Source organism: Euryhalocaulis caribicus (genome assembly GCF_000412185.1).
In the GTDB taxonomy this organism is placed as follows: Bacteria; Pseudomonadota; Alphaproteobacteria; order Caulobacterales; family Maricaulaceae; genus Euryhalocaulis; species Euryhalocaulis caribicus.
Genome location: NZ_ASJA01000006.1, coordinates 109,378 through 157,228, shown reverse-complemented (window position 1 = coordinate 157,228; position 47,851 = coordinate 109,378). Strand labels below are relative to the sequence as shown.

The 47,851-nt window shown below is 65.2% G+C and carries 52 protein-coding genes, 1 tRNA gene and 1 other RNA gene (1 of these 54 cut by a window edge); 27 read left to right on the top strand and 27 right to left on the bottom strand.

Annotated features, from left to right (window positions below):
• Positions 1-464, top strand: a 464-nt coding sequence (locus L338_RS07195; protein WP_027068357.1) for a DUF4175 family protein, incomplete at its 5' end; no start/stop codon positions are given.
• A gap of 16 nt (positions 465-480) precedes the next feature.
• Here L338_RS07195 and L338_RS07190 read toward each other — a convergent pair.
• Both L338_RS07190 and L338_RS07185 read right to left on the bottom strand, forming a co-directional pair.
• Positions 481-993, bottom strand: a complete 513-nt coding sequence (locus tag L338_RS07190) for a phosphoribosyltransferase (protein WP_022697695.1) — start codon at positions 991-993, stop codon at positions 481-483.
• Between the two features lie 12 nt (positions 994-1,005).
• A complete protein-coding gene (locus L338_RS07185) occupies positions 1,006-1,782 on the bottom strand; it encodes an MJ0042-type zinc finger domain-containing protein (protein WP_022697694.1) in 777 nt (258 codons plus the stop codon).
• Between the two features lie 59 nt (positions 1,783-1,841).
• On the opposite strand from L338_RS07185, the gene ftsE reads away from it, so the two are divergent.
• Genes ftsE through L338_RS07160 form a run of 5 tightly spaced genes read left to right on the top strand, consistent with a single transcriptional unit; the run spans position 1,842 to position 5,605 of the window.
• Entirely contained in the window at positions 1,842-2,555 is a 714-nt protein-coding gene (gene ftsE / locus L338_RS07180) for a cell division ATP-binding protein FtsE (RefSeq protein ID WP_152485840.1), read from the top strand.
• A complete protein-coding gene (locus tag L338_RS07175) occupies positions 2,552-3,415 on the top strand; it encodes a cell division protein FtsX (protein WP_022697692.1) in 864 nt (287 codons plus the stop codon). Before ftsE ends, L338_RS07175 begins: the two co-directional genes overlap by 4 nt.
• A gap of 7 nt (positions 3,416-3,422) precedes the next feature.
• Positions 3,423-3,998 carry a YdcF family protein gene (locus L338_RS07170; RefSeq protein ID WP_022697691.1) on the top strand — a complete coding sequence of 192 codons (576 nt, stop codon included), beginning with the start codon at positions 3,423-3,425 and terminating at the stop codon, positions 3,996-3,998.
• A gap of 30 nt (positions 3,999-4,028) precedes the next feature.
• Positions 4,029-4,742 carry a lysophospholipid acyltransferase family protein gene (locus L338_RS07165; RefSeq protein WP_022697690.1) on the top strand — a complete coding sequence of 238 codons (714 nt, stop codon included), beginning with the start codon at positions 4,029-4,031 and terminating at the stop codon, positions 4,740-4,742.
• The gene (locus L338_RS07160; protein ID WP_022697689.1) at positions 4,739-5,605 is read left to right on the top strand and encodes a DUF2125 domain-containing protein; all 867 of its coding nucleotides are present in this window, start codon (positions 4,739-4,741) and stop codon (positions 5,603-5,605) included. Before L338_RS07165 ends, L338_RS07160 begins: the two co-directional genes overlap by 4 nt.
• Here L338_RS07160 and hisC read toward each other — a convergent pair.
• Both hisC and L338_RS07150 read right to left on the bottom strand, forming a co-directional pair.
• Complete coding sequence (hisC, locus tag L338_RS07155; RefSeq protein ID WP_022697688.1) at positions 5,581-6,675, bottom strand: histidinol-phosphate transaminase; 1,095 nt, start codon at positions 6,673-6,675, stop codon at positions 5,581-5,583. The two genes, L338_RS07160 and hisC, sit on opposite strands and share 25 nt — an antisense overlap.
• A gap of 78 nt (positions 6,676-6,753) precedes the next feature.
• Positions 6,754-7,458 (bottom strand): class I SAM-dependent methyltransferase, encoded by a 705-nt coding sequence (locus tag L338_RS07150; RefSeq protein ID WP_022697687.1) that lies wholly within the window; start codon positions 7,456-7,458, stop codon positions 6,754-6,756.
• A gap of 57 nt (positions 7,459-7,515) precedes the next feature.
• On the opposite strand from L338_RS07150, the gene gloB reads away from it, so the two are divergent.
• The 3 genes from gloB to L338_RS07135 are packed head-to-tail and all read left to right on the top strand — an operon-like array spanning position 7,516 to position 9,167.
• Complete coding sequence (gene gloB, locus L338_RS07145; RefSeq protein ID WP_206740800.1) at positions 7,516-8,295, top strand: hydroxyacylglutathione hydrolase; 780 nt, start codon at positions 7,516-7,518, stop codon at positions 8,293-8,295.
• Positions 8,295-8,741 carry a PaaI family thioesterase gene (locus L338_RS07140; RefSeq protein ID WP_022697684.1) on the top strand — a complete coding sequence of 149 codons (447 nt, stop codon included), beginning with the start codon at positions 8,295-8,297 and terminating at the stop codon, positions 8,739-8,741. Before gloB ends, L338_RS07140 begins: the two co-directional genes overlap by 1 nt.
• Positions 8,742-8,750: 9 nt before the next feature.
• A complete protein-coding gene (locus L338_RS07135) occupies positions 8,751-9,167 on the top strand; it encodes a cupin domain-containing protein (RefSeq protein ID WP_022697683.1) in 417 nt (138 codons plus the stop codon).
• A gap of 117 nt (positions 9,168-9,284) precedes the next feature.
• On the opposite strand, the gene phbB is transcribed toward L338_RS07135, so the two are convergent.
• Positions 9,285-10,007, bottom strand: a complete 723-nt coding sequence (phbB, locus tag L338_RS07130) for an acetoacetyl-CoA reductase (RefSeq protein WP_022697682.1) — start codon at positions 10,005-10,007, stop codon at positions 9,285-9,287.
• A gap of 179 nt (positions 10,008-10,186) precedes the next feature.
• On the opposite strand from phbB, the gene phaR reads away from it, so the two are divergent.
• Positions 10,187-10,768: a polyhydroxyalkanoate synthesis repressor PhaR gene (gene phaR, locus L338_RS07125; RefSeq protein WP_022697681.1), complete on the top strand. Its 582-nt coding sequence runs from the start codon at positions 10,187-10,189 to the stop codon at positions 10,766-10,768.
• A gap of 160 nt (positions 10,769-10,928) precedes the next feature.
• Positions 10,929-11,198, top strand: coding sequence for a hypothetical protein (locus tag L338_RS07120; protein WP_022697680.1), 270 nt, complete (start codon positions 10,929-10,931; stop codon positions 11,196-11,198).
• Positions 11,199-11,301: 103 nt separating this feature from the next.
• Here L338_RS07120 and L338_RS07115 read toward each other — a convergent pair whose 3' ends face one another.
• Positions 11,302-11,763 (bottom strand): hypothetical protein, encoded by a 462-nt coding sequence (locus L338_RS07115; protein ID WP_022697678.1) that lies wholly within the window; start codon positions 11,761-11,763, stop codon positions 11,302-11,304.
• A gap of 15 nt (positions 11,764-11,778) precedes the next feature.
• On the bottom strand, positions 11,779-12,540 hold the full coding sequence (locus L338_RS07110; RefSeq protein ID WP_241762240.1) for a glycosyltransferase: 762 nt from the start codon (positions 12,538-12,540) through the stop codon (positions 11,779-11,781).
• Positions 12,541-12,646: 106 nt separating this feature from the next.
• On the opposite strand from L338_RS07110, the gene L338_RS07105 reads away from it, so the two are divergent.
• Positions 12,647-14,332, top strand: coding sequence for an ArnT family glycosyltransferase (locus L338_RS07105; protein ID WP_022697676.1), 1,686 nt, complete (start codon positions 12,647-12,649; stop codon positions 14,330-14,332).
• The gene (locus L338_RS07100; protein ID WP_022697675.1) at positions 14,329-15,237 is read left to right on the top strand and encodes a hydroxymethylglutaryl-CoA lyase; all 909 of its coding nucleotides are present in this window, start codon (positions 14,329-14,331) and stop codon (positions 15,235-15,237) included. Before L338_RS07105 ends, L338_RS07100 begins: the two co-directional genes overlap by 4 nt.
• Here the strand turns inward: L338_RS07100 and L338_RS07095 are convergent.
• From L338_RS07095 to cysS, 7 genes are all read right to left on the bottom strand, one after another.
• Positions 15,234-16,145, bottom strand: coding sequence for a glycosyltransferase family 2 protein (locus tag L338_RS07095; protein ID WP_022697674.1), 912 nt, complete (start codon positions 16,143-16,145; stop codon positions 15,234-15,236). The two genes, L338_RS07100 and L338_RS07095, sit on opposite strands and share 4 nt — an antisense overlap.
• Positions 16,142-17,338: an O-antigen ligase family protein gene (locus L338_RS17350; protein WP_022697673.1), complete on the bottom strand. Its 1,197-nt coding sequence runs from the start codon at positions 17,336-17,338 to the stop codon at positions 16,142-16,144. The genes L338_RS07095 and L338_RS17350 overlap by 4 nt, the downstream gene beginning before the upstream one ends.
• A gap of 13 nt (positions 17,339-17,351) precedes the next feature.
• Positions 17,352-19,286: a threonine--tRNA ligase gene (gene thrS, locus L338_RS07085; RefSeq protein WP_022697672.1), complete on the bottom strand. Its 1,935-nt coding sequence runs from the start codon at positions 19,284-19,286 to the stop codon at positions 17,352-17,354.
• Positions 19,287-19,289: 3 nt separating this feature from the next.
• On the bottom strand, positions 19,290-20,474 hold the full coding sequence (locus L338_RS07080; RefSeq protein ID WP_022697671.1) for a DmpA family aminopeptidase: 1,185 nt from the start codon (positions 20,472-20,474) through the stop codon (positions 19,290-19,292).
• Positions 20,471-20,719: a membrane protein insertion efficiency factor YidD gene (yidD, locus tag L338_RS07075; RefSeq protein ID WP_027068353.1), complete on the bottom strand. Its 249-nt coding sequence runs from the start codon at positions 20,717-20,719 to the stop codon at positions 20,471-20,473. Before yidD ends, L338_RS07080 begins: the two co-directional genes overlap by 4 nt.
• A gap of 244 nt (positions 20,720-20,963) precedes the next feature.
• Entirely contained in the window at positions 20,964-21,398 is a 435-nt protein-coding gene (locus L338_RS07070) for an iron-sulfur cluster assembly scaffold protein (RefSeq protein WP_033310805.1), read from the bottom strand.
• A gap of 86 nt (positions 21,399-21,484) precedes the next feature.
• Positions 21,485-22,873, bottom strand: coding sequence for a cysteine--tRNA ligase (gene cysS, locus L338_RS07065; protein WP_022697669.1), 1,389 nt, complete (start codon positions 22,871-22,873; stop codon positions 21,485-21,487).
• Between the two features lie 209 nt (positions 22,874-23,082).
• Here cysS and folE point away from each other — a divergent pair, with 209 nt between their 5' ends.
• Both folE and L338_RS07055 read left to right on the top strand, forming a co-directional pair.
• Entirely contained in the window at positions 23,083-23,700 is a 618-nt protein-coding gene (gene folE / locus L338_RS07060; protein ID WP_022697668.1) for a GTP cyclohydrolase I FolE, read from the top strand.
• 322 nt (positions 23,701-24,022) lie between these two features.
• Positions 24,023-24,271: a helix-turn-helix transcriptional regulator gene (locus L338_RS07055; protein WP_022697667.1), complete on the top strand. Its 249-nt coding sequence runs from the start codon at positions 24,023-24,025 to the stop codon at positions 24,269-24,271.
• 62 nt (positions 24,272-24,333) lie between these two features.
• Here the strand turns inward: L338_RS07055 and L338_RS07050 are convergent, their stop codons facing one another.
• From L338_RS07050 to L338_RS07040, 3 genes are all read right to left on the bottom strand, one after another.
• Positions 24,334-24,852 carry a metal-dependent hydrolase gene (locus L338_RS07050; RefSeq protein WP_022697666.1) on the bottom strand — a complete coding sequence of 173 codons (519 nt, stop codon included), beginning with the start codon at positions 24,850-24,852 and terminating at the stop codon, positions 24,334-24,336.
• Between the two features lie 89 nt (positions 24,853-24,941).
• On the bottom strand, positions 24,942-25,808 hold the full coding sequence (locus L338_RS07045; RefSeq protein ID WP_022697665.1) for a DUF817 domain-containing protein: 867 nt from the start codon (positions 25,806-25,808) through the stop codon (positions 24,942-24,944).
• 50 nt (positions 25,809-25,858) lie between these two features.
• A complete protein-coding gene (locus tag L338_RS07040) occupies positions 25,859-27,688 on the bottom strand; it encodes an alkaline phosphatase D family protein (protein ID WP_022697664.1) in 1,830 nt (609 codons plus the stop codon).
• A gap of 88 nt (positions 27,689-27,776) precedes the next feature.
• Between L338_RS07040 and L338_RS07035 the strand changes: the two genes are divergently transcribed.
• From L338_RS07035 to L338_RS07025, 3 genes are all read left to right on the top strand, one after another.
• Positions 27,777-28,781 (top strand): RluA family pseudouridine synthase, encoded by a 1,005-nt coding sequence (locus L338_RS07035; protein ID WP_022697663.1) that lies wholly within the window; start codon positions 27,777-27,779, stop codon positions 28,779-28,781.
• Between the two features lie 94 nt (positions 28,782-28,875).
• Positions 28,876-30,561, top strand: a complete 1,686-nt coding sequence (locus L338_RS07030; RefSeq protein WP_022697662.1) for a vWA domain-containing protein — start codon at positions 28,876-28,878, stop codon at positions 30,559-30,561.
• Positions 30,562-30,663: 102 nt separating this feature from the next.
• On the top strand, positions 30,664-31,242 hold the full coding sequence (locus L338_RS07025) for a carboxymuconolactone decarboxylase family protein (RefSeq protein WP_022697661.1): 579 nt from the start codon (positions 30,664-30,666) through the stop codon (positions 31,240-31,242).
• Here the strand turns inward: L338_RS07025 and nudC are convergent.
• Positions 31,239-32,144 (bottom strand): NAD(+) diphosphatase, encoded by a 906-nt coding sequence (gene nudC, locus L338_RS07020; protein ID WP_022697660.1) that lies wholly within the window; start codon positions 32,142-32,144, stop codon positions 31,239-31,241. The two genes, L338_RS07025 and nudC, sit on opposite strands and share 4 nt — an antisense overlap.
• Positions 32,145-32,288: 144 nt before the next feature.
• Here nudC and L338_RS07015 point away from each other — a divergent pair, with 144 nt between their 5' ends.
• The 6 genes from L338_RS07015 (at position 32,289) to recR (ending at position 36,629) form a co-directional block, all read left to right on the top strand.
• Entirely contained in the window at positions 32,289-32,900 is a 612-nt protein-coding gene (locus L338_RS07015) for an outer membrane beta-barrel protein (RefSeq protein WP_022697659.1), read from the top strand.
• A 282-nt stretch (positions 32,901-33,182) separates the two neighbouring features.
• Positions 33,183-33,554, top strand: coding sequence for a UrcA family protein (locus L338_RS07010; protein WP_022697658.1), 372 nt, complete (start codon positions 33,183-33,185; stop codon positions 33,552-33,554).
• 140 nt (positions 33,555-33,694) lie between these two features.
• Positions 33,695-33,792, top strand: an RNA gene (ffs, locus tag L338_RS16985) — signal recognition particle sRNA small type.
• A gap of 65 nt (positions 33,793-33,857) precedes the next feature.
• On the top strand, positions 33,858-35,675 hold the full coding sequence (locus L338_RS07005) for a DNA polymerase III subunit gamma/tau (RefSeq protein ID WP_022697657.1): 1,818 nt from the start codon (positions 33,858-33,860) through the stop codon (positions 35,673-35,675).
• A complete protein-coding gene (locus L338_RS07000) occupies positions 35,672-36,013 on the top strand; it encodes a YbaB/EbfC family nucleoid-associated protein (RefSeq protein WP_022697656.1) in 342 nt (113 codons plus the stop codon). The genes L338_RS07005 and L338_RS07000 overlap by 4 nt, the downstream gene beginning before the upstream one ends.
• Positions 36,014-36,023: 10 nt before the next feature.
• Positions 36,024-36,629 (top strand): recombination mediator RecR, encoded by a 606-nt coding sequence (gene recR, locus L338_RS06995; protein ID WP_022697655.1) that lies wholly within the window; start codon positions 36,024-36,026, stop codon positions 36,627-36,629.
• 5 nt (positions 36,630-36,634) lie between these two features.
• On the opposite strand, the gene L338_RS06990 is transcribed toward recR, so the two are convergent.
• From L338_RS06990 to ypfJ, 4 genes are all read right to left on the bottom strand, one after another.
• Positions 36,635-37,768: a histidine kinase dimerization/phosphoacceptor domain -containing protein gene (locus L338_RS06990; RefSeq protein WP_022697654.1), complete on the bottom strand. Its 1,134-nt coding sequence runs from the start codon at positions 37,766-37,768 to the stop codon at positions 36,635-36,637.
• 104 nt (positions 37,769-37,872) lie between these two features.
• Positions 37,873-38,697, bottom strand: a complete 825-nt coding sequence (locus L338_RS16465; protein ID WP_022697653.1) for an ANTAR domain-containing protein — start codon at positions 38,695-38,697, stop codon at positions 37,873-37,875.
• Between the two features lie 1,040 nt (positions 38,698-39,737).
• Positions 39,738-40,247 (bottom strand): hypothetical protein, encoded by a 510-nt coding sequence (locus tag L338_RS06980; RefSeq protein ID WP_022697652.1) that lies wholly within the window; start codon positions 40,245-40,247, stop codon positions 39,738-39,740.
• A gap of 3 nt (positions 40,248-40,250) precedes the next feature.
• Positions 40,251-41,144 (bottom strand): KPN_02809 family neutral zinc metallopeptidase, encoded by an 894-nt coding sequence (gene ypfJ / locus L338_RS06975; protein ID WP_027068350.1) that lies wholly within the window; start codon positions 41,142-41,144, stop codon positions 40,251-40,253.
• A 146-nt stretch (positions 41,145-41,290) separates the two neighbouring features.
• Here ypfJ and rpoH point away from each other — a divergent pair, with 146 nt between their 5' ends.
• Entirely contained in the window at positions 41,291-42,196 is a 906-nt protein-coding gene (gene rpoH, locus L338_RS06970; RefSeq protein ID WP_022697650.1) for an RNA polymerase sigma factor RpoH, read from the top strand.
• 19 nt (positions 42,197-42,215) lie between these two features.
• On the opposite strand, the gene L338_RS06965 is transcribed toward rpoH, so the two are convergent.
• A complete protein-coding gene (locus tag L338_RS06965; protein ID WP_022697649.1) occupies positions 42,216-43,106 on the bottom strand; it encodes a CHAD domain-containing protein in 891 nt (296 codons plus the stop codon).
• A 138-nt stretch (positions 43,107-43,244) separates the two neighbouring features.
• On the opposite strand from L338_RS06965, the gene L338_RS06960 reads away from it, so the two are divergent.
• Positions 43,245-44,270 (top strand): DUF481 domain-containing protein, encoded by a 1,026-nt coding sequence (locus tag L338_RS06960; protein WP_022697648.1) that lies wholly within the window; start codon positions 43,245-43,247, stop codon positions 44,268-44,270.
• A gap of 51 nt (positions 44,271-44,321) precedes the next feature.
• Here the strand turns inward: L338_RS06960 and L338_RS06955 are convergent, their stop codons facing one another.
• Together L338_RS06955 and L338_RS06950 are read right to left on the bottom strand one after the other, a co-directional pair.
• Positions 44,322-45,497: a calcium-binding protein gene (locus L338_RS06955; RefSeq protein ID WP_022697647.1), complete on the bottom strand. Its 1,176-nt coding sequence runs from the start codon at positions 45,495-45,497 to the stop codon at positions 44,322-44,324.
• A 105-nt stretch (positions 45,498-45,602) separates the two neighbouring features.
• Entirely contained in the window at positions 45,603-46,391 is a 789-nt protein-coding gene (locus L338_RS06950) for an aminotransferase class I/II-fold pyridoxal phosphate-dependent enzyme (protein ID WP_152485839.1), read from the bottom strand.
• Between L338_RS06950 and L338_RS17345 the strand changes: the two genes are divergently transcribed.
• Positions 46,342-46,446, top strand: a tRNA-OTHER gene (locus tag L338_RS17345). The two genes, L338_RS06950 and L338_RS17345, sit on opposite strands and share 50 nt — an antisense overlap.
• 373 nt (positions 46,447-46,819) lie before the next feature.
• Here L338_RS17345 and L338_RS16460 read toward each other — a convergent pair.
• On the bottom strand, positions 46,820-47,338 hold the full coding sequence (locus L338_RS16460) for a DUF1254 domain-containing protein (protein WP_022697645.1): 519 nt from the start codon (positions 47,336-47,338) through the stop codon (positions 46,820-46,822).
• Positions 47,335-47,851 carry the 3' portion of a DUF1214 domain-containing protein gene (locus tag L338_RS06940; RefSeq protein ID WP_027068349.1) on the bottom strand. 92 nt of this gene lie beyond the right edge of the window, so the window shows 517 of its 609 coding nt (coding positions 93-609); its start codon lies beyond the right edge, outside the window — the gene reads right to left on this strand; it ends in the stop codon at positions 47,335-47,337. Before L338_RS06940 ends, L338_RS16460 begins: the two co-directional genes overlap by 4 nt.

The window sequence follows — 47,851 nt, the reverse complement described above, 5'->3', positions numbered from 1 at the left end:
AGCAAGGCATTGGTGAAGCGCTGGAGGAGCTGCGTCAGGACCTGGCCCAGAACGGCGAAGGAGAGGGTCTGGGCGGCGAAAGCCCGGACGAGGCCCTGGACCGCGCCGGCGAAGCCATGCGCCGGTCAGAAGAGGCGCTGCGGCGTGGCGCGGGCGACGAGGCGCAGGAAGCGCAGGAAGAGGCGTTGGGCGCGCTGCGCGAAGGCGCGGATCGTCTCGCCCAGCGCATGATGGAGCGCAGCCGGCAGGCGAATAACGGCGCGCAAGGCCAGGCTTCCGAAGGCTCGGACCCGCTGGGCCGGTCATCGGGCCTCAGCCGGGGCGGTGATAACGTGCAAATTCCGGACAAGGCCGACCGCCAGCGGGCGCGCGAAATCCTTGAGGAAATCCGCCGCCGCGCGGCCGAACGCGGCCGTCCGGAGGAAGAACTGGACTATTACGACCGGCTTCTGGAGCGGTTCTAGGCCGGTTTCGCCGCGACTAGTCGATGGCTCCGATATGCGGCAGGCCGCGATAGCGCCCGGCCAGATCCATGCCATACCCTACAAGGAAACGATCCGGCGCTGTCCAGGCGGACCATTCCGGCTTGAATCGCGGCGATATGGCGGTGTTTTTCTCCGCGAACACCACCGCTTTCACGCTCTCGGCCCCTGCCTCGATCAGCGTGTCATAGGCAAATTCCAGCGTACGGCCGGAATCAAAAACCTCGTCGATCAGCAGGCAGGTCGCGCCCTTTACCGGCCGCGTGACATTGGACAGCAGGCGCGGCTCGTCCGCCGCGGTCGTGGAATCGCCATAAGTGGTGACGCGAAGCGCGTCATAGCGCACGTCCACGCCGCGATGCGACAGCGCGCGAATCAGGTCCGCCGCGAAGGTCAGGCCGCCATCCAGCAGCGCCACGGCGATCCAGTCGGGTTCGATTTCGCCCGCGATCCGGTCCGCCACATCCGCGACCCGGTCCGCGATTTCGGATTCAGAGAGCAGAATTTCCATAGCGAGAGGTCTCTACCCCGCCTCGCCGCCCTGTGCGAGTTCGGTTTCAGCGCCTTCGTCAGAGCCGCCCTCTTGCGGCGCTTCCACCGTTACATCGGGATCGGCGATCTCTATGGGCGCATCAGCCAGCGTCAACGCCACGTTCGCGGCGCGCTCCGGCGGATTGACCAGCTGGGTCACCACGGCCACGCGCTCGCCCGGGTCCAGATTTTCCCGCTCCGGCGCCACGGTCCAGGCGAAGAATTCCTCGCCTTCGGCGTCCTGAAGCGCAAATCGGACAAACGGCATGTCGCGATTACGGCGGTCGATATTGCGCAGCGTGCCCTCGACCTCCAGCACGGGCTGATCCTCGACCAGCACCCGCTCGGCGGCCACGCCCTCAATGGACAGGCCGTAGGCATTGGCGTTCGATCCGACCATCGCATAGGCGCTGGCGGTCTGCGGCCAGGCCCGCACCACGTCCAGCCGGAAAATCCACGCCGCGCCCAGCATCACGATCAAGGCCGCGGCAATGCCGCTCCACGCCCCCGCGCCCATCATGAGATAGCGGCGGCGGCGGCGCGCCTCCACCTTGGCGCGATAGGCCTGCGCCGGCTCTTTGGGAACCGGTTTCAATGTCTCTGTTTTTGCGGGCTTTTCAGCCGCCGCCTGCGGCGCGGCCTCGCCCCCGCCGGGCGCGACATGCCAAGTATGACCGCAGGAAGCGCAACGCACGCGCCGGCCCCCGTCGCCGAGCGTGAAGTCGTCGACGGAATAGCGCGTGGTGCAGGAAGGACAGCTCAGTATCATGCTAGACGAATCACGAAGCGCGCCTCTCTAAAACAAACGGGTCTATCATTTCTGCGCCGATGTCCAGTTTCCCCGCTCCAGAACCCCAGCCCGAACCCGCGCCCGCCGTGGCGCGGTTCGAGAATGTCGGTATGCGCTATGGCAGCGGACCGGAAGTTCTCAGCGACATTAACCTCATTCTGGAGGCAGGTTCTTTCCATTTCCTCACCGGCCCGTCCGGCGCGGGTAAAACCTCCCTCCTGAAGCTGATTTACCTCGCTCACCGTCCGTCGCACGGTCGGATCAGCCTGTTCGGGCGCGGCTCGGCAGACCTGAAACGCAACGAAAAGGCGGAAATTCGCCGGCGAATCGGGGTGGTGTTTCAAGAATTCCGCCTGCTCGATCATCTCTCCGTGTTCGACAATGTTGCCCTTCCGCTGCGCGTATCGGGTCAAAAGCGCGCCGATTACCGCGATGACGTGGCCGAACTGCTGGACTGGGTAGGGCTTGGCGGCCGTCTGGACGCCTCCCCCGCCACGCTTTCGGGCGGGGAGCAGCAGCGCGTGGCCATCGCCCGCGCCGTGGTCAACAAGCCGGACCTGCTGATCGCCGACGAGCCGACAGGCAATGTCGACCCCGAACGCGCCGACCGCCTGATGCGCCTGTTCCGGGAGCTGAACCGGCTGGGTACCACCGTGGTGATCGCCACGCACGACCTGCATCTGGTGCGCAAGGCCAACGCTCCGGTCCTCAGCCTGGCCGAAGGGCGCATCACCACGGAGGGCCGGCGATGAGCGCGCCCAAGGCCTCCCCCCTTCTGCCCCCCGATCACAGCCGCGACCGGCCGCTTTTCCTGGTCGTGACGATCCTGGTCTTCCTGGCCTGTTTCGCGGGCCTGACCGCCCGCAGCGCCTGGCAGGCGGCAGGCAGCTGGACTCAGGATTTGTCCTCCGAAGCCACCGTCCAGATCCTCCCCGGCGAGGACGACGATCCGGACGCCCTCACCGCCCGCGCCGCGGAGCTTTTATCCGGCGTCGAGGGCATAGAGACCGCCGAACCTCTGGGCGCTGACGAATCGCAGGCGCTTCTGTCCCCCTGGTTTGGCGACGCCCTACCGGAGGAACTGCCCGCCCCGCGCCTGATCGCCGTGGAGGGCGCGGCCGACGCCGAGGCCATGCGCAGCGCGCTGGAGGCTGAAAACATCGAAGCCGTGGTGGACGATCACAGCCGGTGGGAGGCCGAGATCGCCCGCGCCGCCACCATCGCCCAGCTGATCGCGCTGGCCATACTGGGTCTGCTGGCGCTGGCCGCGGCCGCGGTCATCGTGTTCGCCACCGGGGCGGGTCTGGCCGCGCGGCGGGACGTGATCGAGGCCCTGAAAATCGCCGGCGCCAAGGATTCCTATATCGCCAATCTTTTCATGCGGCGTTTCTGGATGATGGGGCTGAAAGCCGGTCTGGCCGGCGCGGTGATCGCTGGATTATGCGCGACGGGCCTCTATTTCGCTGCAATAAATCAGACCTTGTTGGGATCGGCCGCTGCGCCGGACGTGTTTGATGCGCTTATACTGGCCGCCGCCCCGCTGGTCGCGGGGCAGATCGGCGCGGCCACGGCCTGGTTCGCCGTCATGGCGGCCCTGAAGGAGTCGAACTGAGCAAACGATGGCGTTGCGCTTTCTATCCGCGCTCTTTACCGGGCTGACCGCCGCGTTTTTCGCCGGCTATGTCGCCTTTGTCGTCGCCTTGCCCGGAAAGCCGCACCCGGACGCCGAGGCCGCTGACGGGCTGGTCGTTCTGACCGGCGGCGGCGGGGCGCGCATCCGTCAGGGCCTGACGCTTCTGGAGGCCGGGGCGGGCGACCGCCTTCTCATCAGCGGCGTCTATGAGGAAACCACCAGCGAGGATCTGCGCGCCTTCGGTCCCGGCGCCATGACCCGTTTCGATTGTTGCGTGGATATCGACCGCGCGGCCAAAAACACCATCGGCAACGGCGCGGAAACGGCAAACTGGGCGCGCAGCCACGGCTTCCAGACCGTCGGGGTGGTCACCCACCGCTTCCACATGCCGCGCGCCATGATAGAGCTGAAACGCGCCGCGCCGGATATTGAATACCGCCCCTATCCCGTGGGCGGCGTGTTCTCCCGCGGGCCGCGCCAGACCACGCTGGAATACCTGAAATTTCTGGTTATCCTCACCCGGGACTCGGTGACCGGCCCGCCCGGCGAACACAACGCCTGATCCGTCGAAAGCTCAGGAACTCCAAGCCTCATGCAAGCGCTTCGCTCCACCCTGTTCGTGGTCTGGATGTACGGCCTGATGGTCGTTATGGGCATTATCCTGACCCCGACCCTGATCGGTCCGCGCTCCTGGGCGCGGGGCGGCTTCACGGTCTGGCGCGGTTTGATCTTCTGGGGGCTGCGGGTTCTGGGCGGCGTGACGTGGGAGCTGCGGGGCGCGGAAAACCTGCCCGAAGGCGGCGCGCTGGTCGCCTGCAAGCATCAGTCGATGTTCGATACGCTGGCGCCGTGGGTGTTCCTGAACGATCCCGCCATCATCCTGAAAAAGGAACTGAAATGGCTGCCCATTTTCGGCTGGTGGGCGCAGAAGCTGCGCAATATCGCCGTGGACCGCTCCGCGGCGTCCAAGGCCCTGCGCGACATGACGCGGCAGGCCCGCGCGCGCGCCGCAGAGGGCCGCCAGATTCTGATTTTCCCGGAAGGCACCCGAACCGGCGTGGATGAGCGGGTCGATTACAAGCCGGGCGTCGCCGCCCTGTACAAGGCGATGGACGTCCCCTGCATTCCGGTCGCCCTGAATTCGGGACTGATCTGGGAGTCTTTCGGCAAACTGAAACAGCCGGGCCGCATTATCGTCGAAGTTCTGGAGCCGATTCCGCCGGGTCTGGACCGCAAGGAATTCATGACGCGGCTGAAAACCGCCATCGACACGAGAACCGCCGCGCTGGTTGAGGAGGGCGTATGAGCATCCGCCGTATTCTGACCATTCTGGTCATCGCCGCCGCGGCCTTCGCCGCCCTCTATGTGTTCTACTGGATCTATGTCTCCGGACAGATCAAGGAACAGACCCTGGCCTGGGCCGAGGAGCGCCGCGCGGAGGGCTACGCCATCGAGATGGGCCGCGTCGACGTCAACGGCTTCCCGGCCGCCTTCGAGGTGCAGGTTACGGATTTCGCCATCGGCGCGCCGAATAATGACTGGAGCGCCGCCACGCGCGCGCTGCATGCCCGCCCGGCCTCTGTCTTCGATCTGGAAGTCTGGGACGCGCAGCCGGAGAGTGAAGTGCGCGCCGTCATCGGCTCCGACGAAGGCCCGCTTGAGCTCAGCCTCGAGGGCGCGCGCCTTCTGCTTCAGTCCGTGGACGGCGAAGTGGTGCGGACGGAGGCTTATCTGGACTCCGCCGAGCTGACCTCCGACCAGTCATACCCTGTCATCGACGCGCTGGGCCGGCGGATCGAGGACGTGGAAATCTTCCTCAGCGCCGAAGACCCGGACGCGGGCGAAGTGATCATCGACAGCGCACAGATGAGCTGGGGCGCGCTGGATGTCAGCGCCGCCGGCGTTCTGGGCGTCGATCCCGCAGGCTTCCTTGCCGGGACCGGCCAGCTGGGCCTGTCCGACCCGGAGCGTTTTCTGGACGCCCTGCAGCAGGCGGGAATTCTGGATAACCGCGCCCGGCAATTCGCCCAGATCGCGGTCGCCATCGCGCCCCGGAACGAGGAGGACCGCGTGGTCCTGCCCGTCTCCTTCAATGGCGGGAAGGCCTATATCGGACCGGCCCCGGTGGGCGCCGCCCCGCGGATTCACGCGCCCGAAACGAACTCCTGAAGCGCGGCGGCAAGGCGGCGGTTCTCGTCTTCCGTCCCCACCGTCATGCGCAGGGCGTCGCCCAGCCCGTAGGGCTGTAGCGGACGCACGATCAGGCCCTTGCTCTTGAGGAAGTTGTCGGCGGCGTCAGCCGTCTTCGCGCCTTCGGGATCGAAATGCACCAGCACGAAATTGCCGTAGCCCGGCGTGACCTTCAGGCCGGTCTTTGCAATTTCGCGCTCCAGCCAGGGACGCCATTGTTCATTGTGCTCGACCGAGCGTTCCTCGAACTCCAGATCATGGATCGCCGCCGCGCCCGCCGCCTGCGCCGGGACGCTGACATTGAAAGGTCCGCGCACGCGGTTCAGCGCGCCGATCACATCCGCCGGGCCATAGGCCCACCCCAGCCGCAGCGCCGCCAGACCATAGATCTTGGAAAAGGTGCGGGTGACCAACACGTTCGGAAATTGCGAGGCCATAGGCAGCGCCGTTTCGAAATCGTCCCGCCGCATATATTCAGCATAGGCCTCGTCCACGACCAGCAGCACGTTTTCCGGCAGGCCAGCGTGCAGGCGGCGGATTTCGCTGGCCGGCAGGTAGGTGCCGGTCGGGTTGTTCGGGTTGGCGACAAAAACCACGCGGGTCTTGTCCGTCACCGCGGCCAGCAGCGCATCCACGTCCGCCGTGCAATTCTTCTCTTCCGCGACCTGAATGTCTGCCAGACTCTGCTTGGCTACCAGCCCATAGACCAGGAAGCCGAATTCGGAGCGCAAAATCGCCTCGCCCGGGTTCAGATACGCCTTGCCGACCATTTGCAGAATCTCGTCCGACCCCGCGCCGCAAACCAGGCGCTCGGCGTCCAGCTCATAGCGCGCGGCGATCGATTCCCGCAGCTTCACCCACGCCCCGTCCGGGTAGAGATGAAGCGAATCCGCGCAGGTCTTGTAAGCCTCGATCGCTTTCGGGCTGGCGCCCAGCGGGTTCTCGTTGGAGGACAGCTTGGCGGGCTTTTCGATCCCCGGCGCCTCGGACGAACCGGGCTTGTAGGGGCGAATATCCATGATCCCTTTGCGGGGCGTGGGTCCGCTCATCGCATGATCCTCTTCATTATGGGCAGGCAAGACAGTTCGAAAGCGGACATAACGCCGCCCTTGCGCAGCGGCAAGCGCTCAGGCGCGCGCCGGCGCCGTGGCGAAGGCCGGGGCGCTGCCGCGCGGCGGAATGGCGACGCGCTTGCGCGCCTCCACCAGGATCACGCCGCCCAGCCCCGGCCACAGCATGTCGCCGATGATTTCCCAGCCCGGCGCGGACCGGGCGATCACGCCCCAGCCGCGCGGCGGCGCATAGAGCGCCCGCGACCAGGCCATCGGCTCCAGCCCGCAATCACGCAACAGGCGCGAAAGCTGGATGCGCGTGAACGGACGGCCGTGACCGAACGGGCTGGCGTCGGACAAAGACCACAGGCTCACCCGGCTGGGCGCGATCAGGATGACCCGCCCCTCCCCGGCCGATATGCGCCAGACCTCGGTCAGCATGGCGCGCAAGGCGTCGCTTTCCTCCAGCCCGTGCGCCACGATTACCCGGTCAAACGCATTGTCGCGAAAGGGCAGCGCGGTTTCCTCGACCAGCGCGCTGGCGCAGCGCCCGTCTTCGGGCCACGCCTCCCCGCCCTGCTGGCCGGGCATGGCCGCCACGATGCGGCGCGCGGAACTGAGATACGGCGTCAGATAAGGCGCGGCATAGCCCAGACCCGCCATGTCCAGCCCGCGGGCGTCCGGCCACAGGGCATGAATGCGGCGGGCGATCATCTCATGCGCCATGCCGCCCAGCGGGCTGTCGTAAAATCGCTTCAGGTCCACGACATCAAGCCGCATCGAACATGCCTTCTAACTTCTTCCCCCCGATACTAGGTTGAGACTCAGCGAACGTGAATGAACGGAGTTCATATGTTGCAGGTCCGGATGTTTCCCTGCCTCAACGACAATTACGGATTTCTGGCGCATGACCCGCATACCGGGGAAACGGCCTGCATCGACACGCCCGATCCCGATGACATCCTGCGTCAGGCGGAAGCGTCCGGCTGGCGCATCAGCCAGATCTGGAACACCCATCATCACTGGGACCATGCCGGCGGCAACGCGGCGCTGAAGAAAGCCACCGGCGCCTTCGTGGTCGCCCCAGGCGGCGAACGCGGCAACATAGACGGCGTGGACCGCGCCGTGGAGGGCGGCGAGCGCGTGCGGCTGGGCGAGTTCGAGGCGGACGTGATCGCAACCCCCGGCCATACGCTGGGCCATATCATCTATCATTTCCCGGCGGAGAAGGTCGCTTTTGTCGGAGACACCATTTTCGCGCTCGGCTGCGGCCGCCTGTTCGAGGGCACGCCCGAACAGATGTGGGACTCCCTGAAGGCGATCCGGGCCCTGCCGAAAGACACGCAGCTCTACTGCGCCCACGAATACACCCAGGCCAATGCCCGTTTTGCCCTGACGGTGGAAACGGACAACGACGCGCTGAAAGCCTATGCCGGCGACGTCGACCGCAAGCGGAAGAAGGGCGAGCCGACAGTGCCCACCACGGTCGGGGCCGAGCTTGAAGCCAATCCCTTCCTGCGCGCCGACAAGGCCCCGCTCAAGAAAGCCGTCGGCCTGCCCAACGCCGCGCCGGAAAAGGTCTTCGCCGAAGTGCGCGCGCGGAAGGACCGGTTCTGATGGCGCGCGACATTCCACCCGCCCCGCCGAAAGACCTGACCCCCGAACAGGCCGAAGCCTATTGTCAGGGCAGCCTGCCCGGCCTTGTCGGCCTGACATGGATCTCCACCAAAGCCGATCACATCGAATCCCGGCTGGCGCTGCGGCCGGAGCTGATGGCCCCGAACGGTTATCTGCACGCCGCCTCGGTCATCGCGGCGGCTGACACCACAGCCGCGCTGGCCTGCATCCTGAACCTGCCGGAGGGCGCGTTGAATTTCACGACAATCGAACTGAAGTCCAACTTCACGGGCACGGCGAATAGCGGTCATGTCCGCGCCCTCGCCAGCCCGGTTCATCTGGGCCGCGCCTCGCAAGTCTGGGATTCGGTCGTCACCCATGAAGAAAGCGGCAAGGCCATCGCGCATTTCCGCTGCACCCAGATGATCCTCTACCCGCAAGCGTAAGAGCGTTTCATGAAAGCCGAAGACATCATCGCGATGCTGGACCTCGCCCCGCATCCGGAAGGCGGATTTTTCCGCGAGACCTGGCGCGACGAAACCGGCGAGGGTCGCGCCGCCTCCACCGCCATCTATTTCCTGCTGACCGAAGGCAATCGCAGCCACTGGCACCGCATCGACGCGTCCGAGACATGGCATTACTACGCCGGCGCGCCGCTGATCCTGCGCATTCACGACGATAACGGATCGCAGGAAATCCGCCTTGGCGCGGACCTTGCCGCCGGCGAGCGACCGCAAGGCGTCGTCCCGCCCCATGCCTGGCAAAGCGCGGAGACCACCGGCGACTGGACGCTGGTCGGCTGCACCGTCGCCCCCGGCTTCGAATTCGACCATTTCGAACTCGCCCCCGAAGGCTGGGAGCCTGGAACTTGATTTTCAAAACACCGATCGAAGTGGATTTTTTCCGCACGTCAGTAGGCGACGGCGACGCGTAGTTTGCTACGCGAGACGCCGCCGACGCAGCGTGCGGGGAAAAGACGCCCGATCAGATTAGTACATGTGCTGGCCGCCATTGATGGACAGAGTCGACCCGGTGACGAAACCGGCCTCGTCTTCCACCAGGAACAGCACGCCGCGCGCGATCTCGCTGGCGCCGCCAAGGCGGCCCACCGGGATGCGGGCGACAATTTTCTCCAGCACTTCTGGCGGCACGGCGGCGACCATGTCCGTGTCGATATAGCCCGGCGCCACCGCGTTCACGGTGATGCCGGCGCGCGCGCCTTCTTGCGCCAGCGCCTTTGTGAAGCCGTGGATGCCGGACTTGGCGGCGGCGTAGTTCACCTGACCGTACTGCCCCGCCTGCCCGTTGATGGAGCCGACATTGACGATGCGGCCAAAGCCGCGGTCCAGCATGGTCGGCCACACCGCCTTGGACATGTTGAACACCCCGCCCAGATTGGTGTCGATCACCTCGTCCCATTGCTGGCGGGTCTGTTTCTTCATCGTGGAGTCGCGCGTGATGCCGGCGTTATTGACCAGCACCTCCACCGGGCCGAGCGCGCTCTCGACCTGTTTCACGCCGTCTTGGCAGGCCGGGAAATCCGCGACATCCCATTTGAACGCGGCGATCCCGGTCTCATCGGTAAATTTCCGGGCGCGGTCATCATTGCCGGCATAAGTCGCCGCGACCCTGAATCCCTTTTCCTTGAGCGCGAGTGAAATGGCGGCGCCGATGCCGCGTGTTCCGCCTGTCACGATCGCAGTCCGGTCCATAAATTCCTCCCTGTCCGGTATTTTGTCGTTATCGTTTATCTACACTAAATCCGGTCTGAGCGCCGGTTTAAAGCCTTGAAATGAAATCTGCTTGACGCGCACTGCTCTTGCGGGGAAAGACGCTTTGGTCCTAAGTCGGACCTACAAAAAACCTATAACATTATTGAGGGAGCGCGATCTTGGCGAAAAAGAAACTCGATCCGGACGAACCAGTCGTCATCAAGAAATACGCGAACCGCCGCCTGTATGACACATCGTCCAGCGCCTATGTGACGCTTGATGACTTGAGCGCGATGGTCCGTGACGGCGTGGAGTTCGTGGTCGTCGACGCCAAGTCGGGCGATGACATCACCCGCAACGTGCTCAACCAGATCATCTTCGAGCAGGAAAGCCACGGCGAGAACCTGCTGCCCATCACCTTCCTGCGACAGCTGATCCGCTTCTATGGCGACCAGATGCAGGCGGTGCTGCCCTCCTATCTGGAAATGTCGATGGAGAGCTTCGCCCGCCAGCAGGAGCAGATGCAGGAGCATATGGGCGGCAATATGGGCTCTGCGAACGCCTACCGGATGTTCGAGGAAATGACCCGCCAGAACATGGCGATGTTCCAGAACGCCCTGCGCATGTTCAACCCGTCCGCAGACGCGGGGGCCGAACCCTCCGCCCCGGCCGGCGGCGGAAAGCGCGACGAGGACCTCTCCTCCATCCGCGACGAGATGGAAGCCCTGCGCAAGCGCCTGGACGAGATGTCCAAGGGCTAGACGCCCCTTATCGTCCCGGTTTGATACGCAAACCGGGACAATTTGCCGAAAATCGTAGTTAACAGCGTCTAAACGGGACGCAGTTCCCGCCATGGTCTGGCCCAAAGCTTGCGCCATGTCCGCTGTAATGACTCGGATCAGCAGCATATCAAGGGCGCTCGTGCTGGCGGACAAACGTTCCGTCCCGGCCCGCATCGAAGCGCCGAAGAAACCGGCGCCGAAAGCCGCCGCGCCGCGCCGCGCGCCGGCCCCGCTGGCCCTGGTCCCCAGCGTAGAGGGTCAGACCGCCGCCGCCGGAATCGAGATCCAGCTGACGCGCGGTCCGCAGCGCCGCGGCCTGAAGGCCGACGCCAATGAACGCGCCCGCTACGCCCGCGCCTACCGTCCCGCGCCAGACCTGACCGGCCGCCTCTACAAGGTCAGCGCGTGAGCCGTCTCGTCCGCAAGGCGGAGGCGCTCAACGCCGAACGCGCGGCCGGTTTCATGGCCGCGCTCTCGGTCTTCTATTTCCTTGGCTGAATAGCGCCGTCCGGCTAACCGCCGCCGACCGCGAAGTCCCGCCGCGCCGTGACAATCGAGATCACGAAGCCCGCCACCACGTCCAGCAACGTCATGAGCGTCAGCAGGAAGAAGGCGGATGTCGCGAACACGTCGAACAGCAGGAATTGAACCACGCACGCGATGAACACGATCATCGACACGCCGTGATTGATGATCGCGCCCTTGCCGATCCCGGTGGAGCGTATGATCTCCACGAACAGCAGGATCAGGCTGAGCACGATGAAAAGATCGCCCCAGCTGACGGCCCAGACCGCGTCGCTCGGCATCGGGATCTGCATCGCCGGGGCCACCAGGCGCGCCTGGACCCCTTCCACCGATGACAGCATTTTTCCGCCGAAGGCGAGGAAATTATAGACGATCAACGGGATCACCAGCAGGGGAACCGCGTCGAACCAGCTTCCGCCCTTGGCGGCCGCATTATTTGAAGGAACCATAACCATAACCCCACATTAACCATTGCGGCGGTCGGGGTGAACCTCTTTCGCGTCTCCGGGGTTTCGATTTCGCGCAATAAGCCATGAAACCCCCAGAAGGTCCCACGCGCCCGCCACGGCGCGCCCGAAATTCGTGTATTTCGACCGCCCCGCCTCGCGCGCCCGGTGCCCCACATCGACAAACGCCACGCCGAACCCTTCCCGCTTCATCAGGGCGGGCATGTAGCGGTGCATATGATCGAAATACGGCAGGCGCATGAAGGCGTCGCGCCGCATCGCCCGGATGCCCGATCCCGAATCCGCGGCGTCATCGCGCAGAACCCGCCGCCGGATGGCGTTCGCCCATTGCGAGGCAATGCGTTTGCCCGCGCTGTCCTGCCGTTTCTTGCGGCGGCCGGAGACCAGCCCCAGCGCTGGATTGGCATTCAAATGGTCGATCATGGCGGGAAGGTCCACCGGATCGTTCTGGCCGTCCCCGTCCAGCGTGCAGATCACCCGGCCATGCGCGGCCAGCGCGCCCGTGCGCGTGGCGCGGCTCTGCCCGGCATTGGTTTCATGGCCGATCACGCGCAGCGCCGGAAGGTCCGCCATGACGCCCGCCAGTTCCTCGCGCGTCGAATCCCCGCTGGCGTCATCGACGAAAATGATCTCGTAACGCCGCCCGTCCAGAACGCCGGCGATCTCCCGCGCCAGCGCGCCGCAATTGCCCGCTTCGTTATAGACCGGGACGACAACGCTGATTTCTAGCTGGGTTTCGTTCATGATGTCCTGACGCATGACCGCCGCTTGAGGCTTCATCGCTTTTTGCACGGGCGGCGCGGCTGCGAAAGAGGCGCGCGCCCTCTTCGCCTTTTGCCGCTGGCCCGTTAAACAGCGGACAGTGATGACGCCAACCGCCGCCCCTTCCGCCCCGCACGCGCCCCTGCCCTTCAACCCGGCCGGGCGAAACGCGGCGCTGATCATCCTTGTTCTTGCGCTGCTGGCGGGCGTCGCCGGGGTCTTCACCATGCCGCCGCTGGACCGCGACGAGTCGCGCTATGCCCAGGCCAGCGCGCAGATGCTGGAAACCGGCAATTTCATCGAGATTCGCTTTCAGGACGCCCCGCGCCACAAGAAGCCCGCGGGCATCCACTGGCTGCAAGCCGCCTCGGTCGCCCTCTTCTCCAGCGAGGAGGCGCGCCAGATCTGGGCCTATCGCATCCCGTCCCTGTTCGGGGCCATGCTCGCCGCGCTGGCGGCCTGGATGGCGGGGCTGCGCCTGATCGATCCGCGCGCCGCATTCATCGGCGCGGCCTGTTTCGCCGTCTGCATCCTTCTGGGCGTGGAAGCCGCCATCGCCAAGACGGACGCGGTGCTGGTCGCCTTCACGACGCTTTCCATGCTGGCGCTGGCGCACCTGAAATTCGGCGGCGGCGGACGATGGACGGCTATCGGTTTCTGGTCCGCCTTCGCGGCGGGCATCATGATCAAGGGTCCGGTCACGCCGCTGGTCGTCATCCCCGCCCTGCTGGCCCTGTTCCTGTGGGAGCGGAAAGCCGCCTGGGCGAAACCGCTGGCCTGGTGGCCGGGGCCGATGCTGGCCGTCGCCATCGCCCTGCCTTGGTATGTCGCCATCGAAATGGCGACCGGGTTCGAGTTCATAAAACAGGCCGTTGGCGAAGACCTTCAACCCAAGGTCATTGGCGGCGTGGAAAGCCATGGCGCGCCGCCGGGCTATCACACCGCCTTCGCCATTCTGCAGCTCTGGCCGGCCACCCTGTTCCTGATTCCGGGCTTCATCCCGGCATGGCGCGCCCTTCGCGCGCGGCGCGACGATGCGGACTGGGCCGGGGTGCGCTTCCTGCTGGCCTGGGCGATACCGGCCTTCCTGATCTATGAGCTGACGCCCACCAAGCTCAGCCATTACACGATGCCGGTCTATCCGGCCTTCGCCCTGCTGGCCGGGCTGGGGGCGCTGGAGCTCTGGAAGCGCGCCGCCCCGCTCTGGAGCCGCATCGCCTCCAATATCCTGTTCGGATTCGCCGGCCTGAGCGGCGCCGCGCTGATGGTCTATCTGGCCATGACTTACGGCGACGGCGCGACGCAACTGACCGCGTGGATCGCCGGCGGCGTCATTGTCACACTCTCCGCCGCGGCCATCGTCACGCCCACAGGCTGGGCGCGAATCGTGCTGGCGCTGCTGGCCGCGCTTAGCTGGCACTGGTCCGCGCGCGCCCTTGTCGCCCCCGCGCTCGACCCGCTCTTCACCGCCCGCGACTTCACCGGCGTTTTCGCCCCGGACGAGCGCCCCATCGGCAGCTACGCCTTCACCGAACCCAGCCTCGTATTCCTGCTGGATGGCGGCATCGCCATTGAGCCGCGCGACCAGATCATGCAACGCGCCGCCACCAGCGGCGATCTGAGCGCCTTCATCATCCCGCGCGCCGACTGGGACGCGCTCCGCGCCGCGCTTGCGGACCGCGCCTCGTGCGCACACATCTTAAAAGAGGCGGACGGCCTGAATTACTCCAATGGAGACGAACTGGATCTGCTGGCCGTGCGCGTGAATTGCGAGGAGGCGACGCCATGACGCGCCGTGTCGAGATTGTCGAAGTCGGCCTGCGGGACGGGCTGCAGAATGAAAAGACCCTGCTGCCGACCGACGTGAAGATGGAATTCATCGACCGGCTTCTGGACGCGGGCTGCAAACGCATGGAAGTCGCCAGTTTCGTAAACCCGAAACTCGTGCCCGCCATGGCGGATTCGGACGACATCATGGGCCGCGTCCCGCGCGACCGCGGGGCCAGCTGGATCGGCCTCGCGCTCAATGAGCGCGGCCTGCGCCGCGCCATCGACATGAAGTGTGACGAGATCAATTACGTCATGGTCGCCAGCGAAGGCTTCGGCGTGAAGAACCAGGGCGCGACGCCGGAAGAATCCGCCGCCCTGTTCGAGCGCATCGCCCCGCTGGCGATCGAAGCCGGCATCCCTCTATCGGCAACCATCTCCGTCGCTTTCGGCGATCCGTTTGACGGCGAGGTCGACCAGAGCGCGGTGATAGACCTTGCCGAACGCGCCGCGAAGGCGGGCGCCGTGGAGCTGGCCTTCGGCGACACGATCGGCGTCGCCGATCCGTGGTCCGTGCAGCGCCTCATCGCCGGGCTGCGTGAACGCCTGGGCGATAACGGCCCGCGCCTGCGCATGCATTTTCACGACACGCGCAACACCGCCCAGGCCAATATCTTCGCGGCCATCGAGGCGGGCGTGGACGTCATCGACGCCTCCTGCGGCGGCCTTGGCGGCTGCCCCTTCGCGCCGAACGCGACCGGAAACGTGGCGACCGAGGATGTCGTCTACATGCTGGATCGCGCCGGAATCGAGACCGGGCTCGATCTCGACAAGCTTATCGAGACCACGCACTGGGTCGAAAAACATATCGGCCGCATGCCCCCCGCCCTGCTCGCCAAGGCCGGCGGTTTTCCGAAAAGCGCCTAGTCCAGCCCGGCCAGCGAACGGACCACGTTCCGCGCCGAATAGGCGGTGGCCCGGCCCATCAGGGCCAGCACGATAAACGGCGCGGCGGCGACCGCCTTCACCTTGCCCATCGGGGTGCGCGCGAATTTCCAGAAATAATGCACAAAACCCTGCGACTTCGCCCATTCTACCGTCATCAGCGGCGCGCGGGAGGTGGAGCCGTAATGCATCACCCGCGCTTCCGGATGGAACACCACCACGCCGCCCGCCTCGGCCACGCGGCGGCAGAGATCAATATCCTCGACATGCAGGAAATAGCTTTCGTCGAACCCGCCGAGCGAAAGGAAATCCTTGCGCGGAAGGGCCATTGCCGCGCCGGAGACCACCGGCGTCGGGCACGGCCCGTCCGGCAATGGCTCCCGCTCGCGGTGGATATTGCGGAACTCGGGGTGAAGCGGCTCCAGCTTGTACAGACCCGAATAGCCGATAAAGGCCGAAAGCGGGGTCAGCATGCCGCGCCGCGCCCCGCGCTGTTCCGTGCCGTCCGTGTTCAACAGGCGCGCCCCGACCAGCCAGGGATGACGCCCGCGCGCCGCGCCGGCCTCGGCCATCAGCATGGCCGCGCCCGGCTCGATCAGCGCATCCGGGTTCAGGAACAGGACCACGTCGCCACTGGCCGCCCGTGCGCCCAGATTGCAGGCCCGCGCAAACCCGACATTCCCCTGCCCGGCCAGCAGGCGCACATTCTCGCGCGCCTCGTCCAGCGCCTCCAGACGCTGGCGGACATCCTTGGGATTGCCGTTGTCCAGGATCACCAGCTCGTCGATATCGCCGGCCTTCAGGGCCGCATCGATGGCCTCGAACAGCGCCGGGCCGGTATGCCAGCTGACCATGATGGCGCTGATGGTCGGGCGCTCCCCGCCGTTCATGCCCTGCCCCTCCCGATCAGGATACAGGCGGAGGCGGCCAGAAAAGCCGTCGCCCACCACCATTCCTGCCACACGCCATAACTGACGAAGGAAAGCACGGCCATCGCCGCCAGCGCGGAGGCCGCCGCGGCCGCTTGCGCGCGGGGCATGTCCAGATGGTCGGAGGCGGCATGGACCAGCGCCACCAGCGCCGCCGCGCCCAGCAGCGCCCCGACCATGCCCAGTTCCAGCCAGAGCTGAAGCGCGGCGGAATGGGGGTGGAGCGGCATGCGCTCCAGATCGAATCCGCGCATGGCGACAATTTGATCAAAGGTGCGGGAGGCATCCATCCCCCACCCCTGGAACGGCCGCTGGACGATCAGTTCCCGCGCATAGGTCCAGGTTTCCCACCGCCATTCCCATGAAAACGCCATATCGGCGCGCATTTCAGGCGATAGCGGGCCGGCCGCGGTAATGACCATCGGCGCAAACACGATCCACAACGCCGCGGCCAGCGCCGCGCCGAACAGCGCCGAACGCGGCCGCCAGCAGGCCAGCGCAAAAGCCGCCGCCGCGGCGACCAGCGCAACCGCGTTGGCGATCATGTCGAAGGACAGCGCAATGGAGACCGCCGCCGCGCCCAGCGCCAGCGCCACCCATCTGCCGTGCCGGAAATGCGCCAGCGCCATGGCCGCGGCCGGTCCGGCCAGCACCACAAAGACAGAGGCCCCGCGTCCGACATTGCGGAACAGGGCCGGATTATCGAGGCTGAGCTGCTTGATGGAGCGTGTGAACCACGCCCCCGTCGCGGCCTCCACAACCAGCATGACGGCCAGCGCCGCAACCCCCGCCGCGAGAGCGGCGCGCGGCCAGGTCCGCTGGTCTTCCGGCATCCGCATACAGGCCAGCGCGAACGCGCCATAGAGCAGCACCCCGGCCCAGACCAGAGAAACCTGTTCGGCGTCGCTGGGCGACCAGAGCTGCGCCACGCCCAGCCAGACCAGGAAAAGCAGCGCAATGCCGATGGCCGCGCCCGGACGGATCGCCCGCCGCCAGCCATCGGGACCGGGAAAGGCAATGATCCCGCCCAGCGCCAGCAATGGCGACAACGCCAGTCCGCCCCCTGTCGCCAGAAGCGGCGTCAGCAGGAAAACCAGCAGCATCGCGCCGATGGCGCGCGCGCTATGGGCGCGATGGATCAGGCTGGACGGCAAGAGCGGGCTTTCTTCAGCTTGTCTTGAGGTCGGGCGGCAAGGCTTCTCCGGAAAGACGCGTCACCGCATCATCAAGAGAGATGACTTCCTGCTTTTTCCCGCCTTCGCCAAAGGCGCGCAAGGCCACGTTTTTCTCTTCCGCCTCGCGATTGCCCACCACGGCGATGTAGGGAACCTTCGCATTCGAGTGTTCGCGGACCTTGTAGTTGATCTTCTCGTTCCGCAGGTCCGTCTCCACGCGCAGCCCGGCCTTGCGCAGCGTATCCGCCGCCTCGCGGGCGTAATCGGCCGCATCCTCGGTGATCGTGGCGACCACGATCTGCGTCGGCGCCAGCCACATCGGGAAGGCCCCGGCATAGTTCTCGATCAGGATGCCGAGGAATCGCTCGAACGAACCCAGAATCGCGCGGTGCAGCATGACCGGACGGTGCTTCTCGCCATCCTCGCCGATATAGGTGGCGTCCAGACGCTCGGGCAGGTTGAAGTCGGCCTGGATCGTGCCGACCTGCCATTCCCGGCCGATGGCGTCGCGCAACACGAAGTCCAGCTTCGGGCCGTAGAACGCCCCGTCGCCCGGCTCGTACAGCACGTCCAGCCCCGTGGCGTCGGCCGCCGTTTTCAGCGCCTTCTCGGCCTTGTCCCAGATCTCGTCGCCGCCAACGCGCACTTCCGGGCGGTCGGCGTAACGCACCTTCACGTCGTCGAAGCCCAGATCCGTATAGACCCGCTGAAGCAGCGAGCAGAACTTCTTCACCTCGTCGGTGATCTGGTCCTCGCGGCAGAAAATATGCGCATCGTCCTGCACGAAGCCGCGCACCCGCATCAGGCCGTGCAGCGCGCCGGACGGCTCATAGCGGTGGCAGGAGCCGAACTCGGCCAGGCGCAGGGGCAGGTCGCGATAGGATTTCTGGCCCTGGTTGAACACCTGCACATGGCACGGGCAGTTCATCGGTTTGACCGCCAGCACCTTGTCCTCCTCCTCGATGGAAGAAATGAACATGTTCTCGCGGTACTTGCCCCAGTGGCCGGATTCTTCCCAGAATTTCCGGTCCATCAGTTGCGGCGTGCGGATTTCCTTGTAGCCGCCCTCGTCCTGTCGGCGGCGCATATAGTCCTGCAGGGCGCGGTACAGCGTCCAGCCATTGGGGTGCCAGAAGACCTGGCCCTGCGCCTCTTCCTGCATGTGGAAGAGGTTCATTTCCTTGCCAAGCTTGCGGTGGTCGCGCTTCTCGGCTTCCTCGATCCGGTTGAGATGGGCTTTCAGCGCCTTCTCGTCGGCCCAGGCCGTGCCGTACATGCGTTGCAGCATGGCGTTGCGGTGATCGCCGCGCCAATAGGCCCCGGCCAGCTTCATCAGCTTGAACGCCTTGGGCAGCTTGCCCGTGGAAGGCAGGTGCGGTCCCCGGCAGAGGTCCAGCCACTCGCCCTGACGATAGATCGAAATCACCTCGTTCTCGGGCAGGTCGGCGATCAGCTCGGCCTTGTACTCTTCGCCGATGGACTTGAAATACTTGATCGCCTCGTCGCGGTCCCAGACCTCGCGGACAATATCCTCGTCGCGGTCGACGATCTCGGCCATCTTGGCTTCGATCTTCTCGAAATCCTCCGTGGAGAACGGCTCCTCGCGCGCAAAGTCGTAATAGAAGCCGTCCTCGATCACCGGCCCGATCGTGACCTGCGTGCCGGGAAACAGCTCCTGCACCGCCTCGGCCAGCACGTGCGCGGCGTCATGGCGGATCAGCTCGAGCCCCTCGGGATCACGCGCCGTGATGATGCGAATTTCGGAATCGGCCTCCACCGGGCGCTTCAGGTCGCGCAGTTCGCCATCGACCTCCACGGCCAGCGCCTTCTTGGCCAGCGACTTGGAAATATCCTCGGCGATGTCAAAGCCCGTCACCCCGTCGGGATAGGACCGGCTGGCGCCATCGGGAAATCTGATCTCGGGCATGTCTTACTCGTCTTCCGTCTTTGCCTGACCGTTCCGCGCCTCGATCAGCGCGCGAACCTTGTCCAGCGGTATCGCTTCAATGTGCCGGGCCTCGCGCGCGGCGGAATCGTAACCCGTCACGCTCTCGGCCATGAAAAGGGAATTCAGGATCGCTTCCTCGGTCGCCTCGATCACCGCCTGGAACAGCGGCGAAACCCTGTCATTGCCCAGCTTGGCGTAGGATTCCACCCCTTGCCGCCGCGCCGGCGTGCGACGAACCGGCTCAGCGGTCGAAAAGGCGATCACGTAATCGCCTGATCCGTTGGTCATGGACGCGCCGGTGCGCGCCAGACCGGCCAGCGCGCGATGCGCCAGGCGCTCCAGATTGCGGTCGTCCAGCGGCGCGTCAGTGGCGACCACGATCATGATCGATCCGTCCGCCCGGTCGCTGTCCAGCTGCTCTTTCAGATAATACTGGCCCAGCGCCTCGCCCGCCTTCACGCCATCGACGCTCAGCACGCCGCCGAAATTGGACTGAACCAGAACGCCGACCGTGTAGCCGTCCAGCGAGGCGGGCAGCGCGCGGGAGCTGGTGCCGATGCCGCCTTTCCAGCCGAACGCCACCGTGCCGGTCCCGGCCCCGACAGCGCCTTCCGCCACCGGTCCCGCCGCGGCGGTCTCTATGGCTTCCCGAACATGGTCCGGCGTCACGGCCCGGGCGCGAATATCGTTCAGGCGGGAATCGTTCGTCTCGCCCACCACGGCGTTGACCGACACGATTCCCTCATGACCTTCCTGATCCAGCGTCCAGCCGATGACGCCCTCGGCGCCGGCTGGAACGGAAAGCGTGTTGGTCAGAATGATCGGCGTCTCGATCTCCCCCAGCTCGCGGATCTGCGTCACGCCCATCAGCTTGCCGAAGCCGTTGCCCACCGCCACGGCGGCGGGAACCTTGTCCATGTAGAGATCGCCGCCATGCGGCAGCACCGCCGTCACGCCCGTGCGGATCGTTTCGCCCTCGGTCAGCGTCACATGGCCGACGCGCACGCCTTCCACATCGGTGATCGCGTTCAGCGCGCCCGTCGGCAGCACGCCCGGCGCCGCGCCCAGATCGCGGGCGCGCGCCCGCTCGCCGTCCTGAGCCATCGCCGCGCCGCCCAGGCTTACAGCGGCCGCCGCGGCAAGAATGATCCGGCCAGCGCGGCTCATGCTGCGTCCCCCTTGCCGTCGGGCACCGGGTCCCAGCCATGCGTGCCGCCCGGACGGCAGCGCGCCACGCGGCGCAGGCCCAACCAGCCGCCGCGCAGGAAACCGTGGCGGCGCACCGCCTCCGCGGCGTATTCCGAACAGGTGGGTTCATGCCGGCAGCGCACGCCCAGCGCCATGAAGGCGGGCGACAGCGTCAGCTTGTAAATCTTGAGAAGCGCCGCAACGGCGCGATTTCTGAAGGACATGATGATGCTTCGGTCCTGTGGCTCACGCACGTTCTAGCTGGGTGCGAACACCGCCCGTGCGGCGGCTTTTCGCAATGGCGGGCCGTGGCGTCTAACCCGCCGGTTCCGGACGCCGGCCTCCGACCCGCCATACAGGCGGGCGGCCAACGCCCTAGCTAGTCGATGTCGTGCGCCGAATGCTCATCATCACGGGAAAATAGGCCCTGTTTCGCGGGGTGAAAAGCCTCCCCGCTGAATGTGGCCCCTAGGCCGCCTCCACGCGCGCGCTTTCCACGGCCTCGGCCGCGGCGTTGAACGCCAGCATGGTCGAGTCCTGACGCGCCGGATATTCGGCGACCGCCTGAAGCAGCGCCAGGTCCGCAAACCGGCCTTCCGGCGGCGCGCCGCCGTCCTTCAGCATGGCTTTCAGCGCATCGCGCGCGCTGACAATCTCGTCCGGCGTGGCGCCGATAATATTGCCGGTCAGGATCGCCGCGGCGGCCTGGCCCAGCGCGCAGGCCTGCAGGCGCAGGGCGCAATCGCTCACCGCGCCGCCTTCAAACGCCAAATCGATCTCCAGCCATGATCCGCACAGCTTCGACGTCTTGCGCGTCATCACGTCGGGCGCATCCAGCTCGCCGACGCGCGGAATATTGCCCGCCAGCGCGATTACCTTGTCATTATAGAGGTCGTCAGTCATGGTCACATGATAACGCAAAACAGAATTGCGTTCCACTCCCCACAAACGTCAATTCATTCCGTGATTTCCGTAAAAACGAAACGAATTTACGCCTCACGCCGCCAGATCGTGCCATCCGCGCCATCTTCCAGAACCACGCCCTGATCGGCCAGCGCGTCGCGAATCCGGTCGGCCTCGGCAAAATCGCGGTTCGCGCGCGCCTGCTTGCGCGCCTCGATCTGCGCCTCGATTTCTTCGGCGCTCAGCCCCTCGCCCGTATCGTCGGCGCCCTTGAACCATTCCTCCGGCGCGCTTTGCAGGATGCCCAGCTGGTCGCCGGCGTCGATCAGCCGCGCCTTCGCCTCGGCCTTATCCGCGTCCGTCCGGGCCTTGTTCGCCGCATTGATCAGCCGCGCCACTTCCGCAAACGCCTTGGGCGTATTCAGATCGTCTTCCAGCGCCTGGGTCACGCCTTCCGCGGTGACGCCCGCCGCCGGCTCGACGCCCTCCAGCTTGCGCAAGGCCTGATAGGCGCGGTCCACGGACGACCGGCTCTGCTCCAGCAAGTCGCGGGTCCAGTCCAGCGGCTGGCGGTAATGCGCCGACAGCAACGCCCAGCGCATCACCTCGCCCGGCCACTCGTCCAGCAGATCGCTGACCAGCATCACATTGCCCAGCGACTTGGACATCTTTTCGGATTCGATATTCAGGAAGCCGTTATGCATCCAGTAGCGCGCCAGCGGCGATCCGCCGTGCGCGCAGGCGCTCTGGGCCAGCTCGTTCTCATGGTGCGGGAAGACCAGGTCCGCGCCGCCGCCGTGAATGTCGATCGTCTCGCCCAGATTGGCCTCGATCATGGCGGAGCATTCCAGATGCCAGCCCGGGCGGCCATCGCCCCACTGGCTGGACCAGGACGGCTCGCCCTCCTTCGCCGGCTTCCACAGCACGAAATCGGCCGGGTCGCGCTTATAGGGCGCAACCTCCACCCGCGCGCCGGCCACCATGGCGTCACGGTCGCGGCGGGACAGTTTGCCGTATGCCTCATACTTGTTGATGTCGAACAGCACGTGCTTCTTCGACTCATAGGCGAACCCGCTCTTTTTGAGCTGGCGGATCATGCCGATCATTTCCGGCATATGGCCGGTCGCGGTCGGCTCCATGGACGGGTCGATCACGTTCAGGGCGCGCATGTCCCGCCGGTAGATATCGGTATAGATCTCAGCGATCTCCGCGCAGCTCTTCCCGGTCTTCTCCGACGCCGCGATGATCTTGTCGTCCACGTCGGTGATGTTCCGGGCATAGACGACATGGTCCGCGCCATAGATGCGCCGCAGCAGGCGGAACAGCGTGTCGAAAACCACCGGCGGGCGGGCATTGCCGATATGGGCGTTGTTATAAACGGTCGGGCCGCAGACATAGAGCGTCACCCGCTCCAGGTCGGCCGGTTCGAAGTCGCGCTTTTTCCGCGCCAGCGTGTCGTGAAGTTTCAAAGTCATGGTCCGACCATCAGATAGCGGCGCGCCTGCTTGGGATAAACCCGCGCGCGAAGCAATCTTGCAGGCAAGGGTGGAACATCGCGGTCGCGCCTACTATCTAATGACCCACAGATACGAATGCACCGGCGTCCGCGCCGCGCTTTCGATCCGGAAACCGGTACTTTCCCGGCTTGAAATAGAGCCGGGCCCGTCAACGAAAGGATCCAGCGATGGACGCCATGACCCCCGAAAACGCCCGAATGACTGACGAAAACAAATCCAAGCGCCCCTCTCGCGAGGCGGCGGAAGCCGCCGTGCGCACGCTGATCGCCTGGACCGGCGACAACCCGGACCGCGAAGGCCTGCTGGACACGCCCAAGCGCGTGGTCAGCGCCTATGAGGAATGGTTCGCCGGCTATGACCAGGACCCGGTCAAGGAACTCTCCCGCACGTTCGAGGATGTTCAGGGCTATGACGACATCGTCATGCTCCGCAATATCGAGGTGGAGAGCCATTGCGAGCATCACATCGCCCCGTTCATCGGCAAGGCGCATATCGCCTATTTGCCGGAGAAGCGCGTCGTCGGCATTTCCAAGATTGCCCGCGTGGTCGAAATCTACGCCAAGCGCCTGCAGACGCAGGAAACCATGACCGCGCAAATCGCCGACGTCATCACCGAGGTTCTCAAGCCCCGCGGCGTGGCCGTATTTATCGACGCGATCCACGAATGCATGACGACGCGCGGCGTGCACCACCAGAATGTTTCCACGATCACCACGCAATTTACCGGCGCATTCCGCGACGATTCGATGCTGAAGGAACGCTTTCTCCAACTCGCGCAAAGCTAGAATATTTGCCAAATCAATGAATGCGGGGCGGTCCTTCGGGGCCGCCCTTTCTCATGCCCGCGCTCCCAAATAGGCTTGTTTAATCAAACCTGAAGCCCGGAATCATCGACTCGCCGTCCGGCAAATATCTCCATCCATTTCACACAGCCAGAAATATATATTTTCAACATTAACTATCTTCTTGAAATGATGTATGTTTCTTCAATCGATGGTTGTATTGATTGACTCGCAGTCATTGAGTAATCAAACCAGTGCGCCTTTCGCGGCCGGCGCTTTAACCATCACCAATTGGCCGCACAGCCGCCTAGAATGAGGTTGGTCCATGACCAAGCTGACACCTGAAGCCTGCCGCGCCGCCCGCGCCCTGTTGCGATGGACGATGCGTGATCTCTCCCGCGAGGCGAATGTCGCCCTGACCACCGTTCACCAGTTCGAGAACGGCCTCCGCGCGTCCATTCGCCGTGTGACGGAGGAAAAGATGACGAACGCTTTCGCCAGCAAGGGCGTGGAAATCGTCAACAAGAACGGGACCGGCGCCCGCCTGCTCCAGAAAGAGCGACAACCCGGCTGAGGCCCTGCCTCAGCAACCCCTTCAATAGCCGGTTCTCCGGCTCTTGGCCCTCGCGAACCTTCTCAGGGTGAAGCGACAGCGCGTGACCGCGCGCTAACGGATCCGGCGGAACCTTTGCGTTCGCTTGCAAACATCCAGGCCGCCGCCGCACAAATTCCCGCCTCCAGAAGCATCGTCCAGTGGGTCAGGAAATTCCAAGGCCAGGCGCGCGCGACCTGTGTCGGGTCGGTCAGCTTCAGCGGCGTGAAGTCGAACGGCGCGGCCCAGTAGATATTCCACGTCACCGTATCCAGGCACAGATGCAGCGCGATCCCCGCCAGCAGCGCCCGCAGGGTCAGCTGCGCCGCCGGTCCCGCCCGCTTCGCCAGAACCAGCAACGCCACGCCCAGCGCCAGCCAGGTCAGCGGCCAGTGCAGCGGCGAATAATAGTGATGCGTGGCCACCGGCGGGCCGAACAGTACGAAATAGGGAACGTCGAAATCCGGCGTCACGCCCCCCAGCATGAACGCCCAGGCGGGACCGCGGCGCGGCCTCACGAACCGTGAAAGCAGATAGCCGGCAGGCGCGTGCGCGAAAATCATCGGCCAATCCCCGTCGATGCCCGATCCTCGGGTTTTCGCCCAAGCCTGTTGAAATGATTTGGCGACGCGCGCGTGACAAATGCGCGACTCTATTGTGACTTCTGCAACACAGCGCGCCGGCTTCGCCGGTTCACGGCCGAAACCAGAACGAAGCTGAGAAGCATCAGCAGGAACCAGGAGCCCAGCTTGGCGACCGGCACCACCGTCCATCCCGCCATCTGGTCGGGATAGCGCCACGCCGCGCCGAACGTGCCGATATTCTCCGCCAGCCAGATGAACAGCGACACCAGCAGGAAGCCCAGCAGCAACGGCATCTTCCGTGCCTTCGCCGCCGGATGAAAATATACCCAGCACCGGCCATAGAGGACCGCCGCCGCGGCGAACAGCAGCCAGCGGATATCAGGCAGGAAATGATGGCTGAAGAAATTCACATAAGCCGCCGCGGCTAGGACCAGCGTCGTCCAGAAGGGCGGATAATGGCTGAAATGCATGTCGAACAGCCGCCAGGCGCGCGCCAGATAGCTGCCGACCGCGGCGTACATGAAGCCGGAAAACAGCGGCACCCCGGCCAGCCGCAGCACGCTGGACTCCGGATAGATCCATGACCCCTGCGAAACCTTGAATATCTCCATCGCGGTCCCGGCCACATGGAACACCAGGATGACTTTCGCCTCGTCCAGCGTCTCCAGCCGCGTGGCGATCAGCAGCAATTGCAGCGCCAGCGCCCCCAGCACCAGAAAGTCATAGCGCGCCAGCGCCGCGTCCTGCGGATACAGCCAGTAAGTCCCCAGGATCAGCGCCAGCATCGCTCCGCCAAACAGGCAGGCCCAGGCCTGTTTCACGCCGAACCGGACAAACTCATAGCCCCAGGCCGTGAGTTTTCGCTCCGCCGCCCACGCGCTCAGGCGGGCGTCGGTCTCCAGCAACAGGCGGGGCGGCGGGGAAAGCAGCGGCATGGGTGAAAGCTACCCCGTCCCGCGGGGCCAGAATATGGCGCGGCGGCGCGTCAGCCCCGGGCGATCTTCCCGCCCGGCTCCGCGCCCCACACCGCATAGGTTTCGCGATTGAACGTCCGGCTTTCGATGGTTGAAACGCGGACATACTCCCCGCTGGAGCTGTCCCGCGTGAAGGTCAGGATCAAGCAGCCGCGGTCTTTCCAGTTCATGTGCTGAACATCCTCGGCGGCGTCTTCGACCATCTTGCCGAAATCCACGAACGGCGCCTGATAATCGGAATACATGCCGGGGCTGGAAACGCTGGTCACGCCGAACTCCACCCCGCGCCGCCCCCCGGCCGCGTCGGTCAGGTCATTGGCCCAGAAGGCGTGCGTGTCGCCGGTCAGCGCCGCCAGGTTCGCGCCCGCATCGCGCGCCGCGTCATACAGGCGCTCCCGCTCGGCGCCATAACCGTCCCAGGCGTCCAGATTCATCGGCAATTCCCAGTGCGAGCGTTCCAGGAAGGCCATGTTCGCCTCCGCCCCCTGCCCGCGATTCATCATCGCCCTGTACCACCAGGGCAGGTCCTGCGCGTAGCGCGGCCCGCGCACCCGCGCCATGATCACCTGATTGCCCAGCGCCTGCCACGCCACGCCGGCGCGGCGCGACCGCTCCATCTCTCCCGCCACGAAATCCAGCTGCGCTGCGCCCATCAATTCGCGGTCCGCCGCATTGGTCTCCGCCATGAAGGCCGCCACGTCCGGCCGCCGCTTCACATTGCGCGGCAGCTTGCGCCGTTCCGACAGCCGCTTCAGCTCCCGATAGCCGGTGATCTCCCGCCAGCCGTCCCGCGTGCGCTCCACCAGCGCCGGCAGCCGCTCGATGCCCGGCCCGTCCGCCCCCGCATCGGCCATCACCGGTTCCGCCCCGGACACGTCGAACGCCATTTCCGGATAGGTCAGCCCCTCCGAAAAACTGGCCTGCGCCGACCGCGCGGTCAGCCGCGTTTCCAGCATCACCAGGCTGGCCGCCTGCCCGAAATCGAAGCTGCGCCAGATCGCCTCGCGCGCCCGGCCCGCTTCCGGCTCCCGGATCGGCATCCATTCCATATAGGCCTGCACCGCGGCGCGCTTGCGGGCGTCCCATGCGCCCTCGCCCTTATTATGGTTCTCCGCGCCGCCGGACCAGCTGTCATTGGCCGTCTCGTGATCGTCCCAGACGCAGATAAAGGGATGCGCCGCGTGCGCCGCCTGCAGGTCCGCGTCGCCGCGATACTGAGCGTAGCGCGTGCGGTAGTCGTCCAGGCTGACAATCTCGTGCGCGGGGTCCGGCCCCCGCCCGTTTTCCATGCCCCATTCGGTGGCGTAGCCCCCGGCTGCGTATTCGTAGATGTAGTCGCCCAGATGCACCACGGCGTCGAGGTCGTCGCGCTCGGCCACCACCCGGTAGACATTGAAATAACCCGCCGGAAAATTGGAGCAGGAAACCGCCGCCAGTTTCGCCTGCCCCGCGTCCGCCCCCGGCAGGGTGCGCGTGCGCCCGACGGGGGAGACATTGTCCCCCGCCCGGAAGCGATAGAAATAGGTCTGGCCCGGCGACAACCCGTCCGCGTCAATCTTCACGCAGAAATCACGCCCCGGCCCGGTTTCCGCCGCGCCGCGGCGCACCACGTTCGCCATCTCCGCATCGCGCGCCACTTCCCAGCGCACCGCCGTCGCGCCGCCGCCCGGCGGAACCGCGCGCGTCCACAGGATCACCCGGTCGGCCTGCGGATCGCCGGAGGCCACGCCATGCGTAAAAGCCGCGGTCTCTTCCGATTGCGCCCGCGCCCCGGCGGGCAGGGCCGCGCCCCCGGCCAAAATCCCCATCAGGCTGCGGCGTGTCAGGTCCAGCTTGGTCATCGTGTTTCCCCCTTTTGGCGCGGCGCTTTGTAGGTCCGGCATGTGTCAGCGCTTTGACGCGGCGTCAGGGCAGGTTAAGCGATGTTTCATGACAGGCGAAGTGGAGATCAGGCGGCTAAACGCCACGGACGAGGACGCGGGCGAGCGCATCGACCGCTGGCTGGCCGAAACTTTCGAGGATCTTTCCCGCACGCGCTGCAAGGCGCTGATCGAGGACGGCCAGCTCTCGCTGGACGGCGCGGCGATGACCGACCCCTCCGCCAAGGTGCGCGTGGGCGAATACGCTCTCTCCATCCCGGGCCCGGCGGAAGCCGAACCCAAACCCGAAGACATCCCGCTGGACATCCTGTTCGAAGACGATGAGCTGATCGTCGTCAACAAGCGCCCCGGCCTTACCGTCCACCCGGCCCCGGGCGCGTGGTCGGGCACGCTGGTCAACGCCCTGCTCCACCACTGCGCGGACTCCCTGTCCGGCATTGGCGGCGTGCAGCGCCCGGGCATCGTCCACCGTCTGGACAAGAACACCTCCGGCGTTCTGGTGGTCGCAAAGTCCGACGCCGCCCATCAGGGCCTCAGCGAGCAATTCGCCGCCCACAGCGTGGAGCGCGCCTATATCGCGCTGGCCCGCACCGCGCCCAAACCGCGCGAGGGCCGGATCGAGACGCGCATCGCCCGCTCTCCGCACGACCGCAAGAAAATGGCGGTCGTCCGCAGCCCGGACTCCGAACACGGCAAGGCCGCCGTCACCAATTACCGCACGCTGGCGACTTTCGGGCAGGAACCGGGCGCGCCCGCCGGCACGCCCGCGGCCTGCGAGGTGGAATGCCGGCTGGAAACCGGGCGCACGCACCAGATTCGCGTTCACATGACCCATATCGGTTGCCCGATTCTGGGCGATGGCACATATGGCCGTCAGGCGACGCTGAAGAAGATCGCCACCCCGCAGGGCGAAGTGCTGCAGGATTTCCGCCGCCAGGCCCTGCACGCGGCCATTCTGGGCTTCATCCACCCGGTCACGGGCGAGAATTTGCGCTTCGAGACGGAACTGCCCAAGGACATGCAGCGCCTCCGCAAGTTTCTGGAACGCTTGTGATTCTCCGATGTCGTTAATCGCGCGCTAACCGCGTCTATAAATCTCTATTTAAAAGCTCCGGCCTACATTCACGCCCCGAACACTGGGGACCGCTATGTCCGGACTTATTCGATTCTTCAGACGCATATCCGGCGACGAGCGCGGCAATACCGCGATCATTTTCGCCCTTTCGATCCTGCCCGTGATCCTGCTGGTCGGGGCGGCTGTCGACCTGTCGGGCATGCACGGCAAACGCTCCGCCCTTCAGTCCGCGCTGGACGCGGCCGCGCTGGCGGCGGCGAAAATGCCGTATAACAGCTCCGAAGCGGACGTGATCGAAACCGCGACACGCTTCGCCAACGCCAATTTCGACGGCGAAATTCAGAACCTGCAGGTTGTACGCGCCGATGACTCCATCACTGTTACCGGCGAATCTCCCGCTGACCTGATGTTCCTGTCCGGCTTCGGGATGGATGACCGCTCGGTCTCCACCATGTCCCAGGCCACCCGCGGCGCGCACAAGGTCGAGGTCGTCATGGTGCTGGATAATTCCGGCTCCATGCGCGGCTCCAAGCTGACCTCCCTGAAACGCTCCGCGCGCACGCTGGTCGATACGCTGACCTCGACCGAAGCCAAGCCCGGCACCACCAAGATCGGACTGGTCCCCTTCACGGCGGCCATCAATGTCGGCCCGGACAATTTCAACGATGCGACCCTTGCGGCCTGGCTGGACAAGGAAGCGCGCGCGGATCAGCACACTGAAATCTTCGACAGAAACCTGAATCGCTTCACCGCGCTGCAACAGATCGGCCAGCAATGGGGCGGCTGTGTCGAAACCCGGCCCTATCCGCTGGATGTGAACGACACGCCGCCGAACAACGCCATCCCGGAAACGCTTTTCCAGATTTATTTCGCGCCGGATGAGCCGGATCTCAAGTCGGGCAGCAGCGACTATTATCCGAACAACTATCTCATCGACTGGGAAGAGCCGGAAGACGACAAACCCGACGACCCTTGCGCTGGACTGTCAGGTTGGGCCTTGCTGCTTTGCCGCATCTACACCGCCGACGACGATGACGATGATGATGATAACGGCGGTGACTGGGATGACGATGGCAACGATTGGTACGACAACGGCGATTATAATAACGGCAGAAGATCCGACCTGGAAACAGGCCAACTCTATGCGCCGAAATACCGGCTCAGCGATTACAACGCCGGCAGCGATGAAGGCCCGAATGCTGGTTGTCTCGCCAAACCGATTCAACCGCTGACAGAGCGTTTCAGCGAAATCCGCAGCGCCATTGAGGCGATGGACGCCAACGGCAACACCAATATCCATGAAGGCGTGGCCTGGGGCTGGCGCGCCCTGTCCCCGACGCCGCCTTTCACGGAGGGCGCGTCTTATGATGATCGGGAAACGAAGAAATTCCTGATCCTGTTGACTGACGGCGCCAACAACATCACGGCTCAGGGGGGCAAAAACCATAACAAGTCGATTTATTCGCCCTATGGCTATGCGCGGCAGGAAAACCCGCGTTTCCTGACCAATCCTGACACCACCAATGAAATTCGTCAGGAAATGGATTCCCGCACGGCGCAGACCTGCGAGAACGCCAAGGCGGCCGGGATCACCGTTTTCACGATCGCCTTCGACGTGAACGACGACGACATCGAGGACCTGATGGAGGACTGCGCCAGCGGCTCAAATCGCTACTTCCTGTCGCCCAATCCCGGTGACCTGGAAGAGACGTTCGAGACCATCGTCAACGAGATCACGGAGCTGCGCCTCAGCCAGTAAGCGCGCCAATCATGCTTTCGTGCAGCGCCGCGCCCTTGGGGCGCGGCGTTTTTCGTTCCATCTAGCGCCCGACGGACAGCGAACAGACTGGAGACCCGCCCCATGACCCGGTTCAAGACCCATACGCCCGAAACAGCGCCCGAAGGCGCGCGCGACCTGTTGAAAGCGCAAAAGGACAAGCTGGGCTTCGTTCCCAATCTCTATGGCAATCTGGCGGAGTCGCCCGCCGCACTGAAAGCCTATCTGCAGATGACGGAAATCTTCGCCGGTTCGTCCCTCTCCACGGCGGAACGCCATGTCGTCTGGCTGGCGGCCGCGGCGGAGAATGAGTGCCATTATTGTGTCGCCGCCCATACCGGCATGGCAAAGTCCGGCCGGGTCGATGACGCCGTCATCGAGGCAATCCGGGAAGGCGACCCCATCGCGGACGATCGGCTGGAAACCCTGCGCGTCTTCACCGAAACCGTCATCCGCGAGCGCGGCTGGGCGCCGGAAGAGGAGGTCGCGGCCTTCATCGAGGCGGGCTTTACCCGGGAAAACGTGCTGGAAGTGGTGCTGGGCGTCGCCCACAAGACCCTGTCCAACTACGTCAATCACATCACCGGCACGGCGCTGGACAAAAAGTTTGGCCAGTTTTCATGGGACGGGGCGGGCATCCCGGACGACGCCTCGCAAGCCTAGCCGAGTTCTCCGGCGATCCAGCGTTCGGCCAGCCGGCGCGCAATCGCGGCGCTGGGCGGCATGACCAGGGTTTCGCTGCGCCCTTCCAGCGCGGCGGCGACCTCTTCACGGCTGTACCAGCGCGCATCTTCAAGTTCCTTGGCGTCAATCTTGATTTCGACGCTCCGGGCGTCCGCGTGCAATCCGATCATCAGCGATGAGGGAAAGGGCCAGGGCTGGCTCTCGACATAGCGCACCGCGCCCAGCTCCACGCCCGCCTCTTCCATCGTTTCCCGGCGGCAGGCGTCCTCTATGGTCTCGCCCGGCTCTATGAAGCCCGCCAGCGCAGAATAAATCCCCTCCGGCCAATAGCCCTGACGCCCCAGCAGCGCCCGCCCGCCTTCGGTGATCCACATGATCGCCACCGGATCGACGCGCGGAAAATGCTCCGCCTCGCATTGGGTGCACACGCGCTTGCCGCCGCCTTCGGCCTGCCGGGTGCGCGCGCCGCAGACGGCGCAATGCTGGTGACGCCCCCGCCACTCGATCAGCGACCGCGCGTGACCGGCGATCCCCGCCTCGTCGGCGCTCAGGCTCGCCGCGCCCATCCGCAGGTCCATGAATTCACCCGCAACGCCCGGATCCGGCGCCTCGATATCGGGGTCCAGCATGGCGGCGAGTCGCGGCGCGCCGTCCTGCAACCCCAGAAATATCAGCGGCCCTTCCACGGGCAGCCAGTCCAGCGCGGCGCCCTTGATCCAGACCAGTTGCCCGGAATCCACAAAAGGTTGCCCCCGCCAGTACAGGATCGCCCGCGCCTGCGGGGATTCCGCCTGCTCCGCGATCCAGCTTTCATCGGTACGGTTGTTGCCGCCCCGGTCCAGCGGCGACTGCGTAAAGGCAAGGATATCTGCTGACGGCATGGAACACCTTTTCGGACCTGCGCGCTGTCACGCCCGCGCTGGAATTGCACCTGCCCCCCTTACGTCAGGGGAGACGGAATCCCAAGTCCGGCGCGTTGAGAGAAGGGGTCTTTAAAACCCCCGGACAAAAAAGGACTGACAACAATGTTCAAGACCGTTCTGCTAACCGCCGCCGGCGTCGCCCTGATGAGTGGCGCTGCCCATGCCCAGACCAATGACGACAATAAAGGCTTCTACGGCAATCTGGGTTACTCCTACTTCGCCCTGGGCGACTCCACCGATGGCGATCTGGACTTCGACGGCCCGGACTTTGACGCCGCCACCCTGCGCGGCGGCTATGAGTTCAACGAGTTCTTCGCCCTTGAGGCCGAAGGCAGCATTGGCCTCAGCGATGACAGCATCGGCAATTTCGACTTCGAGAACGAAGACGGCAACCCGGTGACCGGTCAGGCTGACGCTGACCTGAACCACCAGGTCGGCGCCTTCGCCAAGGCGTCCTACCCCGTCACCCCGACCTTTGACGTGTTCGCGCGCGCCGGCGTGGTCGATGCCTCCATCGACATCGACGCCGCGGTTGATCAGCAAGGCGAAAGCGTTCCGGGCATCGAGGATGGCGGCGATCTCGGCTTTGCCGCTGGCGGCGGCGCCGAGTGGATGTTCGCCGGCAAGAACGGCGTGCGGGCCGAATATACCCGTTACGAGTTCGACAATGGCGACGCCGACTCCGCGACCATTTCCTATGTTCGCAAGTTCTAAAGCCGCCTGACGCGCCTCTCTCGAGGCTCGCGTTAAACCCTGCGCCCCCGCTGGATCCTCCCCCCGGCGGGGGCGCAGTCATGTCCGGGCATGGCCGGTTCCTGTCCCCGGCCTGTCCGCCGCTTCATCCGCCGGACACAAACTGACGGCCGGGTGACGAAAATCTCACCCCGGGCACAGCCTGCGGCAAGCTGGCGCGCCGCATCATGCCTCCTGTCGATTGCGGACCGCTGAAGAAGGGTCCGCTGCGTGGGACCGCTCAAGGACAGGAGCCTTAGAACAATGAAAACCGTTTTCGTCGCTACCGCCGCCGCCCTTTTCGCCCTTGCGGGCGCCGCTCAGGCGGGTGAGGTCACGCTGACCTATTCCGACAATGATCTGGCCAGTGACGCCGCCGTGGGCGGCTTCTACGGCAAGATCGAGAAAGCCGCATGGAGCGCCTGTGACGGGCAAGGCATGCGCGGGCTGGAGGAATACAAGGCGCTGAACCATTGCCGCGCTTTCGCCGTGCAGGCCGCGGTCGAGGATGTCGACCATGACCGCCTGTGGGCGCATCACGGGGCCAGCGGCAACCCCACCGTCCGTATCGCGCAGGAGGACCGCCAGCGTTACGCCGCCTCGCGTATCAAGCTGGCAAGGGCCGGCGGCGACTGAACAGCCCCCGCCGTCAAGCCGCAGAAGGTTCCGCGCCGGGCCCCTCTCCCGGCGCGGAACTGCGTCCGGCGCCGCCCCCATGGAAACTTCCTGAGGCGGCGCCTTGCACGCGAAGCCCTGAAACGCGATATACCCTTTCAGGAAGATCGGCGGCGGACGGAGTCCTCGCCAACCCGGTCAGGTCCGGAAGGAAGCAGCCGTAACGAGATTTCTCCGGGTCGCTGTCCGGTCTTCCGTTTTCCCCACAGTTTAAGCAGCGCCGCCGACTCGCCCGCGCCGTCCGCCTCCATTAAGACTGGGCCTATGGACGACTCGCCGGAAACGGAGTCCGTCAGGGACGACGCCACCCTCGACATGGGCCTGGACCCCGCGCCGCAACAGGCTGCGCGGGACTATCAGGTGCTGGCCCGCAAATACCGCCCCGCCAGTTTCGAGGACATGATCGGCCAGGACGCGATGGTGCGCACGCTGCGCAACGCCTTCGGCGCCGGCCGCATCGCCCACGCCTACATGCTCACCGGCGTTCGCGGCATCGGCAAGACGACCACCGCCCGCCTGCTCGCCCGCGCCCTCAATTACGAGACGGACGAGGTTCACGAGCCGCAGATCGACCTGCATCCGCCGGGCCGGCATTGCGAAGCGATCATGACCTCCCGCCACCCGGACGTGATCGAGATGGACGCCGCCTCCCACACCGGCGTCGACGAAATGCGCGAGCTTCTGGACGGCGTGCGCTACGCCCCGGTTCAGGCGCGCTACAAGGTCTATATCGTGGACGAGGTCCACATGCTCTCCGGCCACTCCTTCAACGCCCTGTTGAAGACGCTGGAGGAGCCTCCGCCCCACGTGAAATTCGTCTTCGCGACCACCGAGATCCGCAAGGTCCCGGTCACCGTCCTTTCCCGCTGTCAGCGTTTCGACCTCAAGCGCGTCGACTCCCCCACGCTGGTCGCCCACCTTCAGGGCGTCTGCGGGAAGGAGAACGCCAATGTCGGCGAGGACGGCCTGCGCCTGATCGCCCGCGCTGCCGAAGGCTCGGTCCGCGACGCCCTCTCCCTGCTCGACCAGGCCATCGTGCAGGCCGACGAAGGGCAGGAGGTGGATGCGGCTGCCGTGCGCGACATGCTGGGCCTGGCCGACCGCGCCCGCGTGCTGGACCTGTTCGAGGCCGCCGCGCGGGGCGACGCAGCCGCCGCCTCTAAAGAGATTCACGAACAATACAGCTACGGCGCCGACCCGCTGACCATATTGCGCGACATGCTGGATTATTCGCATGAACTCTCCCGCGCCGCCGCGCTGGGCGATGAGGCGGATTTCGACGCCGCGCCCGATCACGCGGCCCGCCTGAAAGACCTCGCCGGCAAGCTCAGCCAGGGCCAGCTCTCGCGCATCTGGCAGGTCCTCTTGAAGGGGCATGAGGAAGCGCGCATCGCGCCCGACCCGCTGGCAGCGGCCGAGATGACCATTCTGCGCCTCGCCGTCGCCGCCGGCCTGCCCTCGCCCGAGGAAGCGGCGCGCCGGCTGGCGGGCGAAGCCTCCGGCGCTTCGGCCCCGCCCCCGCCGCCGCCTTCGGGCTCCGGCGGCGCAGAGGCGCGCGGGTCCGAAACGCGCTCCGGCCAGACCTCCGGCGGCGGCGATCAGCCCGTGGCCCGCCTGCAGATGCAGCCTGAGGAGGTCGATGACGGCAATGACCTGCCGCCCGCGCCCAACACGCTGGCCGAGGCGGTGGAGCTGATCGGCGAGGCCCGCGACCTGCACCTGAAATTCGATATCGAGCGCTGCGCAAAGCCGATCAGCTTCCAGCCCGGCAAGGTCGTGTTCCAGCCGATCGAGGGCGCGCCCTATGACCTCGCCCAGCGCATGTCGCGCAAGCTGCAGGAGCTGACGGGCCGCGCCTGGGTCGTGGTGGCCGACAAGGACGCCGAAGGCGGCGATACGCTGGGCGAAATCCGCAAACGCCGCGAAAAGGCGGAGCGCGACGCCGCGCTGGCCTCCCCCGCCGCGCAGACCCTTCTGGGCGCCTTCCCGGACGCCAGGCTTGTGGCGATCCGCCCGCGCACCAATGTATTGACCGCCCCGTTCGGAGAGAACCGCGAAAACAAGGACGGCGAAGACCGATGAAAGACATGATGAGCGTCATGAAACAGGCGCAGGAAATGCAGAAGAAGATGCAGGACGCCCAGAGCCAGCTCGAGGAGATCGAGGTTACCGGCTCCTCCGGCGGCGGCGCCGTCACCGTCACCTTCAACGGCAAGGCCGAGGCGCGCCGCGTCACCATCGACCCCGAACTGATGAATCCTGAGGAGGTCGAGATCCTCGAAGACCTCGTCACCGCCGCCATCAACGACGCCAAGGCCAAGGCCGAACAGGAAGCCCAGAAAGCCATGCAGGGCGCGATGGGCGGCATGGGGGGCATGGGCGGCCTCGCCGGCATGTTCGGCGGAAAATCGCCGTTCTGACCGCGCGTTAATGGCTGATTCCGCCGCCGGTCCCGAAATCGAGCGACTGATCGCGCTGCTGGCCAAGCTCCCCGGTCTGGGTCCCCGCTCGGCCCGGCGCGCCGCGCTGCAGCTTATCCGCAAGCGCGACGTCCTGATGGTCCCGCTGGCCGAGGCGATGGCCGACGCCGCGGACAAGATCAAGATCTGCTCCAATTGCGGCAATATCGACGCCCGCGACCCCTGCGCCATCTGCGCCAGCCCCAAGCGCGAGGATTCCCTGATCTGCGTCGTGGAACAGGTCGGCGACCTCTGGGCGCTGGAGCGCGCCTCCGCCTATAAGGGCCGCTATCACGTCCTCGGCGGCGCCCTGTCGGCGCTGGACGGCGTCCGCCCGGAGGATCTCAATATCGCCCGGCTGATCAAACGCGCCCGCAATGGCGGTATTTCGGAAGTCATCCTGGCGCTGTCCATGACGGTCGATGGCGCCACCACCGCCCACTACATCACCGACCGCCTGCAGGCCCTCGGCGTGTCGGTCACCTCCATCGCCCGCGGCGTGCCGATGGGCGGGGAGCTGGATTATCTGGATGACGGAACATTGGCGGCCGCGCTCAAGAGCCGGCGCCCGTTCTGAAATATCTAGTCGGCCTGATCGGTCTCAAGCGGAAACAGGATTTCCAGTGAAAGTCCCCGCGAAACCTCCATTTCCCTCACCTCGCCGTCCAGCCCGCTGACCAGCGCCGTGACCAGCCGCGTGCCCAGACCGGAAACCGGGCTCTCCTGCGCTTCTTCTTCGCCGCTCATGCCAGCGCCATCATCGGAAATGACAAGCCGGACCTGGCCGCCCGGCGCAGATTCCAGCGTCACGGCGGTCACGCCCCCGGCCGCGTTTCCGTAGGCGTATTTGAAGGCGTTTGTGACCAGTTCGTTGATCACCAGACCCACGGACCCGGCCCGCCGGGCGTCCAGTTTCAACGGTTCGGCCTGAACTTCCAGCGTCACGTCTTTGGGCGCGGTTTCCTGCAATTCTCGGCAAAGCCGTTCGATGAAGACCTGCATGTCGATTTCGCGGAAATCGCCGCTCTGATGCAGCTGGTTGTGAACATGCGCCACGGCGGAAACCCGCGCCTGCGCCACGTCCAGCAAGGCGCGGTGTTCCTCGTTTGGCGCGCGCGAGGCCTGCATCCGCAAAATCGTCTGGATAAGCTGCAGCGAATTTTTCACGCGGTGATCGATCTCACTGATCAGCACGTTCTTTTCCGCCAGCGTCTCCTCCAGCATGCTGACCGCCCGGCGCAGCTCCAGCTGCCGCATGACCTGATGCGCCATCAGCTTCAGGAAATCCTGCTGGTCCTGCGTCAGCGTGCGCGGCTCATGGTCCAGCACGCACACCGTGCCCAGCGGCTCGCCGTCCTGCGTCTCCAGCAGCGCCCCGGCATAGAAGCGCAGATGCGGCTCCCCCTTGCATAACGGGTTATCCTTGAACCGGTCATCCTTCAGCGTGTCCTCGACCAGAAACAGGCCCGGCTGCAGGATGGCGTGCGCGCAGATGGAATCGTCCAGCGGCAGCTCCCGCACGCCCAGCCCGACTTCGGCCTTGAACCATTGCCGGGTCTCGTCGATCAGGTTGATGACCGCCATGGGCGCGCCACAGATACGCGCGACCACGTCCACGACATGATCGAATTCCGCCTCGCGCGGCGTGTCCAGCACGCCATAGCGCCGCAACGCCGCCAGCCGTTTTTCCTCGTCCGGATGTTTTTCCGCCCGCATCCCTGCCCCTGCGCAGCCTGTCAAAGTCTTGAATAAACAAGTCCCGGGCGCGGATAAACCATTTAGACGGGCCGGTTGCCCCGGGCCATCATCCCGGCCCGGCCTCAGGCCGCAGCGCGGCGACCCAGACGGCGGCCGACAAAACGCTCCAGGTTTTCCGCCACGGCCTCGGCGGCCGGCGCCGCCTCTTCTCCCGCGGCCAGCGTCTGGATCAGCGCCGTGCGGCTGACCTCGACCAGCTCCACATCCGCCTCGCGCTCCAGATCCGCAATGCGGGAAAATTGCCCGAGGGCTTCCTGTATGCGGCGGACAATCGCCTCGTTCCCGCCCTGTATTTCGGCCGCCAGCGACAGCGTGGCGTTCAGGGCGGCGCGGCCGCGCGTGGTGCGGCCCGCGTCCACGTCAATCTGGCGCTTGAACGCCTCGCGCGGCGCGGCTTCCCGCCGCCGCCGCCGGCAATGCCCCTTGAAACGCGGCGATGAAACAAACGCCCGCGGATTGCGGATCAGCGAGGCCACGCGCTGCGAAAACAGGCTCATCGAAACCGGCATGACCAGCAATTCCGTCGCCCCCGCATCCCGCGCCTGCTCCACCCGGCTCTGGGTGCGCGGCGGCGTCAGCAGGATCATCGGCTTTTCCTGAAGGCCGGTTTCCGAATGCGTGCGCAGACGGCGCAGCAGATCGATCCGGTCCTGATGACCGGGAAGATTGTCCGGCCAGTCCGCCACGATCAGGTCCGGCTCGAACCCCGGCATGCGAAGTTCGGCGGAGCGCGCATCCGAACTGAACCCCACATCCTGAACGCCCGCCGCATTCAGCAGCGACCGCGCCAGCGTAAATGTGTGCCGGCTCTCCGAAATCACGAAGGCCCGCCTCAATGGCGCGGCGGCATGCGGAGTCGCCGGAAGATGTTCGATCACAAGGCTCATCGCCCCTCCTTACCGGGGGCAATATTGAAACCGCGTCAAAGGACGTGGTTAGCATCCGGTAACCGGGGATATTTTTTGCTTTTTCCCGAGGAAATCCGCGCTCCCTGGAGTTCGCCTTCGAGACGCCCTCACGGGCTCCTCAGGCTAAGGGGTGGGGTCGGAAGCTATTTCTCCATCCCTTCCCATCACCCTTTCCCTGAGGAGCCGCGCCAAGGGCGCGGCGTCTCGAAGGGCCGTCACAGATGACAACGCGCCCCCCTATCACCCACCATTGTCATCCCGGACTTGATCCGGGATCCCGGCAAAGCTTGCGCCCTCGTTCGCCAGGATCCCGCATCTCCGCTTCGCTGCGTGCGGGATGACAATTTAGGGGGATGAATCGAAAACAATCAGACCGGCTTCCCACTTGAGCCATACTCTGTGGTGTTCGCCGTCATGCGAGGGGCTTCGGATCCGGTCGCCCGAGGGACGGAGTTGAACGCGGTTCCCGGGATACGGCAGGGTCTGACCAGACCGTGCGCGTCCCGGCGCACCGCCAGGCGCCAGTCTGAGGCTGAAATGCCCTGGCTATTAAGACTCTGGCGGCAGCGGATGGAGAGGCCGGTCGAGGCGACTCCCGCCCTCCGCAAAAGAACCGCGCGGCGCGTCTTTCGAAGACGCGAAACATACAAACAAACGGTCACCGGCGTCCCGAAAGACGCGCCGCGCCACCCTCGTGTTTTCTTGGATAACTCTGCGGCCAGCGGGCCGTGGAGGCGAAGGCGCTTACCCCAACGAGTCCCCGGAAATCGCGCCAGCGATTATCCGAGGTCCAGAGATAGCGGCTCCGTTGCAGGCTGGATCCCGGACAATGGCTGCGCCATTTCCGGGAGCTGAATGAGAGAAAGGCAAAAAAGAACGTCATCTTCCGACGGAGCGAAGCGGAGATCGGAGGACCCAGTTGAAATCTGCTCGCCTCACGATCCCCTGGGTCCTCCGGTCAAGCCGGAGGATGACGGTGAAGAGAGAGGAGAGGGCGAAAGAGAAAAACCCTCGCCCCCTCAAACCTCGTCGCCCGGGGTCAGGTGGGAGATCACATAGCGCACGGTGGAGAGCAGCATCAGCACGGTCGAGATCATCAGCCCCGCCAGCAGCGCAATCAGCGTCACCAGGATGAAATAGAGCGAAGAATACCAGCCGTGCGGAATCTTCTCGAACTCGCCCACCGGCAATTGCAGCATCAGCAGAAGCAGGATCGATCCGCCCAGCGTGAACGCCGCCACTGTGCTGATCCGGTTGATGGAGCGGAACACCCATTCGTCGAATTCGGTGTCTCCGCGCCGCGCAAAGCCCAGCAGGGTCAGCATCAGCGCCATGATCGTGGCCGACGCCGTGGCGATCGCCGCGCCGAAATAAAGCGAGGTCTGCTGCAGCGCGCTGATCAGGTCCAGCGCCGCCCGGACGCCGTAAATCCCGCCGATCAGGAACTTGACCCCCAGCACCACGACCACGGCCAGCCCGCCGCCGGCATAGGCCCATCTGGGGCTGCGAAACCTGAAAGGGTCGGACATGGATTAAAGCCGCTCCGCCGCGAATGTGTCGCAGGAGTCCATCGCGCCGCTGTCATAGCCCGCCATGAACCAGCGCTGGCGCTGCTCGGCCGAACCATGGGTGAAGCTGTCGGGCGTCACCCGCCCTTGCGCGCGGCGCTGCAGCGTATCATCCCCCACCGCCGCGGCCGCCCTCAGCCCTTCTTGGATATCGCCCTGTTCAAGAATGCCCTTCATCCGGTCGGCCCGCGCCGCCCAGACCCCGGCATAACAGTCCGCCTGCAACTCCACCCGCACCTGCACGGTGTTGGCTTCGGTCTGCGAAAGGCGTTGTTTCATGGCATTGGCCCGGTCCAGAACGCCGGTGACATTCTGCACGTGATGGCCGACCTCGTGCGCGATCACATAGGCCGGCGCGAAGTCGCCCGAGGCGCCCAGCTGCCCGCTCAATTCATCGAAGAAGGTCAGATCGATGAATATCTTGCGGTCCGGCGGGCAATAGAACGGCCCCACCGCGGCGCTGGCGAACCCGCAGCCCGAAGGCACGGCGTCGGAAAACAGCACCAGCGCCGGTTCCGGATAATCCATTCCCTGCTCCAGGAAGACCTGATTCCAGACATCTTCGGTGTCGGCCAGGATCACGGCGGAAAACTCCGCTTCCTCCTCCTGCCCCGGCGGAACCTCGCCCTGGCTGGCGACCGTCTGGCCGCCGCCTCCGGTCAGCAGGTTCAGCACGGGCTGGAGATCGCCGCCAAACAGCCAGACGCCGCCCACGATCAGCACCACGAACACAAGGCCGCGAAACCCGAAAATCCGGAAGATCAGGGGCAGCAGCGCAAGCCCCCCGCCGCCGCGGGAAAAACGCTGGCCGCGCCGGTCCTCGATATTCCCGCTGCGCCGGCGATTTCGCCATTCCACCATTTTCGTATGTCTCCTATGCGCTCACGAATTATGAAATCGGCGTCATGTGCCTTCAAACCGCCCGATGAATACCTATCTTGCCCTGTCCGCGTGCTGGAACAAAGGCTCCGGCGCGCGGGTTTCGGGGTAGAGGGAGATTATCCATGACCAACGTTCCTGCGCTATCGCTGTCGCCCGAACAAGGACTCAGCCGTTACCTGTCCGAGATCCGCAAGTTTCCAATGCTGGAGAAGGACGAGGAATTCATGCTGGCCAAAAGCTGGGCCGAGCATGAGGACGCCAAAGCCGCGCACAAGCTGGTTACCTCCCATCTGCGCCTGGTCGCCAAGATCGCCATGGGCTATCGCGGCTATGGCCTGCCCATCGGCGAAGTGATTTCCGAGGGCAATGTCGGCCTGATGCAGGCGGTCAAGAAATTCGATCCGGACAAGGGTTTCCGCCTGGCGACTTACGCCATGTGGTGGATCCGCGCCTCTATCCAGGAATATATCCTGCGCTCATGGTCGCTCGTGAAGATGGGCACCACGGCGGCGCAGAAGAAGCTGTTCTTCAATCTCCGCCGTCTGAAGGGCGAGATGAAGGCGCTGGAAGAAGGCGACCTGACGCCGGAGCATGTCGAGGAAATCGCCACCAAGCTGGGCGTGACCGAGGAAGAGGTCACCTCCATGAACCGCCGCATGACCGGCGGCGACGCCTCCCTGAACGCGCCGCTGAAATCGGATTCAGAGTCGCAATGGCAGGACTGGCTGGAGGATGACGACACCCCGGATCAGGAAACCACGGTCGCCGACTCCGAGGAATTCACCGTCCGCATGGAGATGCTTCAGGAAGCGATGAGCGCCCTGAATGAGCGCGAACGCCACATCATCCAGGAGCGCAAGCTCTCCGACGAGCCGAAAACGCTCGAAGAGCTGGCCCAGGTCTATGGCGTCTCGCGCGAGCGTATCCGCCAGATCGAGGTCCGCGCGTTCGAAAAGCTCCAGGAAGCCATGCGCAACGACGCCCGCGACCGCGGCCTGATCGAGGAAGAAGAGCTGGAAACGGTCTGACGCCGTTTCCAGCCGCCCTTCAAAGCCTGTCCCAGTAGCGTTCCATCCGGTCCACGAAACCGCTTGGCGGGCCGGCGAACAGGGCCTCGCCCAGCGGCCGCGCCTTGCGGCGCAGCTCCCGGCTGCGGATGCGTGACAGCCCCGCCAGCGCCTCGGCCGAGGCCGCGCCGCCGAACGCCGCCGGTTCGCCCAGGATCGTCTCCCGCAGCACCGCCAGATTGTGATCCTCGCCCGTCAGGTTGGACAGCGTCTTGGAGTAATCGCCGAAATCTTCCAGCGCCTCGTTCCACACCGGCTTGAATAGCCGGACATTCAGCCACAGCGCCTTCAGCGGCTTGCGCCATTCGTGAAACGCCTCGGCGTCGCCGCTCTTATAGGCCTCCGAAAAACGCCTCAGAGCCGTGCGGTAAGTGCGTTTCAGGCCCGGGCGGATTGCCGCGAAATCCTTGTGTTTCAGGGATATCTTGCCCACCGGCCGGCGTGCCTCCTCCAGCGCTTCGGCCAAATCCTCGAACAGGACGCGATTATCCAGCGCCCAGTCCGTCATCGCCGCATGGCGCTGCGCCAGTTCCGCGCGGACCGTCATGAAGGCGCCCGGCTCCAGTTGCTCGCCATAATGCGCCAGCAGGGCGTCGAACGATTCCAGGATGGCGCGGGCGTCGCGCAGATCGGACAGCACGCGGCCGAAATCGCGGAAGATGGCGTTGTTCCGCCGATAGGCCTTCTTGCCCATATCCTCGCGGACCAGCCGGAACAGCGCGCGGATTTTCTTCAGCCGCTTGCGCGCGGCAAAAGCGGCCGCATCGGGGTTCGGCCCGCGCAGATCCGCGACCGTCTTGCCGATCTGCTCGCCGGCGATCCGCTTCACGCCCTCCTCGGGCGTTTCTCCCGGCTCGAAACGATATCCCATGCATGCTCCGCTGAAGGTCCGCCGATATACTAGACCAAGGCCGACAGGCCCCGCCATGTTCCCTTCTGCACCGCAAAACTCGACGCGCAGGGTCCACGGCGCTAGGTCCCCTGTTGAATCAAATCCCGGGGGATCGACATGACAATCCGCACGTTCATGGCGGCGCTGGCCGCTTTTTTCTGCCTGACCGCCGCCGCTGCAGCGCAAGTCTCAAGCGACTATGCGCGCCTGATCGAAGACGCGGCCACCTATCAGGATGAAGCGCAATTCGCGGCCACGCTGGCGCTGGTCGCCCGCAACGCCGAAGGCGGCGAAGCCGCAGTGATGGATACGGTAGCCCTGGTCGCCCCGGACCGCGCCGGTGAAGCCTATGCGGCGCTGGGCGTGGAAGATTCAGCTCCGGTCACGGTGGCAGAAGCTGAAACCGCCGAAGCGGCGGCGGCCGAGACTGCGGAAGCCGGCGAGGCCCCGGCGGATGACTGGTCCTGGCGCCGCCCGTTCAGCGCGTTTGAAGATAACGGCCCCCTCGCCGCCTGGTCCGGCAAGGTGCGTGCGGGCCTGCGCGTCGATAGCGGCAATTCGGATCACCAGAGCTACACGCTTGGCGTGGATGTGACGCGGGAGCTGATCGGCTGGGGTTTCGACGGCTCCATCGACTATGCCTATTCCGAGACCGATAATGTCACCGGCGTCGACGAGCTGATTGTCGATGCGCGCGGCGAGCGCGAACTGGGCGAACGCTGGACCGCCTTCGTGGAAGGCAATTACGAGCGCGACGAGCTGGCCAGCTTTGACTTTACCGCCTTTGCCGGCGCGGGCCTGGGCTATCGCATTTTCGAACGCGAAGATCTGAACTGGACCCTTCGCGCCGCCCCCGGCGCGCGCTTTACCGACCCGATCGGCGGCGAACTTCAGACCGACCCGGCCGTCGAGCTTGGCTCAAGCTTCGAGTGGGCGCTGACCGAGACCGCCAGCCTGACTTCCGAAAGCAGCGTCATCGTCGCCGACGCCGCCAGCGCCGACCAGGAATTTGCCCTGACCACGCGCGTGGGCGGGGCCTGGGCGGTCGAGCTGAAATACCGCTACCAGTACGAATTCGAGCCGCTCCCCGGCTTCGAGAACGCCGACAGCCGCGTTGACGTTTCCCTTGTGAGGGAGTTCTGACATAAAAAAGCGGCCCCGTTCGGGGCCGCTTTTCTCTTGCATCCGGGATGCTTACTGCATCCAGACATCGCCAGACACGTCGGTGTTCATCGCGTCCTGCATGTCGGGGAGCGCGGGAGCGTCAGACGCCGCAGCAACTTGCGCCACTTCGGCGGCTTGCGTCGTGCTCGCCATCGCATCGCTGCCGAGATTATCAACCGCGATGATCTCGTTGTAGAACTCGATGCTTTCGAACCCGAACAGGACGTCACGATTGTCCGTGCCGGCTTCCTGCACGATCACCTGCCCGTCATCACGCTGGATGACCCGGTAATCGTCGGAGCTGCCCTGAACGACATAGGTGTCGTCGCCATTGCCGCCGAATGCGCGGTCAGCCCCGGCGCCGCCCAGGATGAAGTCGTCGCCGTCACCGCCCAGCAGGCGGTCATTGCCGTCGCCGCCGGTGATGGAGTCGTTGCCGTCACGGCCGGCGACGCGGTCATCGCCGCCGCCGGCGAAGATGGCGTCATCGCCCAGCACGCCGGTCAGGCTTTCATCGGTATCGTCACCGGAAATCACGTTCCGGAAATCGTCTTCCAGGCTATCGAACAGCGCCAGCGCGGCGTCCTTGGAGGTCTCTTCCAGACCGCCCGCGGCCGCCGGCAGGATGCCGATATAGCCGCCATCGCCGCTGACTTCGCCTTCCGTGCCTTCACCATAGCCTTCAGGAATGACGGAGCCATGCAGCACATATTCACGCAGGAACAGCTCGATCAGGTCCTCGCCGGTATAATCATTGCCGGTGACGGGGCTGAAGAATTGCGAGTCGTCGCTGAGATCGTAGGTGTAGCTGAAGAACAGGTCGCCGGAGGCGTCAGACACCGGGCGGCCGTCCGGAACATCGCCAGCCGGCGCAACCAGCGGCAGCAGGACGTCGCCATAAGCCGCGACGCCTTCCAGAACCTCTACAAAGCCGTCCCCATCATTGTCATTGAAGGAATTCGGCGCTTCGGAATCGATCGGGTTGCCTTCAGAATCAAACAGCCCGTGAATATGTTGCGGATGAACCTGACCCTTGGCCGTGCCCTCCGCGACAACTGTTACAGTCAATTCATCGCCGGTCACCGTCACAAAGACATTTCCGGTCACGCTTGAATTGTTGAGTGATTGAAGATCGACGGTGAATACCTGATCGGCGCCGTCGATTTCGGCGCGTAGTTCGTCAAAGTCGGGATTTAGATGCGCCATGGGTGTCTCCTCCGCCGTAATTCAAACGGCTTTGCTAGGGGCGGCACCAATTTGAGCTAGCCCGGCGGGGAGAGGCGTCAAAGATTCTCTGAAGAAAAATTTATATTACCGATCAATCCAGCTTTTCAGCCGGTCCGCCGCGGCGTCCAGAACCGTGTCCTGCTTGGCGAAGCAAAAACGCACAAAATTGCTCGGCGGGGCCGCGTTCGTGGCGTGATAGAAGGCGCTGACCGGGACCCCGGCCACCTTCGCCTCCGACGCGATGCGGCGGCAGAACTCCACATCGTCATCAAAGCCGAGCGGCGCGATATCGGCGGTCAGGAAATAGGTTCCCTCCGCCGGCAGAACGCCGAACCCTGCCTCCGTCAGGCCGCGCGCCAGACGATCGCGGCTGGCCTGCATGTCAGCGGCAAGGCCGTCGAAATAGGCCGTGTCCTTGTTCAGGCCATAGGCGACCGCCTTCTGGAGCGAGGGCGGCGTGGCGAAGGTGAGATACTGGTGCGCCCGCGCCATGGCGCCGATCAGCTCCGGCGGCCCGGCCGTATAGCCCACCTTCCAGCCGGTCAGGGAAAATGTCTTGCCGGCCGAACCCATCCGCACCGTCCGCTCCCGCATTTCCGGCAGCGCCGCAATGCTGCGATGCCGGCGCCCGTCGAAGCACATATGCTCATAGACCTCGTCAGACACCACGATCAGGTCATGCTCCAGGGCGCGCTTTGCGACGGCCTCAAGATCGGCCTGCGTGAACACCTTGCCGACCGGATTGACCGGCGTGTTGAGCACAATCAGCTTTGTCTCCGGTCCGATGGCCGCGTCCAGCGCGTCCTCGTCCAGCGCCCAGTCCGGCGCGGTCAGGGGAACCGGCTTCACCACGCCCCCGGCACCCTCCACCATGTCGAAATAGGCGTCATAGGCGGGTTCGAATATCACCGCCTCCCCGCCCGCGCCGGGTGTGAGAAAAGCGGAGAACGCGGCCGCCAGCGCCTCCGTCGCTCCCGCGGTGACAAGGATTTCGTCGCCGGGGTCATAGGAAAGCCCGTAATGGCGCTGCAGCGCGTCCGCCGCCGCCTGACGCAAGGCCGGCACGCCCATCATCGGCGGATACTGGTTCGGCCCCTCGACCGTGGCCTCGGCCGCCACGCGGCGCACGTCTTCCGGGCCGTCCGTGTCCGGGAAACCCTGCCCCAGATTGATGGCGTCGTTTTCAATGGCGAGCCGGCTCATGACCTCGAAAATCGAGGTCTTGCGCCCGGTGATAACGGGGTTGAGGTCTTTCATGCGCGCAAGGCTAGTGCCTCACGCCGCGGCCTTAAAGCGCCGCCTCAGAATGTGTTGCAGATATCCTGGCGCCGCACGCGGTCAGCGCGTTCAAAACTGAATGAATCGGGCGCAAGGCGGCGGATCAGGACCACCCCGCGCGGCCCCGGGCTTTCGATCACCGGCAGGCCGGTTTCCGGGCGCGGCGCGCCGGCGGCCATCAAAACCGCCTCAAAGCCTCCCGACGGCATCTCCCGGTCATTGATGACAAAGAAATTGTCCGTGTTGGCGGCGTAGATCGACAGGGAGGAATAATCCTCCCACGGGGCGACCCGAAGCCGGACAGGGCCGCGCGTCAGGTCATAGATACAGGCGGAATAGGCAAGGTCGGGCGAGGGCTTCACCACGTTGCGGTTGTCCGGCGTGATGCGCGGCGCGTGCCGCCACTGGTTCATGCCGCCGGCGTTCCCGGCAATCGCCGTCATCGCCTTGTCCATGACCCGCTGGGGCAGCAGGTCCAGCGCCGCCCAGTGCCCGGCGGCGGCGGCGGCGATGAAAAGCGCGATGGCGAGGAGGATTCTCATGCGCCTTCCTCAGCCCGGCACCCCGTGCGCCGGATTTCCGGCGGCAGGACGGCCCTGTGAACGTCCTCCAGTACGGCGTCGTCCGGGCTGTAGAGGCGCAGGGCAAGATTGAAACGACCGGCGTTCCGGCTGGAAATCCAGAAAACATCGTCGCCGGGCGGCGCACTCTGGATCACGGCCCGCCAGCCGCCCCGCAGAGCGAAATCGCTTGCGTCAACGGAATGCGCGTCGTCCTGGTTCGGAGCCAGAAAATCGTCAGCCGCGTAAAGCGTGACTGACCACCAGCGCGACGGCATGTCGCCGCCTTCCATGACGTAATCGCAGGCCTCGCGCAGCGGCTCACCGGAGGAATCGGTCTCCCTCAGGAAATACACGGACTCGGATTTGTTCATGGCCAGCAGGCCGCGGCGGGCGATATAGGCCCGCGTATAGGGATCGGCGGCGTCCGACCCGATGGCCCAGTTGGACTCCCACCCTTCAACCGACACGCTGGTCCGGTTGAAGGGCATGTCT

What these genes read in the sequence shown, in the direction of transcription:
- L338_RS07190 (WP_022697695.1), bottom strand. Translation starts at nt 993, where the DNA reads ATGGAAATTCTGCTCTCTGAATCCGAAATCGCGGACCGGGTCGCGGAT.
- L338_RS07185 (WP_022697694.1), bottom strand. Translation starts at nt 1,782, where the DNA reads ATGATACTGAGCTGTCCTTCCTGCACCACGCGCTATTCCGTCGACGAC.
- ftsE (WP_152485840.1), top strand. Translation starts at nt 1,842, where the DNA reads ATGTCCAGTTTCCCCGCTCCAGAACCCCAGCCCGAACCCGCGCCCGCC.
- L338_RS07175 (WP_022697692.1), top strand. Translation starts at nt 2,552, where the DNA reads ATGAGCGCGCCCAAGGCCTCCCCCCTTCTGCCCCCCGATCACAGCCGC.
- L338_RS07170 (WP_022697691.1), top strand. Translation starts at nt 3,423, where the DNA reads ATGGCGTTGCGCTTTCTATCCGCGCTCTTTACCGGGCTGACCGCCGCG.
- L338_RS07165 (WP_022697690.1), top strand. Translation starts at nt 4,029, where the DNA reads ATGCAAGCGCTTCGCTCCACCCTGTTCGTGGTCTGGATGTACGGCCTG.
- L338_RS07160 (WP_022697689.1), top strand. Translation starts at nt 4,739, where the DNA reads ATGAGCATCCGCCGTATTCTGACCATTCTGGTCATCGCCGCCGCGGCC.
- hisC (WP_022697688.1), bottom strand. Translation starts at nt 6,675, where the DNA reads ATGAGCGGACCCACGCCCCGCAAAGGGATCATGGATATTCGCCCCTAC.
- L338_RS07150 (WP_022697687.1), bottom strand. Translation starts at nt 7,458, where the DNA reads ATGCGGCTTGATGTCGTGGACCTGAAGCGATTTTACGACAGCCCGCTG.
- gloB (WP_206740800.1), top strand. Translation starts at nt 7,516, where the DNA reads ATGAACGGAGTTCATATGTTGCAGGTCCGGATGTTTCCCTGCCTCAAC.
- L338_RS07140 (WP_022697684.1), top strand. Translation starts at nt 8,295, where the DNA reads ATGGCGCGCGACATTCCACCCGCCCCGCCGAAAGACCTGACCCCCGAA.
- L338_RS07135 (WP_022697683.1), top strand. Translation starts at nt 8,751, where the DNA reads ATGAAAGCCGAAGACATCATCGCGATGCTGGACCTCGCCCCGCATCCG.
- phbB (WP_022697682.1), bottom strand. Translation starts at nt 10,007, where the DNA reads ATGGACCGGACTGCGATCGTGACAGGCGGAACACGCGGCATCGGCGCC.
- L338_RS07115 (WP_022697678.1), bottom strand. Translation starts at nt 11,763, where the DNA reads ATGGTTCCTTCAAATAATGCGGCCGCCAAGGGCGGAAGCTGGTTCGAC.
- L338_RS07110 (WP_241762240.1), bottom strand. Translation starts at nt 12,540, where the DNA reads ATGCGTCAGGACATCATGAACGAAACCCAGCTAGAAATCAGCGTTGTC.
- L338_RS07105 (WP_022697676.1), top strand. Translation starts at nt 12,647, where the DNA reads ATGACGCCAACCGCCGCCCCTTCCGCCCCGCACGCGCCCCTGCCCTTC.
- L338_RS07100 (WP_022697675.1), top strand. Translation starts at nt 14,329, where the DNA reads ATGACGCGCCGTGTCGAGATTGTCGAAGTCGGCCTGCGGGACGGGCTG.
- L338_RS07095 (WP_022697674.1), bottom strand. Translation starts at nt 16,145, where the DNA reads ATGAACGGCGGGGAGCGCCCGACCATCAGCGCCATCATGGTCAGCTGG.
- thrS (WP_022697672.1), bottom strand. Translation starts at nt 19,286, where the DNA reads ATGCCCGAGATCAGATTTCCCGATGGCGCCAGCCGGTCCTATCCCGAC.
- L338_RS07080 (WP_022697671.1), bottom strand. Translation starts at nt 20,474, where the DNA reads ATGAGCCGCGCTGGCCGGATCATTCTTGCCGCGGCGGCCGCTGTAAGC.
- yidD (WP_027068353.1), bottom strand. Translation starts at nt 20,719, where the DNA reads ATGTCCTTCAGAAATCGCGCCGTTGCGGCGCTTCTCAAGATTTACAAG.
- L338_RS07070 (WP_033310805.1), bottom strand. Translation starts at nt 21,398, where the DNA reads ATGACTGACGACCTCTATAATGACAAGGTAATCGCGCTGGCGGGCAAT.
- cysS (WP_022697669.1), bottom strand. Translation starts at nt 22,873, where the DNA reads ATGACTTTGAAACTTCACGACACGCTGGCGCGGAAAAAGCGCGACTTC.
- folE (WP_022697668.1), top strand. Translation starts at nt 23,083, where the DNA reads ATGGACGCCATGACCCCCGAAAACGCCCGAATGACTGACGAAAACAAA.
- L338_RS07055 (WP_022697667.1), top strand. Translation starts at nt 24,023, where the DNA reads ATGACCAAGCTGACACCTGAAGCCTGCCGCGCCGCCCGCGCCCTGTTG.
- L338_RS07050 (WP_022697666.1), bottom strand. Translation starts at nt 24,852, where the DNA reads ATGATTTTCGCGCACGCGCCTGCCGGCTATCTGCTTTCACGGTTCGTG.
- L338_RS07045 (WP_022697665.1), bottom strand. Translation starts at nt 25,808, where the DNA reads ATGCCGCTGCTTTCCCCGCCGCCCCGCCTGTTGCTGGAGACCGACGCC.
- L338_RS07040 (WP_022697664.1), bottom strand. Translation starts at nt 27,688, where the DNA reads ATGACCAAGCTGGACCTGACACGCCGCAGCCTGATGGGGATTTTGGCC.
- L338_RS07035 (WP_022697663.1), top strand. Translation starts at nt 27,777, where the DNA reads ATGACAGGCGAAGTGGAGATCAGGCGGCTAAACGCCACGGACGAGGAC.
- L338_RS07030 (WP_022697662.1), top strand. Translation starts at nt 28,876, where the DNA reads ATGTCCGGACTTATTCGATTCTTCAGACGCATATCCGGCGACGAGCGC.
- L338_RS07025 (WP_022697661.1), top strand. Translation starts at nt 30,664, where the DNA reads ATGACCCGGTTCAAGACCCATACGCCCGAAACAGCGCCCGAAGGCGCG.
- nudC (WP_022697660.1), bottom strand. Translation starts at nt 32,144, where the DNA reads ATGCCGTCAGCAGATATCCTTGCCTTTACGCAGTCGCCGCTGGACCGG.
- L338_RS07015 (WP_022697659.1), top strand. Translation starts at nt 32,289, where the DNA reads ATGTTCAAGACCGTTCTGCTAACCGCCGCCGGCGTCGCCCTGATGAGT.
- L338_RS07010 (WP_022697658.1), top strand. Translation starts at nt 33,183, where the DNA reads ATGAAAACCGTTTTCGTCGCTACCGCCGCCGCCCTTTTCGCCCTTGCG.
- L338_RS07005 (WP_022697657.1), top strand. Translation starts at nt 33,858, where the DNA reads ATGGACGACTCGCCGGAAACGGAGTCCGTCAGGGACGACGCCACCCTC.
- L338_RS07000 (WP_022697656.1), top strand. Translation starts at nt 35,672, where the DNA reads ATGAAAGACATGATGAGCGTCATGAAACAGGCGCAGGAAATGCAGAAG.
- recR (WP_022697655.1), top strand. Translation starts at nt 36,024, where the DNA reads ATGGCTGATTCCGCCGCCGGTCCCGAAATCGAGCGACTGATCGCGCTG.
- L338_RS06990 (WP_022697654.1), bottom strand. Translation starts at nt 37,768, where the DNA reads ATGCGGGCGGAAAAACATCCGGACGAGGAAAAACGGCTGGCGGCGTTG.
- L338_RS16465 (WP_022697653.1), bottom strand. Translation starts at nt 38,697, where the DNA reads ATGAGCCTTGTGATCGAACATCTTCCGGCGACTCCGCATGCCGCCGCG.
- L338_RS06980 (WP_022697652.1), bottom strand. Translation starts at nt 40,247, where the DNA reads ATGTCCGACCCTTTCAGGTTTCGCAGCCCCAGATGGGCCTATGCCGGC.
- rpoH (WP_022697650.1), top strand. Translation starts at nt 41,291, where the DNA reads ATGACCAACGTTCCTGCGCTATCGCTGTCGCCCGAACAAGGACTCAGC.
- L338_RS06965 (WP_022697649.1), bottom strand. Translation starts at nt 43,106, where the DNA reads ATGGGATATCGTTTCGAGCCGGGAGAAACGCCCGAGGAGGGCGTGAAG.
- L338_RS06960 (WP_022697648.1), top strand. Translation starts at nt 43,245, where the DNA reads ATGACAATCCGCACGTTCATGGCGGCGCTGGCCGCTTTTTTCTGCCTG.
- L338_RS06955 (WP_022697647.1), bottom strand. Translation starts at nt 45,497, where the DNA reads ATGGCGCATCTAAATCCCGACTTTGACGAACTACGCGCCGAAATCGAC.
- L338_RS06950 (WP_152485839.1), bottom strand. Translation starts at nt 46,391, where the DNA reads ATGGTGGAGGGTGCCGGGGGCGTGGTGAAGCCGGTTCCCCTGACCGCG.
- L338_RS16460 (WP_022697645.1), bottom strand. Translation starts at nt 47,338, where the DNA reads ATGAGAATCCTCCTCGCCATCGCGCTTTTCATCGCCGCCGCCGCCGCC.